Origin of the sequence: Christensenella hongkongensis (assembly GCF_000981035.1) — a bacterium.
GTDB classification, from domain to species: Bacteria; Bacillota; Clostridia; order Christensenellales; family Christensenellaceae; genus Christensenella; species Christensenella hongkongensis.
Genome location: NZ_LAYJ01000078.1, coordinates 57672 through 115342, shown reverse-complemented (window position 1 = coordinate 115342; position 57671 = coordinate 57672). Strand labels below are relative to the sequence as shown.

The 57671-nt window shown below is 45.9% G+C and carries 53 protein-coding genes, 3 tRNA genes, 1 pseudogene and 1 riboswitch (2 of these 58 cut by a window edge); of the genes and pseudogenes, 40 read left to right on the top strand and 17 right to left on the bottom strand.

Annotated features, from left to right (window positions below; all coding sequences use genetic code 11):
• The 6 genes in view from purC to purD are tightly spaced (at most 19 nt apart) and all read left to right on the top strand, a layout consistent with a single transcriptional unit that may run on beyond the window.
• Window positions 1-184, top strand: partial view of a phosphoribosylaminoimidazolesuccinocarboxamide synthase gene (purC, locus tag CHK_RS16340; protein ID WP_046443049.1) — the final stretch only. 524 nt of this gene lie to the left of the window's left edge; only the last 184 of its 708 coding nucleotides appear in the window; its start codon lies beyond the left edge, outside the window; its stop codon occupies window positions 182-184.
• 3 nt (window positions 185-187) lie between these two features.
• Window positions 188-1645 carry an amidophosphoribosyltransferase gene (gene purF, locus CHK_RS05625; protein ID WP_046443048.1) on the top strand — a complete coding sequence of 486 codons (1458 nt, stop codon included), beginning with the start codon at window positions 188-190 and terminating at the stop codon, window positions 1643-1645.
• A gap of 13 nt (window positions 1646-1658) precedes the next feature.
• Window positions 1659-2672: a phosphoribosylformylglycinamidine cyclo-ligase gene (gene purM / locus CHK_RS05620; RefSeq protein ID WP_046443047.1), complete on the top strand. Its 1014-nt coding sequence runs from the start codon at window positions 1659-1661 to the stop codon at window positions 2670-2672.
• The gene (gene purN / locus CHK_RS05615) at window positions 2669-3286 is read left to right on the top strand and encodes a phosphoribosylglycinamide formyltransferase (RefSeq protein ID WP_131924859.1); all 618 of its coding nucleotides are present in this window, start codon (window positions 2669-2671) and stop codon (window positions 3284-3286) included. The genes purM and purN overlap by 4 nt, the downstream gene beginning before the upstream one ends.
• A gap of 19 nt (window positions 3287-3305) precedes the next feature.
• A complete protein-coding gene (purH, locus tag CHK_RS05610) occupies window positions 3306-4847 on the top strand; it encodes a bifunctional phosphoribosylaminoimidazolecarboxamide formyltransferase/IMP cyclohydrolase (RefSeq protein ID WP_046443045.1) in 1542 nt (513 codons plus the stop codon).
• A 17-nt stretch (window positions 4848-4864) separates the two neighbouring features.
• Window positions 4865-6121 carry a phosphoribosylamine--glycine ligase gene (purD, locus tag CHK_RS05605; RefSeq protein ID WP_046443044.1) on the top strand — a complete coding sequence of 419 codons (1257 nt, stop codon included), beginning with the start codon at window positions 4865-4867 and terminating at the stop codon, window positions 6119-6121.
• A gap of 65 nt (window positions 6122-6186) precedes the next feature.
• Here the strand turns inward: purD and CHK_RS05600 are convergent, their stop codons facing one another.
• From CHK_RS05600 to CHK_RS05585, 5 genes and pseudogenes are all read right to left on the bottom strand, one after another.
• Window positions 6187-7515: an NAD(P)/FAD-dependent oxidoreductase gene (locus CHK_RS05600; RefSeq protein WP_046443144.1), complete on the bottom strand. Its 1329-nt coding sequence runs from the start codon at window positions 7513-7515 to the stop codon at window positions 6187-6189.
• A 72-nt stretch (window positions 7516-7587) separates the two neighbouring features.
• The gene (locus CHK_RS17160) at window positions 7588-8043 is read right to left on the bottom strand and encodes an ACT domain-containing protein (protein WP_268904065.1); all 456 of its coding nucleotides are present in this window, start codon (window positions 8041-8043) and stop codon (window positions 7588-7590) included.
• A gap of 3 nt (window positions 8044-8046) precedes the next feature.
• Window positions 8047-8802 (bottom strand): annotated as a pseudogene (gene dapB / locus CHK_RS17155) (4-hydroxy-tetrahydrodipicolinate reductase); the annotation flags it as partial.
• A 13-nt stretch (window positions 8803-8815) separates the two neighbouring features.
• Complete coding sequence (dapA, locus tag CHK_RS05590) at window positions 8816-9694, bottom strand: 4-hydroxy-tetrahydrodipicolinate synthase (protein ID WP_046443043.1); 879 nt, start codon at window positions 9692-9694, stop codon at window positions 8816-8818.
• Between the two features lie 57 nt (window positions 9695-9751).
• Window positions 9752-10765 (bottom strand): aspartate-semialdehyde dehydrogenase, encoded by a 1014-nt coding sequence (locus CHK_RS05585; protein WP_046443042.1) that lies wholly within the window; start codon window positions 10763-10765, stop codon window positions 9752-9754.
• 151 nt (window positions 10766-10916) lie between these two features.
• Window positions 10917-11105, bottom strand: a riboswitch (Lysine riboswitch).
• A gap of 124 nt (window positions 11106-11229) precedes the next feature.
• On the opposite strand from CHK_RS05585, the gene CHK_RS05580 reads away from it, so the two are divergent.
• From CHK_RS05580 to CHK_RS05560, 5 genes are read left to right on the top strand one after another with little or no spacing between them, the layout of a single operon-like run.
• Complete coding sequence (locus tag CHK_RS05580) at window positions 11230-12375, top strand: M20 metallopeptidase family protein (protein ID WP_046443041.1); 1146 nt, start codon at window positions 11230-11232, stop codon at window positions 12373-12375.
• Window positions 12368-13120, top strand: coding sequence for a class I SAM-dependent DNA methyltransferase (locus CHK_RS05575; protein ID WP_046443040.1), 753 nt, complete (start codon window positions 12368-12370; stop codon window positions 13118-13120). Before CHK_RS05580 ends, CHK_RS05575 begins: the two co-directional genes overlap by 8 nt.
• A 4-nt stretch (window positions 13121-13124) precedes the next feature.
• Window positions 13125-14006, top strand: a complete 882-nt coding sequence (gene hslO / locus CHK_RS05570) for an Hsp33 family molecular chaperone HslO (protein WP_046443039.1) — start codon at window positions 13125-13127, stop codon at window positions 14004-14006.
• A 2-nt stretch (window positions 14007-14008) separates the two neighbouring features.
• Window positions 14009-15700 (top strand): tetratricopeptide repeat protein, encoded by a 1692-nt coding sequence (locus CHK_RS05565; RefSeq protein WP_046443038.1) that lies wholly within the window; start codon window positions 14009-14011, stop codon window positions 15698-15700.
• Between the two features lie 2 nt (window positions 15701-15702).
• A complete protein-coding gene (locus CHK_RS05560) occupies window positions 15703-16413 on the top strand; it encodes an HD domain-containing protein (RefSeq protein ID WP_046443037.1) in 711 nt (236 codons plus the stop codon).
• 50 nt (window positions 16414-16463) lie between these two features.
• On the opposite strand, the gene CHK_RS05555 is transcribed toward CHK_RS05560, so the two are convergent.
• The gene (locus CHK_RS05555) at window positions 16464-17474 is read right to left on the bottom strand and encodes a LacI family DNA-binding transcriptional regulator (RefSeq protein WP_046443036.1); all 1011 of its coding nucleotides are present in this window, start codon (window positions 17472-17474) and stop codon (window positions 16464-16466) included.
• 317 nt (window positions 17475-17791) lie between these two features.
• On the opposite strand from CHK_RS05555, the gene CHK_RS05550 reads away from it, so the two are divergent.
• From CHK_RS05550 to CHK_RS05490, 13 genes are all read left to right on the top strand, one after another.
• Window positions 17792-18802, top strand: a complete 1011-nt coding sequence (locus CHK_RS05550; protein WP_046443035.1) for a sugar ABC transporter substrate-binding protein — start codon at window positions 17792-17794, stop codon at window positions 18800-18802.
• Window positions 18803-18856: 54 nt separating this feature from the next.
• A complete protein-coding gene (locus CHK_RS05545) occupies window positions 18857-20335 on the top strand; it encodes a sugar ABC transporter ATP-binding protein (RefSeq protein ID WP_046443034.1) in 1479 nt (492 codons plus the stop codon).
• Window positions 20336-20346: 11 nt separating this feature from the next.
• Complete coding sequence (locus tag CHK_RS05540; RefSeq protein WP_046443033.1) at window positions 20347-21333, top strand: ABC transporter permease; 987 nt, start codon at window positions 20347-20349, stop codon at window positions 21331-21333.
• Between the two features lie 3 nt (window positions 21334-21336).
• The gene (locus CHK_RS05535) at window positions 21337-22278 is read left to right on the top strand and encodes an ABC transporter permease (RefSeq protein ID WP_046443032.1); all 942 of its coding nucleotides are present in this window, start codon (window positions 21337-21339) and stop codon (window positions 22276-22278) included.
• Window positions 22279-22308: 30 nt separating this feature from the next.
• Window positions 22309-24117: a hypothetical protein gene (locus CHK_RS05530; RefSeq protein WP_046443031.1), complete on the top strand. Its 1809-nt coding sequence runs from the start codon at window positions 22309-22311 to the stop codon at window positions 24115-24117.
• Window positions 24118-24181: 64 nt separating this feature from the next.
• Window positions 24182-24904 carry a PIG-L deacetylase family protein gene (locus tag CHK_RS05525; protein ID WP_046443030.1) on the top strand — a complete coding sequence of 241 codons (723 nt, stop codon included), beginning with the start codon at window positions 24182-24184 and terminating at the stop codon, window positions 24902-24904.
• Window positions 24901-25740 carry a hypothetical protein gene (locus CHK_RS05520; protein WP_046443029.1) on the top strand — a complete coding sequence of 280 codons (840 nt, stop codon included), beginning with the start codon at window positions 24901-24903 and terminating at the stop codon, window positions 25738-25740. The genes CHK_RS05525 and CHK_RS05520 overlap by 4 nt, the downstream gene beginning before the upstream one ends.
• 1 nt (window position 25741) lies before the next feature.
• Entirely contained in the window at window positions 25742-27040 is a 1299-nt protein-coding gene (locus tag CHK_RS05515) for a hypothetical protein (RefSeq protein ID WP_046443028.1), read from the top strand.
• 291 nt (window positions 27041-27331) lie between these two features.
• A complete protein-coding gene (locus CHK_RS05510) occupies window positions 27332-28447 on the top strand; it encodes a THUMP domain-containing class I SAM-dependent RNA methyltransferase (RefSeq protein WP_046443027.1) in 1116 nt (371 codons plus the stop codon).
• 81 nt (window positions 28448-28528) lie between these two features.
• Window positions 28529-28604, top strand: a tRNA-Thr gene (locus tag CHK_RS05505).
• Window positions 28605-28607: 3 nt separating this feature from the next.
• Window positions 28608-28684, top strand: a tRNA-Pro gene (locus CHK_RS05500).
• Window positions 28685-28877: 193 nt separating this feature from the next.
• Window positions 28878-30692, top strand: coding sequence for a DEAD/DEAH box helicase (locus CHK_RS05495; protein WP_046443026.1), 1815 nt, complete (start codon window positions 28878-28880; stop codon window positions 30690-30692).
• Complete coding sequence (locus CHK_RS05490) at window positions 30685-30906, top strand: hypothetical protein (RefSeq protein WP_046443025.1); 222 nt, start codon at window positions 30685-30687, stop codon at window positions 30904-30906. Before CHK_RS05495 ends, CHK_RS05490 begins: the two co-directional genes overlap by 8 nt.
• Before the next feature lie 99 nt (window positions 30907-31005).
• Here CHK_RS05490 and CHK_RS05485 read toward each other — a convergent pair whose 3' ends face one another.
• Both CHK_RS05485 and CHK_RS05480 read right to left on the bottom strand, forming a co-directional pair.
• Window positions 31006-32223 (bottom strand): tyrosine-type recombinase/integrase, encoded by a 1218-nt coding sequence (locus tag CHK_RS05485; protein WP_235843837.1) that lies wholly within the window; start codon window positions 32221-32223, stop codon window positions 31006-31008.
• Between the two features lie 4 nt (window positions 32224-32227).
• A complete protein-coding gene (locus tag CHK_RS05480; RefSeq protein WP_046443024.1) occupies window positions 32228-33364 on the bottom strand; it encodes a DUF6076 domain-containing protein in 1137 nt (378 codons plus the stop codon).
• A 239-nt stretch (window positions 33365-33603) separates the two neighbouring features.
• On the opposite strand from CHK_RS05480, the gene CHK_RS05475 reads away from it, so the two are divergent.
• From CHK_RS05475 to CHK_RS05465, 3 genes are all read left to right on the top strand, one after another.
• Window positions 33604-33810: a helix-turn-helix domain-containing protein gene (locus CHK_RS05475; RefSeq protein ID WP_046443023.1), complete on the top strand. Its 207-nt coding sequence runs from the start codon at window positions 33604-33606 to the stop codon at window positions 33808-33810.
• A 144-nt stretch (window positions 33811-33954) separates the two neighbouring features.
• Window positions 33955-34287 carry a plasmid mobilization protein gene (locus tag CHK_RS05470; protein ID WP_082103418.1) on the top strand — a complete coding sequence of 111 codons (333 nt, stop codon included), beginning with the start codon at window positions 33955-33957 and terminating at the stop codon, window positions 34285-34287.
• The gene (locus tag CHK_RS05465) at window positions 34275-35129 is read left to right on the top strand and encodes a relaxase/mobilization nuclease domain-containing protein (protein ID WP_052740380.1); all 855 of its coding nucleotides are present in this window, start codon (window positions 34275-34277) and stop codon (window positions 35127-35129) included. Before CHK_RS05470 ends, CHK_RS05465 begins: the two co-directional genes overlap by 13 nt.
• Here CHK_RS05465 and CHK_RS16055 read toward each other — a convergent pair.
• Together CHK_RS16055 and CHK_RS05455 are read right to left on the bottom strand one after the other, a co-directional pair.
• Complete coding sequence (locus CHK_RS16055; RefSeq protein ID WP_046443022.1) at window positions 35016-35786, bottom strand: NYN domain-containing protein; 771 nt, start codon at window positions 35784-35786, stop codon at window positions 35016-35018. The two genes, CHK_RS05465 and CHK_RS16055, sit on opposite strands and share 114 nt — an antisense overlap.
• A 47-nt stretch (window positions 35787-35833) precedes the next feature.
• On the bottom strand, window positions 35834-36175 hold the full coding sequence (locus CHK_RS05455) for a hypothetical protein (RefSeq protein ID WP_046443021.1): 342 nt from the start codon (window positions 36173-36175) through the stop codon (window positions 35834-35836).
• A 409-nt stretch (window positions 36176-36584) separates the two neighbouring features.
• Between CHK_RS05455 and CHK_RS05450 the strand changes: the two genes are divergently transcribed.
• Window positions 36585-37040 (top strand): helix-turn-helix domain-containing protein, encoded by a 456-nt coding sequence (locus tag CHK_RS05450; RefSeq protein ID WP_082103417.1) that lies wholly within the window; start codon window positions 36585-36587, stop codon window positions 37038-37040.
• 459 nt (window positions 37041-37499) lie between these two features.
• On the opposite strand, the gene CHK_RS05445 is transcribed toward CHK_RS05450, so the two are convergent.
• Together CHK_RS05445 and CHK_RS05440 are read right to left on the bottom strand one after the other, a co-directional pair.
• Window positions 37500-39386, bottom strand: a complete 1887-nt coding sequence (locus CHK_RS05445) for a heavy metal translocating P-type ATPase (protein WP_046443019.1) — start codon at window positions 39384-39386, stop codon at window positions 37500-37502.
• A gap of 112 nt (window positions 39387-39498) precedes the next feature.
• The gene (locus tag CHK_RS05440) at window positions 39499-39774 is read right to left on the bottom strand and encodes a metal-sensing transcriptional repressor (protein WP_046443018.1); all 276 of its coding nucleotides are present in this window, start codon (window positions 39772-39774) and stop codon (window positions 39499-39501) included.
• A gap of 226 nt (window positions 39775-40000) precedes the next feature.
• On the opposite strand from CHK_RS05440, the gene CHK_RS05435 reads away from it, so the two are divergent.
• The 9 genes from CHK_RS05435 (at window position 40001) to CHK_RS05395 (ending at window position 50208) form a co-directional block, all read left to right on the top strand.
• The gene (locus tag CHK_RS05435; RefSeq protein WP_046443017.1) at window positions 40001-40528 is read left to right on the top strand and encodes a CarD family transcriptional regulator; all 528 of its coding nucleotides are present in this window, start codon (window positions 40001-40003) and stop codon (window positions 40526-40528) included.
• 283 nt (window positions 40529-40811) lie between these two features.
• Window positions 40812-42224, top strand: a complete 1413-nt coding sequence (locus tag CHK_RS05430; RefSeq protein ID WP_235843855.1) for an MATE family efflux transporter — start codon at window positions 40812-40814, stop codon at window positions 42222-42224.
• A gap of 100 nt (window positions 42225-42324) precedes the next feature.
• Window positions 42325-43194 (top strand): radical SAM protein, encoded by an 870-nt coding sequence (locus CHK_RS05425; RefSeq protein ID WP_046443015.1) that lies wholly within the window; start codon window positions 42325-42327, stop codon window positions 43192-43194.
• A 124-nt stretch (window positions 43195-43318) separates the two neighbouring features.
• A complete protein-coding gene (locus CHK_RS05420; RefSeq protein WP_052740377.1) occupies window positions 43319-44161 on the top strand; it encodes a DUF1002 domain-containing protein in 843 nt (280 codons plus the stop codon).
• Window positions 44162-44351: 190 nt separating this feature from the next.
• The gene (locus CHK_RS05415) at window positions 44352-45242 is read left to right on the top strand and encodes a cation diffusion facilitator family transporter (RefSeq protein WP_046443014.1); all 891 of its coding nucleotides are present in this window, start codon (window positions 44352-44354) and stop codon (window positions 45240-45242) included.
• A 6-nt stretch (window positions 45243-45248) separates the two neighbouring features.
• Window positions 45249-47459, top strand: coding sequence for a heavy metal translocating P-type ATPase (locus CHK_RS05410; RefSeq protein WP_052740376.1), 2211 nt, complete (start codon window positions 45249-45251; stop codon window positions 47457-47459).
• 303 nt (window positions 47460-47762) lie between these two features.
• Window positions 47763-48395 carry a cobalamin B12-binding domain-containing protein gene (locus CHK_RS05405; protein WP_046443013.1) on the top strand — a complete coding sequence of 211 codons (633 nt, stop codon included), beginning with the start codon at window positions 47763-47765 and terminating at the stop codon, window positions 48393-48395.
• Window positions 48396-48474: 79 nt separating this feature from the next.
• Window positions 48475-49845 (top strand): ASKHA domain-containing protein, encoded by a 1371-nt coding sequence (locus CHK_RS05400; RefSeq protein ID WP_052740373.1) that lies wholly within the window; start codon window positions 48475-48477, stop codon window positions 49843-49845.
• Window positions 49846-50208 (top strand): ACT domain-containing protein, encoded by a 363-nt coding sequence (locus CHK_RS05395; protein WP_046443012.1) that lies wholly within the window; start codon window positions 49846-49848, stop codon window positions 50206-50208. It begins immediately after the preceding gene.
• On the opposite strand, the gene CHK_RS05390 is transcribed toward CHK_RS05395, so the two are convergent.
• The 5 genes from CHK_RS05390 to aroF (CHK_RS05370) all read right to left on the bottom strand — a co-directional run bounded on the left by CHK_RS05390 (window position 50196) and on the right by aroF (CHK_RS05370) (window position 54543).
• A complete protein-coding gene (locus CHK_RS05390) occupies window positions 50196-50564 on the bottom strand; it encodes a DUF4180 domain-containing protein (protein ID WP_046443011.1) in 369 nt (122 codons plus the stop codon). The two genes, CHK_RS05395 and CHK_RS05390, sit on opposite strands and share 13 nt — an antisense overlap.
• Before the next feature lie 20 nt (window positions 50565-50584).
• Window positions 50585-51736 carry an aldo/keto reductase gene (locus CHK_RS05385; RefSeq protein ID WP_046443010.1) on the bottom strand — a complete coding sequence of 384 codons (1152 nt, stop codon included), beginning with the start codon at window positions 51734-51736 and terminating at the stop codon, window positions 50585-50587.
• Between the two features lie 82 nt (window positions 51737-51818).
• Window positions 51819-51894, bottom strand: a tRNA-Ala gene (locus tag CHK_RS05380).
• Window positions 51895-52012: 118 nt separating this feature from the next.
• On the bottom strand, window positions 52013-53305 hold the full coding sequence (locus CHK_RS05375; protein ID WP_046443009.1) for a C40 family peptidase: 1293 nt from the start codon (window positions 53303-53305) through the stop codon (window positions 52013-52015).
• 224 nt (window positions 53306-53529) lie between these two features.
• Window positions 53530-54543 carry a 3-deoxy-7-phosphoheptulonate synthase gene (aroF, locus tag CHK_RS05370; protein WP_046443008.1) on the bottom strand — a complete coding sequence of 338 codons (1014 nt, stop codon included), beginning with the start codon at window positions 54541-54543 and terminating at the stop codon, window positions 53530-53532.
• A 555-nt stretch (window positions 54544-55098) separates the two neighbouring features.
• On the opposite strand from aroF (CHK_RS05370), the gene aroF (CHK_RS05365) reads away from it, so the two are divergent.
• The 3 genes in view from aroF (CHK_RS05365) to aroA are tightly spaced (at most 11 nt apart) and all read left to right on the top strand, a layout consistent with a single transcriptional unit that may run on beyond the window.
• Window positions 55099-56103, top strand: a complete 1005-nt coding sequence (aroF, locus tag CHK_RS05365; RefSeq protein ID WP_046443007.1) for a 3-deoxy-7-phosphoheptulonate synthase — start codon at window positions 55099-55101, stop codon at window positions 56101-56103.
• Between the two features lie 11 nt (window positions 56104-56114).
• Window positions 56115-57134 (top strand): 3-dehydroquinate synthase, encoded by a 1020-nt coding sequence (gene aroB, locus CHK_RS05360; RefSeq protein ID WP_052740371.1) that lies wholly within the window; start codon window positions 56115-56117, stop codon window positions 57132-57134.
• Window positions 57131-57671, top strand: the start of a protein-coding gene (aroA, locus tag CHK_RS05355) for a 3-phosphoshikimate 1-carboxyvinyltransferase (RefSeq protein ID WP_046443005.1). It continues 704 nt past the right edge of the window; the window shows 541 of its 1245 coding nt (coding positions 1-541); its start codon is at window positions 57131-57133; its stop codon lies beyond the right edge, outside the window. The genes aroB and aroA overlap by 4 nt, the downstream gene beginning before the upstream one ends.

The window sequence follows — 57671 nt, the reverse complement described above, 5'->3', positions numbered from 1 at the left end:
CTTTAAACTGGAATATGGCCGTTGCAACGGAGATATCATCCTTGCAGATGAAATATCACCGGACACCTGCCGTTTCTGGGATTCCAAGACGGGCGAGAAGCTGGACAAAGACCGTTTCCGTCAGGATCTTGGCAATGTGGAAGACGCTTATCAGGAAATACTCAAAAGGCTCATGGGAGAATAATTTATGCTCTTTGAACCAAACAAGGAGTATGAACGCTGGAAGCCGCAGGACGACGTGATGCCGGAAGAATGCGGCGTATTTGGAATCTTTACGGACGATCGCCGCTACGATCCTGCTGAAGCGACTTACCTGGGGCTTTATGCGCTGCAGCACAGGGGACAGGAAAGCGCTGGGATTGCCGTTTCGGACGGTAAGGGCATCAAGTTTCACAAAGGCATGGGACTCTGCTCCGAGGTATTTAAGGATAACCTCGGCCCACTCCTTGGCGGACATATCGGAATCGGCCATGTACGTTATTCTACTACGGGTGACAGTATGGCCGATAACGCGCAGCCGCTTGTAATGTCTTACCGCGGCGGAAAATTCGCGATGGCGCATAATGGGAACCTGATCAATAACACCGTTCTCCGCGAAAAGCTGGAGGACGAGGGGACGGTTTTCCAGACGACGATTGATACGGAAGTCATGGCGAATCTGATCGCACGCTATTCAAAGCATGGGATGCTAAAAGCAATTTCTGCGATGATGAAGGTTGTGCGCGGTGCGTATGCGCTGGTGATCATGACGCAGGACGAGCTGATTGCGGTGCGGGATCCGCAGGGAATACGCCCGCTTGCGCTTGGAAAGCTTGATAACAGCTATGTCGTTGCTTCCGAGTCGTGCGCGTTTGATGCAATCGATGCGGAGTTTGTACGGGATATCCGTCCGGGCGAAATAATCGTGATCAACAAAAACGGGCTGAAGTCTTATCAGGCGCAGTCCGCTATGGATACGGCGCTTTGCGTGTTTGAATATGTCTATTTCGCGCGGCCTGATTCCGATATCGATGGGATCAGCGTATATCGTTCCAGAGAAAACATGGGGACAAGGCTTGCACAGGCCTTTCCAATCGATGCGGACCTTGTGAGCGATGTGCCGGATTCGGCAACGCCTGCCGCGTCCGGATATGCGGCGGAAAGCGGGATTCCATATGCCAAGGCGCTTGCAAAAAACCGATATGTAGGCAGGACGTTTATCCAGCCGTCACAGGCATTGCGGGAGCGTGGCGTCAAGCTGAAGCTCAATGCGATCAAGAGAAATGTGCACGGTAAAAAGCTGATCCTGATAGACGATTCCATTGTGCGCGGCACAACCAGCCGGAAAATCGTTGAGATGCTGCGCCTTGCGGGAGCGCGGGAGGTGCACATGCTGATCAGCTCGCCGCCGGTCATCTGTCCCTGCTTTTTTGGGATCGATACGCCGTCGCACGACCAGCTGGTCGGCTCAAAAAACTCAGTTGAGGAAATCAGGAAAATTATCGGCGCGGACACGCTGCATTATTTGTCTATCGGGGATTTGCTCAAAACGGTAGAGGGCGCGGGTTGTAACTTCTGTGCAGGCTGCTTTAACGGGCAATATCCGGTGGATATCAGGCGGGCGCTCAAAGAAACCGAAACTATGGACCTTATGACGATTGAATAAAAGGAGATCAGGAATGGCAGTTACTTATAAAGACGCCGGCGTAGATGTAGAGCGCGGCTACGAAGCAGTAAAGCTGATGAAGGAGCACGTAAAAAAGACGTTTGACGGGAATGTGATTACAGACCTTGGAACCTTTGGCGGGATGTACGACATTGGAAACGGTCAGGTGCTTGTTGCCGGAACGGACGGCGTGGGTACAAAGCTCAAGGCGGCCTTTGCGATGAATAAAAACGATACGGTAGGCATCGACGCGGTGGCGATGTGCGTCAACGACGTGGTGTGTCACGGGGCGAAGCCGCTGTTCTTCCTCGATTATATTGCCACAGGCGCTCTTGTGCCGGGCGTTGCGGCAGATATTGTGAAAGGGATTGCGGAAGGCTGTATGCAGTCGGGATGTGCCCTGATTGGAGGCGAGACGGCTGAAATGCCCGGGTTTTATCCGGAAGGGGAGTACGACCTTGCAGGCTTCTGCGTGGGGATCGTCAATAAGAAGGATATTATCAACGGCTCGCAGATCAAGCCGGGCGATAAGGTCATCGGCCTTGGCTCCACTGGAATCCATTCCAATGGTTTTTCCCTTGTGCGCAAGTTGTACCAAATGGACGACACCTTGAATACGACAAGGATTGAGCAGGTTGGGAAAACGCTGGGAGAATTGCTTCTGGAGCCAACCAAAATATACGTAAAATCAATTTTAGACCTGATTGGCAAAGCAGACGTGAAGGGGATCGCCCATATTACGGGCGGCGGTTTTTACGAAAATATCCCTCGTGTCCTTCCTGAAAATGTGAATGCAAAAATCAAGCTTGGCTCATGGGATATGCCGTATGTATTTGAAAAACTGGTGGAAGACGCAAAGCTTTCAGAAAAGGACGCGTACAATACCTTTAACATGGGGATTGGCATGATTGTCGTAGTAAACGCGGAGCAGGAGGAAGCCGCGCTCGAAGCGCTCACCGCTTCCGGTGAACGGGCGTTTTCGATTGGAGAAATCACAGAAGGCAATGGAGGCATAGAGCTATGCTGAAATTTGCCGTTATGGCTTCCGGCGGAGGTACTGATTTCCAGTCATTGATCGACGCGGTCCAAAGCGGGCAGATCAATGCTGAAATTTGCTGCCTTGTGGCGGGGAAGCCTGACATCTATGCCATCGAGCGTGCAAAGACTGCGGGAATTCCGGTGGAGGTCGTACAGAAAAAAAGCTTTGGCACGGTTGAAGCGTTTGACGAGGCGATTCTTGCTGCTCTTAAAGCGCATGCTGCGGATTTTGTGGTTTTGGCAGGGTATCTCAGTATCATTGGGAAGAAAACGATATCTGCGTACCGCAATAAGATCATAAATATCCATCCGTCGCTTATTCCAAGCTTTTGCGGGATGGGGATGTACGGTGGAAAGGTGCATGAAGCAGTCATTGAGTACGGGGCGAAATTCTCCGGGGCGACCGTGCATTTTGTAGACGAAGAAGCAGATACCGGGCCAATCATCATGCAGCAGGTGGTGCCGGTAATGGAGGACGATACGCCGGAAAAGCTGGCGGCGCGCGTGCTGGAAACAGAGCATCGAATTTTACCGGAGGCGGTTGCGCTGATGGCGGATGGAAAGCTTCTGGTAGAGGGCCGGCGCGTAAAGGTTTTAAAATAATTTTTGGGAGGATATAATCATGGCGAAAAGAGCTTTTTTAAGTGTGTTTGACAAAAGCGGAATCGTCGATTTCGCAAAAGGGCTGATCGACTTGGGATTTGAAATACTTTCGACGGGAGGGACGCAGCGCGAGCTGGAAAATGCAGGTCTTGCCGTCACAAACGTATCGGACATCACAGGATTTCCGGAATGCCTTGACGGCAGGGTAAAAACGCTGCATCCGAAAATTCATGCAGGAATCCTTGCAATGCGTGGAAACAAGGAGCATATGAAGCAGCTGGAGGAGCTCGGCGTGGACACGATCGACGTTGTAGCGGTAAACCTGTACCCGTTCAAGCAAACAATTTCAAAACCGGACGTGACGCTTGAAGACGCGATAGAGAATATCGATATCGGCGGACCGACCATGCTGCGTGCAGCTGCGAAAAACTGGCAGGACGTTGCTTCGATTGTAGACAGCGCGGACTATGAAACCGTACTCAATGAGCTGAGGGAAACCGGGGCGGTATCTCGCAAAACCAAATTCCGCCTGTGCGCCAAGGTGTTTGAAACGACAGCTGCATACGATGCGCTCATCAGCCAGTACCTGCGTAACCAGCTTGATACGGAAGAGCTGCCGGAGAAGCTGACGCTGACCTATGAAAAGCAGCAGGATATGCGTTATGGCGAGAACCCGCACCAGAAGGCGGCCTTTTACAGGGAACCGCTCTATGTGCCGGGCAGCCTTGCTAACGCGGAGCAGCTCAATGGAAAGGAATTATCCTTTAACAATATCAACGACACTGCGGGAGCGCTCGACTGCCTTCGCGAGTTTGAAGAGACGACGGTCGTGGGCGTAAAGCATGCCAATCCATGTGGCGTGGGAAGCGCTGAGACGGTCTATGACGCATATTTAAAGGCGTATGAATGCGATCCTGTTTCTATTTTTGGAGGCATCGTAGCCTGCAACCGGGAAATTGATGAAAAGACAGCTGCGCAGATGAGCAAGATATTCCTTGAGATTGTTGTAGCTCCTTCCTATACGAAAGAGGCGCTCGACATTCTATGCCAGAAAAAGAACCTTCGTGTGCTGCGCCTGCCGGACATCGCGGCAAAGCTGCCAAAGGATGGCATCGATACCAAAAAAGTACTCGGAGGCTTGCTGGTGCAGGGGCTTAACGATCAGATGTTTGACGGAGAATTTAAGGTAGTGACCAAGCGCAAACCAACGGACGAGGAAATGGAGAATCTTGAGTTTGCATTCAAGGTTGTAAAATATGTAAAATCCAATGGGATTGCGATTGCAAAGGGAATGGGTACGCTGGGCATTGGCCCGGGACAGACCAACCGTATCTGGGCGGCGGAAATGGCGCTTGAACGGAGCGGCGAGGAAGCAAAGGGGGCCGTTATGGCTTCGGACGCATTCTTCCCATTTGACGATTGCGTGGAAGCTGCTGCAAAGGCGGGTATCACGGCAATCATCCAGCCGGGCGGCTCGATTCGTGATGAAGATTCCATTAAAAAGTGCGACGAAAACGGGATCGCAATGGTATTCACGGGAATCAGGCATTTCAGGCACTAATAGGACGGGAGACGAAGATGAAAAAAATACTTGTGGTTGGCGGAGGGGGGCGCGAACACGCGATCCTTTGGAAACTTTCACAAAGCAAAGAGGATTTAGCGCTGCACTGCGCGCCCGGAAACGGTGGAATTGAGCAGCTTGCGACGTGCGTTCCCATAAAAGCGGACGATGTGGAAGGCATCGTAGCATGGTCGAAGGAAAACGGCATGGATCTTGTATTTGTCGCGCCGGATGATCCGCTTGCGCTCGGCATGGTAGACGCACTGCAAAAGGCTGGAATAAGGGCGTTTGGACCAACAAGGGCCGCGGCGGAGATCGAGTGGTCGAAGTCCTATTCCAAATGGCTTATGAAAAAGTACGGTATTCCGACGGCGGATTTCGAAGTGTTTGACGATGCGGATGCGGCAATCGCTTACCTTGAAAACGCAAAGTACCCAATCGTCGTAAAGGCAGATGGCCTTGCGCTTGGCAAAGGGGTACTGATCTGTGAGGATTTTGCACAGGCAAAGCAGGCGGTACAGGAAATTATGCTGGATCAAAAATTTGGCGCTGCAGGATCGCAGGTGGTGATCGAAGAATTCATGACAGGCCCTGAGGTTTCCGTGCTCGCGTTCTGCGATGGAAAGACAATTTTGCCAATGCTTTCCGCACAGGATCACAAACGCGCGTATGATAACGATGAAGGGCTGAATACCGGCGGTATGGGCACATTCTGTCCTTCGCCCAAGTTCACGCAGCAAATGCAGAAGCAAACGCAGAAGGATATTTTTGAGAAGACAGTAGAGGCGTTAAATGCGGAAGGCAGGGAATTCAAAGGGGTTATTTTCTTTGGGCTTATGCTCACGCCGGAGGGCATCAAGGTGCTGGAATATAACGCGCGCCTTGGCGATCCGGAAACGCAATCCGTATTTTTACTTCTGGAAACAGACCTGCTCGATATCATTGACGCAGTGATCGACGGAACGCTTGATGAAATCGAGCTTGACTGGAAAGATGGCAGCGCGGTCTGCGTTGTGATGGCTTCCGGCGGATATCCGCAGAAATATGAGAGCGGTAAGCTGATTACAGGCCTTGATAAAGTGGATGAAGACGTTGTCGTATTCCATGCGGGAACCAAATCTAGGGATGGCGGTATTTATACCAACGGAGGCAGGGTGCTTGGCGTTACGGCTATGGGAAAAGATATTCCAGCGGCACGCGAAAAAGCATACGATAACGTGAAACGAATCAGGTTTGACGACGCCTTTTACAGAAAAGACATTGGGATCAAATGATTGGGTTATCAATAAATAAAAAGGCATTGCAGCTGCAATGCCTTTTTATATTTCAATCATTCAGGTCAGAACTGTTTCAGGATTTTATCCGCCACGTAAAGGCCGTTGGCCGCAGCCTGGGACAGGGAACGGGTAAAGCCCGCACCATCACCGGTAGCATAGACATTCTTGAAACCGTCGAGCTCAAAATCGTGGGCAAGGGGGCGTGCGGAATAGTATTTGCATTCGATACCATAAAGCAGGGTATCGTAGTTTGCTGTTCCGGGCGCTATTTTATCAAGCGCGTAGAGCGTTTCGATGATGTTGTCAAGCTGCCGCTTGGGCAGGCAAAGGCTCAGGTCTCCGGGCACCGCGTGAAGCGTAGGGCGCGTTGTGGACTGCGACAGACGGTTGGTATCCGTACGCCGTCCCGCCAGAAGGTCTCCAAACCGCTGAACCAGTACGCTGTCGCCGCTGATCAGGTTGGCAAGGCTTGCAACGTGCCGCGCATATTCAATCGGCTCTTTAAAGGGTTCTGTAAAGCGAATCGTGGTAAGCAGTGCAAAGTTGGAGTTATTCGTTTTACGCGATTGATCGCGGTAGGAATGACCGTTTACAGTCAATACGCCGTTTGTGTTTTCCGTAACCACATTGCCGCGCTCATTAAAGCAGAACATACGCGTCGTATCGCCATAGGCTTTGCTGCGGTACCAGATTTTGGGCTCGTAGATGCGCTTGGAAAAGTGCTCCCATACGCTTGAAGGGAGCTCGACGCGCACGCCGATATCCACCTGGTTGTTCGTAAGGCGCACGCCATTTTTTTTGCACCACTGCGTAAAGAACTGGCTGCCTGCACGGCCGACAGCAAAAATAATGTCGGTAGCCTGCAGTTCAAATGTATCCGTTTTGGATTTCGCACAAATGATGTGGGAAGAAGCGTCAACATCGGCTACATCCGTGTCGGTGAAGATATCGCATTTTTTTGCGATGTGCTCAATCATCCGGCGCATTGTATCGAAATTTTCGTCCGTACCGAGGTGCTTTAATTGCGCCTGCGACATATGCAGGTCGTATTTCAGGCACTCTGCTTTAAGCTCATTATCCGGCTGATACCGCTCGGTGGTTGCGCCAAACGAGACAAGAAGTTTATCAGCCTGCTCAATATAATCAATTACCGTTTCCGGTTCCAGAAAGTCTGTGAGCCAGCCGCCGTATTCCGTAGAAATCACATATTTGCCATCCGAAAAAGCGCCTGCTCCGGCCATGCCCTCCATGATGGCGCACGAATCACATTTTACGCAATGATCCGCTGTTTTTTTGATAATCGGGCATATTCGTTTTGTGATTGAATGGCCTTTTTCCAGAAGAGCCACCTTAAGGGCAGGGTTAGACTCGGTCAGGCGGTAAGCGCTCATGATTCCGCTGATACCGCCGCCGATGATTGCAACATCATAGTTTTTCAATGAATTTACCTCGTTTGATTTGTGTTACAGGCCAAAAGCCTGTGTAACGGCAGTAATTGCCTTCGTCGTGTTTTTGCTGCCGATACAAAATGAAATCCGCGTCTGGGAGTTCGTCATAATATAAGTTTTAATATGATCTGCCGCAAGCGCGGAGAAAAGCCTGGCGACAACGCCAAACTGCCGTTGCATTCCTTCGCCCTCAATGGTGAGCTTTGTAATATCCGTAACACAGTCATACCTGAGACCGTCAAATTCTGACAGAACCGATTTCGCGATCTCGATATCGGAAGAGGAGATAGAGAAAACGATATCGACTTTTCCATCCTGGGGATACGCCTGGCTGATTGTATCGAGGTTAACGCTGTTTTTAGCCAACGCATCAAAAATATCCGCGATATGCTGCGGTTCATGCGGAACACCAATAAGCGTGATGATCGCGTCGTTCTCATCCTCCGCATAAATGCTGCTGACAATTTTCATGCCGGATATAATATCCTGCATGGAATAAAGCCCCGCGGGTTTATCGTGGATAAATTTTGCGGCACGGATTGCGCCCTCTGCAAAAATATGCTTGGACATCGCGCGGTGATGAATCTCGATCACCTCGTCATTTCCCAAAAACAATACGTCGTGGTCGCCGACCACCGTCCCGCCGCGAACGGCATGGATTCCAATTTCTTTGACGTCGCGTTTTGCGCGCACATCGGGCGTCCGTCCATATACGTACTGTTTACCGCCGGAAAAAGCTTCGTTGATTTTGTCTGCAATCGCAAGGGCGGTACCGCTGGGAGCATCCACCTTTTGATTATGGTGTTTCTCAACAATCTCAATATCAAATTTGTCGCCAAGGAATTCAGACGCCTTTTTACTAAGCTCCATTTGCAGGTTTACGCCAAGGGACATATTCGCGGAAAAGAAAATAGGAATATGCGCGGAGGCATTCGCTATCATTGTTTTATCCTGATCCGAATATCCGGTCGTGGCAAGCACGGCTGGAATATTTTTTTTGCTGGAAAAAGCAAGGATATCGGGGAGGGCTTCCGGACGGGAAAAATCGATGACCACATCCACAGATTCGATCACCCGGGAAAAAGTCTCGTAAACGGGAAAGGGATTTTGCCGTGCATCCGGCATTTTATCGATTCCCGCCACAACTACCATATTTTCATCCTCAGCAATGCACCCGGAAAGGATCTGGCCCATTTTTCCGTTGATGCCGCTGATCAATACTTTTATCATTTCTTTGCCTTTCTCAGTCAATCAGTCCAAAGCTGCGCATTTGCCTGATCAGGTTATCGTGATGCGCCTCGCTCATTTCCGTAAGCGGCAGACGCAAAGGCCCCATGGCAAAACCCATAGCGCGCAGCGCCGCCTTGATCGGGATTGGGTTTACTTCGCAGAACAGTGCGCTTACCAGAGGGTTTATTTCAAGCTGCATATCGCGCGCGGCTCCAACGTCGCCCTTCAGGTAATTCATAACCATATTGTGCGTATACTTGGGCATAATGTTTGCCAAAACAGAAATCACACCGTCGCCGCCAAGCGAAAGCAGGGGAACGATCTGGTCGTCGTTTCCGCTGTATAGCGCGGCCTTTCCACGCGTCAGGCGGGCCGTTTCCACAAGCTGCGAGAGATTTCCGCTCGCTTCTTTGATGCCGGCAATTTTGTCGTGGCAGCATAACTCTTCGTATACCGCAGGACAAATGTTCACACCGGTTCTGCCCGGGATGTTATAAAGTATTACGGGAAGCTGCGTTGCATCTGCAAGCGCATTGAAGTGAGCTATGAGCCCTGTATCCGTGCACTTGTTATAATAAGGCGTTACGCCAAGAATAGCGTCTGCTCCAAGGCCTTCCACAACCTTTGCACATTCCACCACGCTGGCGGTGTTGTTTCCACCAACTCCTGCAATGACAGGAATACGCCCATCCGCCTGCTTCACTACAAATTCAATCACAGAGTGCTGCTCGGGAAGCGACATGGTAGACGGCTCGCCGGTGGTGCCGCACACAATCAGCGCGTCCGTATCATTTGAAATCTGGAATTCGACCAGCTTTTCAAGCGTATCGAATGCGATTCCATCTTCAGTAAAGGGCGTTACGAGTGCTACGCCGGAACCTCTAAAAATCATAGTTTTTCTCCTATCAAATCAGTGTTGCGATGGGGCAGGCCGTGCGGCAAGCGCGGTTTATTGTTCCTGCATCTCCATCCATTTCTGTGCAATCTGGACTGCGTTTGTTGCAGCGCCTTTCCTGATGTTGTCCGCAACAACCCACAGGTTCACCCCGGAATCAACCGAACGGTCGCGCCTGATCCTGCCAACATAGACCTCATCCTTACCGGCAATTTCGGTTGCCATTGGATATACGCCCTTTCCTTCGCCGGTTTTCACCTCGTCCATTACGATAAGGCCGGGGAAATCGGCAAGCGTCTTTTTCAGATCGTCGAGGTCAAAGTCCTTTTCGAACTCGACATTGATCGATTCGCTGTGGCCGTGAAAAACAGGTACGCGCACAGTGGTTGCGGTGATACGCATATTGTCGTTATGAAGGATTTTGCGCGTCTCATTGACCATTTTCAGCTCTTCCTTCGTATAGCCGTCCTCATCAAATACGTCAATTTGCGGCAGGCAGTTGCCAAAGATCGGGTAAGGAAACTTTTTGGGCGCGTCGCCGTTTATACCGTTTTCAAGATCGCTGTAACCGCCCATACCTGCGCCGGAAACAGCCTGGTAGGTGGAGTACACCACACGCTTGATCTTATATTTGTCGTCGAGCGGCTTCAAAGCTACCATAGCCTGGATCGTGGAGCAGTTGGGGTTTGCGATGATACCGTTATTCCATGCGATATCCTCAGGATTCACCTCGGGAACCACGAGCGGAACGGCCTGCTTCATACGCCATGCGCTGGAGTTGTCGATCACAAGAGCACCTGCCTTTACCGCGCACGGTGCAAATTTTTCGCTTGTGCCGCCGCCTGCGGAGAAGAGGGCAATATCGATATCCTTGCCGTCAAAGCAGGTTTCCGTAAGCTCCTCAATCGTATATTCTTTTCCCATAAAATCTACTTTTTTTCCCGCGCTTCTTGCACTTGCGAACAAATAGTAGTTTTCCACGGGAAGCTTGCGTTCCTCGAGGACCTGAAGGAATTTTCTGCCTACCATTCCGGTAGCGCCTACAACGGCAACATTATATTTTCTCATTATATTCTCCTGTTCTTGCCGTATGATGCCCATACGGTACTTAAAATATTTAAAACGGAAAACCGTTTTTTATCCATAGCTGAGGAAATAGGGGGCTATGTGCAAAAAAGAACGGCACACGCGCGCCGTTCTTTAAATCTTCTCAGATGAAAGTCGCAGCAGCGCAACACCGCCAAATGACGGTGACAGTGATACGGCTATTGACCGTACCCCCAGAAGCTCATGCCCGGCGTGCACAAAATTCTTCGGCGTTAAGCCCTTTCCCGCAGCATACAACCGTCTCGCCGAAAGACTTTATCATGCCGCGATACTCATACTGTAACGCTCCTCTGTCTGTTCTTAAGTCATTATACCGCAAAGCAGAAGCCATGTAAATAGTTTTCCATGTGAAATACTTGCGAAACAACAGTAAAAACGGTATATTGATACTAGATTAAAAAAGTGGAAAAGGAAGTACCGCAGGAATGAAGGTAAGGGAGTCTTTAAGGCAATATCTTGGCGAGATTACGGAAATACGCAGGGAACTGCACAGGGTGCCTGAGTATTCGTTTGAGGAATATAAAACATCGGAATACCTGATGAACTATTTAAAACGCCTTCGGCCCGATCAGTTGGAGGTCGTTGCGAAAACGGGAATCAAAGCAGTTTTCCTTGCAAAACATCCGGCAAAGACGGTTGCGATCCGTGCGGATATCGACGCTCTGCCCGTGCCGGAATATAACGATGTTTCTTACCGTTCGCAGTGTGAAAACATGATGCACGCGTGCGGACATGACGGACATATGGCGATTGCGCTTATCTGTGCAAAAATTATCAGTGGCGCCAGCGACAGGCTCAAATATAACTATGTGTTCCTGTTCCAGCCTGCGGAGGAAACGACGGGAGGGGCGCAGCCTATGGTTGAGGAGGGCGCGCTTAAAAACCCGGATGTGGATGAAATTTATGGCATTCATTTGTGGCCGTATTTGCCGGCAGGGGTAGCCGGATGCAAGGCAGGACCGATTATGGCGCGCATGTGCGATCTTAATATTAATATCAAAGGGCGTGGCAGCCACGGGGCAAAGCCGCATAACGGCAGGGACGCGCTTATTGCGGCGGCACAGCTTGTAATGGGCATCCAGACGATCATTTCAAGGAACGTAGATCCCTACAAAACGGGCGTAATCACGATTGGAAGGATCGAAGGCGGGCAGACAAGGAATGTGATCTGCGAAGACGTAAGGCTGGAGGGAACGATTCGGACATTTGAGCCGGAGGTTACGCAAACCATTCAGCGCCGACTTACCGAGATGCTCGAAGGCCTTGACATGATGTATCAGGTGAAGAGCGAATATATAGAGTCAATGACTTATCCCGCCGTGGTAAATGACGCAGCGTTATATGACAGGACAAAAGCAAAATTTGACGAAGCGGAATTTGTGGTGGTGGAGCCTGTGATGCTGTCTGAGGATTTTTCTAATTTCCAGCGGCAAATCCCCGGACTTTATACCTTTATGGGGATTGCGGAAGCAGACGATGCGGAACCGCTGCATTCAAGCAGGTTCAACTTTAACGAACAAGTATTGTTAAATGGTGTAGAATATTTTTTGAGGGTAACTGATTTTGAGTGAGCAATACAGCGCTCTTGCAGGGATTTATGACGCGTTGATGTATGATGTTTCCTACGCCGGATGGGCGGAATATCTTATGAGTATCTTAAACGCCCGCGGAATAAGGGAAGGTGCGAACCTGCTGGAGTACGCATGCGGGACAGGAAATATAACGCTGCCGCTTGCGGAAAACGGATTTCGTATGACAGCAGTGGATATTGCGGAGGATATGCTTTTTATCGCACAGGAAAAGACGCGCAAAAAGGCGTTGAAGGTAAGCTATGCGTGCGCTGATATGCGTGGGTTCCTGCTAAACAAGAAGGCGGACGCCGTGGTGTGTGCGTGCGACGGAGTAAACTACCTGCTTGAAGAGGATGATATGCGTGACTTTTTTAAAGGCGTATATGGAAATTTGAAGAATGGCGGTGCGTTTTTGTTTGATATCAGCTCCGCCTATAAAATAAAAGAGGTTCTGGGGAACGAGTTCTATTACGATGACGGCGACGAACAGACCTATTTCTGGCAGAACAGCTATGACGAAGGGAAAAAAACAGTAACCATGGAGCTTACCATGTTTCTGCGCCAGGGCGAGGTTTATAAACGTTATGATGAGATGCACAAACAACGTGCCTGGGAACAGGATGAATTGGAAGAGCTGCTTTACGAAGCGGGCTTTTCACAAATCAATCAATATGGTTTTATGACATGCGATATTCCCCATAGGCAGGAAGAGAGAATACAGTTTGTAGCAGGAAAGGTACAATGAAAAGATGAGCGATGTTTTAGTAAAAGCAATGTTAAATAAAGAAATATCTGTCTGTGCGTGCGATGTCAGCCGTATGGTAGAAGAGGCGCGGAAGATACATAATACGATGCCTGCGGCAACGATTGCCCTTGGGCGCACGCTTGCGGCGGCGACGATGATGGCGTCTATGCTTAAAAACAGGAATGACAGGCTCACGCTGATGATCAATGGCGGAGGCCCTGCAGGCACGATTATGGCGGTGGGTAACGCAAGGTTGCACATGAAGGGCTATGTTGCAAATCCGGCGGTTAACATCGCTGCGAATGAAAAAGGCGCGATCGACGTTGCGGGAGCGGTTGGAAAAGACGGATTCGTAACTGTGGTGGAAGATTTAGGGCTCAAAGAACCGTACATAGGGAAGACGCCCGTGATTTCAGGAGAGATCGGCGAAGATATCGCAAATTATTTTCTGGTGTCAGAACAACAGCCCTCTATCGTATATGTCAATACATGGCTCGAAACAGATATGAGTATCGTAAATGCAGGCGGAATCATCATCCGCCCAATGCCGGGGTGCAGTGAGGAATCGCTTGCAGCAGTGGAGAAACGTACGGGAGAAATCGCAAATTTTGCAATCTATATGTTCTCAAAAGGCCTTGACGGCGCTTTGGAACAGGTGTTTGAAGGAATGGAGCTGCAAATGCTCGAGCACGAGCAACCGCTTTGGAAGTGCGATTGCTCCAAAGACAGGCTGGAAGAGGTTGTGCTCTCTTTAGGGAAAAAGGAAATTGAAGATATGATCAAAGAGGACGCCGGGGCTGAAATCGTATGCAGGTTCTGCAATAAAAAATATGATTTTTCTTCGGATGACCTTGGCAGGCTTCTCGAGCACGCAACAAAGGAATAGGAATGAAGAACGAAAACGTAAAAATTGTAAGTTTTGAACGGCCTGCCGAGTTTTATTACCAGTCAGGCCTCAAAATGATGGAAAACATGAATTATCTGGGAGCGTTATCTATGATGCGTAAAGCGGTGGATAAGGACGACCGGAATACGGAATACAGGATGAAGCTCGCTGAAATATTAACAGAGCTGTCGAAATACGAAGAATCAAACAGTGTCCTGTTTGAATTATTGATGCGGAAAAAAGAGGGACGCAGCGACTGTTATTTTGGAATGGGCTGTAATTTTCTTGGATTAAACGACCTTGAAAAGGCTCAGGAGAGCTTTGAAAAATATCTTGCGCTTGATCCGGAGGGCGAATTCCAGGAGGAAGTCGAAGAATTCCTGATGCTTTTTGCTGATTTTGAAGAAGAAGAGGAATACCCAATCGGCGACGCGGCAGAGCAGCTGCAGCAGCAGCTCGCGCAGGAAGGGAAGAGCTACCTTGATAATTGTGAGTACCAGAAAGCCGCGGAGGTACTTGAAAAGGTGGAAACGGATAATCCTGACCTGCTTTTTGCAAAAAACAACCTGGCCCTATCATATTATTGCCTGAAAAAGTTTGATGAAGCAGTGGAAATTACACGGCAGGTTTTGGAGATCGAACCAAATAATGTGCACGCGAACTGTAATATGGCAATGTTTTTGCACGAAAAAAACGAACAGGGAACGCGTGGCTTTGTGGATCAGGCCGTCAAGCAGAATAACGGAAGCTATGACGATCTTTATAAGATTGCGATCACATATTGCGAGATCAAAGAGCACGAAGAGGCAATGAGATATTTGACCAATATCCTTGCTACTTCGCCATATGATGATAAGGTTCTGTTTTGTGCCGCAATGGCAAGCTACAATCTGGGACGGTACCCGGAAGCGGTCAAGTATCTTTCCGATATTGTAAAACTCGATCCCTATGACAGTGTGGCTGCCTATTATATCGGATATATCAAGGCCGTAATGGAAGGGAAAAAGGAATTTGAAGAGCTTGGATATGTGTTCCAAGTCCCGCCTGCGGAGGCAAAGGAGCGTATTCAGTATCTTAATAACAGTATGAAGCTTCCGGAGCAGGAATTCAACGGGCTGTGGCAAACTGATAAAAAACTCAATGATATCCTTTTATGGGGATTGGAATATGGGGACGATTTTATCAAGCGCGCGGTCGTTAAAATTATCGGCAGCTTTGAAGACGAAAAAACGGAAAAGATTTTCAGGAGATACATCCTGCGCAGGAACCAGCCGGACGACATCAAAAATGAGATTTTTGTGTTGCTGAAAAGAATGCGCGCGCAGGAACCCTACGTTGCATACTTTAACGGGAACATTGTAGAGGTGAAAGTTGGTATCCTTGATGGCGTGGAAGGCAGCGAAACGGAAAAATTTGACCAGCTTTTTGACTTGATCGTGACAGTGGTCAGCCAGGAATTTTCCGAGCAACTTGCAGGCAAGGCGGTAACGCTGCTGCAAGAGTTTGCAGAAAAAGGCGAGGCTGGCAAATTTTTGCAGGAGATCAGGGAATTTGCCGCTGCGATTGCTTTCACAGCGCTTTACCTGAACGAAACGCCCAGGGAACCGAAAAAAATAGCGGCGTTGTTTGATGCGGATGTAAACAGGCTTTCCGTTATGGTGATGGAGATCATGAACGTGGTTGGAGGGGAATAGGAATGGGAAAAATAACAGTAGAAGAGATCATCAATAATCCCAGGATACGTATTATGGTAGAACAGGCGAATAATTGCCTTGAAACCCTTGGATATACAGATCATGGCCCGCGCCACGTGGGGTATGTGAGCAGGATTGCCGGAGAAATACTGGAAAAGCTTGGATTTCCACAGGAACGGATAGACCTTGCGAGGATTGCCGGATGGACGCATGACGTTGGAAATATGATCAACAGGAAAATGCACTCGCTCACGGGAGCGTCTATCCTGTTCGACGAGCTTCAGCGCGTGGGGATGGAGCTGGAGGACGTGTGCGATATCTGTTCGGCTGTAGGCGCACATGATGAAGAGACAGGCACGCCTGTCAGCGATATTTCTGCAGCGCTTATTATTGCAGATAAGGTTGACGCCTATAAAAAGAGGGTAAAGCGCAGGGATCTTGACGATATCCACGACAGGGTGAACCTTTCGATTTATGAGACGGATGTGCGTGTTTCCCAGTCAAAGAATCAAATTACCTTTGAACTTAAAATGAAGGACTACGCAACGCCAATGGAGTTTTTGCAGATTTACCTCGGACGGATGAAGATGTGTGAAAAGAGCGCGGCATTTTTGAAATGCACGTTCAAGCTTGTGATCAACGGGCTCGTGATGAATAAAATAAGCGGCGGTGTCGAGACTCAAATCAACCAGTTGCCGGATCATGAATCATAATTTCAAGATATGTGCTATAACACGTTTTTGGGGTACAATACATCCTGCTTTTATTTTCGTGGGGAAGAAACGCTCTCGCGAATAATCACGTCGTAAGAATCTAATTGTATGCTTTCGCAAGGAGTACCGCTGATCAGCTTTTGAATCAGTTCAAAGCCGCAGCGGCCGATTTCTTCGCGGTCGATTTTTACAGTCGTAAGCGAAGGAATCATGTATTGTGAAACGGCAATGTCGTCAATCCCGATGACGGAAATGTCATCAGGTACTCTGATCCCGATGGAGTGCAGGTAGCGGATCGCGAGTATGCCATAATAATCGGTAGCACAAAAGATCGCCGTTGGTTTATTGCTCCCCTGAAGTGCTTTATCAATACAAAGGTGCAGGCTTTTCTTATCCGTCACCTCAAGCTGTATGCGGTTTGTACTGAGGGCAATATCGTTTTCGGAAGTTGCTTTCTGGAATCCGCTGAATGTGAGCAGATTAAAATCATAAAGGCTTTTATTGTTGTTTCCAATGTAAGCAATATCGCGGTGCCCCAAATTGATCAAATGACACGCAGCCTTATAGGCTGCGGTCTTATAATCGACTCTCACTGCATAGTTGGTGTCGTTGATTCTGCTGCTGTCCAAAATAACAAAAGGGATATGCAGATTTTTCAATTCATTTAAAACATCGATTTCCAGATCGCCATACACAATGATACCATCGACAAGGCCGGAATGAAGAATATCGGAAAAAGCAATATTATTGTCCGTACGGTAAACGGACGTCATAATCAAGTTGTATGGTAGCTCCCTGCAGGAAGCTACCATACTCGAATTTAACTCGGTGTAAAAAAGTTGATCCAAATCATGCAAATCACTGCGAAAAAGCAATGCGATGTTTAAGCTCTTTTTTGCAGCCTTCACATTTTTATAGCCGATTTTTTCTGCTGTCTCAAGTATAAAATGCCGGGTTTCATTGCTGATGCCTTCTTTTCCGTTAAGTGCAAAAGATACGGCTGTGGGGGATACCCCTGCTGCGATTGCAATGTCTTTTGTTGTTACCTTTTTACGATTCATATGGCGTACCCCTCGACCTCGTTGTCGGCAAACTAATTTAGTGTCTATATATTTAGTATAATACTGCTGAATACTGCGAAAGTCAAGAGCGAGCTTGATTATATCCAGAAAAAATTAGAAAAAATTAGTTTTAAAAAACCTATTGACTATATGAAAAAATGGATTTATACTGAGTTTAATTCAGGAAATAACTAAAAATTACTAACATTTTATTAAAATCAGAAACGTTTCTCAAATATAAACTAAATAATAAATTCGACTTAATTTTGGGCAGGCGATATCGCCCGATAAAAATAAACAATATACAGGAGGAAAAAATGAAAAAGTCATTAATGGTAGTTGTTTGTGTTGTTATGGCCTTCGTGCTCCTTGCCGGATGTGCGGCACCCGCCGCGACGCAGCAGACGGGTACGGACGAGGGGACGGCGTCCGATGCGGTGGCAGAAGAATCCACATCGGCTCAAAGCGTTTCCGGAGGGGGCAAGAGGATTGCAAACATTGTCGCAGAGTACAATGAATGGAATCAATTAAAAATGGATGAAATGAAAAAATTAGCGGATGAATACGGATGGACCATTGAAACCTTTGACGCGGCGCAGGATGTGAATCAGCAAATCAATATGGTAAATTCAGCAGTTGCCCAAGGCTTTGATTTTATTACGATCCAGCCAGTTGATAACGCAGCGCTGAACCCGTCTCTTGAAAAAGCGGCGGACGCGGGCGTGATCGTTGTCAACGCATATGGCCAGGGAGAAGAGGACCCGCTCAAAGACAAAATATACCAGGTTAATTTCGCACAAAAAGAAGTGGGGATGCTGGAAGCGGAAACCTACATCGAGATGGAAGGCGAGGAAGGTAAAGTCGCTTTGATTGGCGGTCTGACAGGTGCGGATAATGCACGCCTGCGGTCCGAAGGAATGAGGGAAGTCTTAGAAAAATATCCGGGAATCGAAATCGTACAGGAAGTTTTTTGCGATTGGGATCGTCAGAAAGCGATGGCCGCAGCAGAAGATATCATCACATCGAATCCTGATTTGAAAGCATTTCTGGTTCAGGACGACAGTATGTCTTGGGGCGTTGCCGAGGCGATTGAGGCCGCCGGCAAGCAGGATCAGATCAAGATTGCTTCGCAGGGTTTCTATGAAAGCAGCATTCCTGCGATCAAAGAAGGCAAGTTCCTTTTCACAATTTCTTATCCGCCGGCTTTCTTTGCGCAGGGAGATATGAAAGTATTTAAGGAAATTGCAGACGGAAAAGAACCGGACAGGATCAACACTGTGAATTTTGAACTCGTTACAAAAGAGAATGTGGATACTGCGCCATTTTAAAGCAGGTTACTGGCAGGGCCGGGAAACCGGTCCTGCCCAAAATGGAGGAATGCTATGGAAAGTGCTTTTTTTGAAATAAAAAACATAAGTAAGTCGTTCCCGGGAGTCAAAGCCCTGGACCAGGTGTCGATGAAAGTATCAAAGGGCGAAGTGCGGGCACTTCTGGGTGAAAATGGAGCTGGCAAGTCCACGTTGATGAAGATTTTGAATGGAAATTACAAAATGGATTCAGGTGAGATTTTGATCGACGGCAGGCAGGTTGAGATCACCAGTCCCGTAGTAGCGGCTGAAATGGGTATCAGCATTATCTTTCAGGAGCTGAATCTGGTTGACGGATTGTCCATCGCTGAAAATATTTTCGCTGGCCGGCTAAGTGAAAAGGGAAAATTGGTCAACTGGAAACAAATTTATGCAAGGGCAAAGGAGTTATTGGAGCGGATTGGTTTCGATGCAGACCCGAGAACGGAAGTTGGCACGCTCAGTATTGCGGGAAAACAAATGGTGGAGATCGCAAAGGCACTAAGCTATAATGCACGGCTGATCCTGATGGACGAGCCTTCCGCAACGTTGACGCAGAGCGAACTGAAAAAGCTATTCGAAATCATTCGTGATTTAAAGAAGAAGGATGTTGCGGTCATCTACATTTCTCACCGTTTGGAAGAAGTGTTTGAAATTTGTGATTCTTCAAGCATTATGCGTGACGGGCAAATGATTGCCACACGGCCTATTGACGAATTAAGCCAGGATAAAATTGTAGAAATGATGGTTGGACGGCAGGTAGATCAAACATTTCCCAAAAGAACGCATCAAATCGGAGAGGAAATTCTGCGTGTGGAAAACCTGCAGCAAAAAGGTTGCAATACAAAAGTGAGTTTCGTTTTACACAAAGGGGAGGTACTCGGAATTGCAGGCCTTGTGGGCTCGGGGAGGACTGAAACTATGCGTGCTCTGTTTGGCGTAGATTATATATCCGGTGGAGATATTTATGTCGATGGAAAAAAGGTGCGCATCAACAATCCGCGTGACGCAAAAAAGGAAGGGCTTGCTTTCATTACGGAAGACCGTAAGGTAGAGGGGTTGACGCTCGATTACAGTGTGCTGCGTAATATCGAAATGGCGAATCTGGATGTATGCGAAAAGGGCGGATTCCTGAACAGGAAATTAGAAAATAAATTGGCTGATAAGTATATCAGGTTAGTCAATATCAAAACGCCTTCGCGAAATCAAAAGGTATTGTATTTGTCCGGAGGAAATCAACAAAAGGTGGTTGTTGCAAAATGGATGAATGCGGATTCAGATATTATCATCATGGATGAGCCTACGCGTGGTATTGATGTAGGAGCAAAGCTGGAAATATATGAGATTATTAACCAAATGGCAAGGCAAGGAAAAGCAATTATTATCATTTCATCGGAATTGCCGGAGGTGCTTGGAATGAGCGACCGTGTATTGGTCATGAAAAATAATGAGATTGTAGCGGAATTGAATGGAAACGCCATAAGTGCAGTAGACGTCATGCAATACGCGCTTTAAGGAGAAGGGGTATGAAAGGATTTACAAGAGCAATCGAGGAAAGGGATTTATCGAGACCTTATGGTGTTCTGAATTGGATGAAAGATAATACCAGCCTGATTATATTACTCGCGCTGGTTATAGCAGGGGCGGTCATGACGCAAGATTTTTTCACTTGGGATAATATTACCAATTTATTCAATCGTATCTCGGTAAATGGCATTATGGCAATAGGTTTTACTCTGACGTTTTTGGTTGGCGGATTCGACTTGTCAATCGGATCGACTCTTTCGCTGGCAGGAGTACTGTGTGTGGGGATCGAAGCAAGCAGTGGTTCCACTGTGGTTGGGATGATCACCGCGCTTGCTGCTGGTGCCGGAATGGGCCTGCTCAACGGTATACTGATGAAGATAACGCGCGGGGAATCCGGTGAAGCGTTCCTAATTACCTTAGGGACGTCATTGGTTGGCACGAGCTTGGCGTTGACCTATTGCAACGGATATGATTTGTACGGATCAGGCGCACCATGGTATAAGGCTTTAGGGCAGGGAAGCGTTGGCGGATTTCCGGTTGCGGCACTTTTGTGGATTGGTATCATGATTATCGTACAAATCGCTATCAAGAAAACAAAATTTGGAAGAAATTTACTTTACAGTGGTGCAAACAAACATTCGGCCTTTCTTGCTGGCGTAGATGTAAATAAAATGAAGATTATTGCGTTTACACTCGCAGGAATGCTTGCGGCGGTGGCGGCGATCGTAATGACTGCACGTACGACGGCAGCTTCACCACGCTCGGGAACAGGAGCTGATTTTGATGCTGCGATTGCAACATTGATTGGCGGAAATTCACTGATTGACGGCAAAGGCGGTATGACACAGGTATTTATCGGAGTATTGATTTATGGATTGATTACCAACATACTTAATCTTCTTGGTGTCGAATCTGTTGTGCAATATATCGTTAAAGGTCTGGTGCTTCTGCTTGCAATCTGCTTGGACAAGCTAAAAAGGAGGTAGCATATGGAAACGGCTAAAACATTAATAAGTAAAAACAGGATACCGATTATAGCGGTCGGAGTATTTATCGCGATGAGCCTGATAAGCCCATACTTCTTTACTCCTGCGAATATATTTGGGCTGTTTGATTCCATGGCAGCCTACGGGATTGCGGCGATTGGCCTGACGTTCGTAATGCTGTGTGGGCAACTGGATATTTCGATGGGTTCTGTCATGGCTCTGACAGCCTGCGTATTCATGATGTTGCTTCCGGTATATGGTTTCGCGGTGTCAGCAATTATTGCTTTGATTTTGGGATGTGCCTGCGGTGCAGTAACAGGATTCTTTGTTTCGTTTTTTCGCCTGCAGCCGTTCATCGTATCGATGACGATGCAGCTTGTATATAAAGGTATTGCATTGACTATTACCGATTCAGCACCTGTTTCGGTGAATGACACTACACTCATGGCAATCAGCAAAGTGGAATTTTTCAGCATCCCGGTCGTCTTTTTCTTTTTTGTAGCGATCGCGGTAGCCGCCCAGTTTGTACTGGTGAAAACCCGTTATGGAAGAAATCTTTACATTATCGGCGGAAACATCAGCGCGGCGGACAACATGGGGCTCAATGTAAGAACACACTTATGGAGCGTATATGTCATACAGGGAGTTTGTGCAGCCGTGGGAGGACTTGTAATGATGACGCGTACCTTCAGTGCTTCAGGAAACCTGGCATTGGATGCACCGCTCTCTATTATCCCTATGGTGATCGTCGGGGGAACGGCATTTTCAGGCGGGAGAGGGGGCGCGTTGCGTACCTTATGCGGTGTTATACTCATGAGTACGATCTTTAATGCCATGACTATGTTCAGCCTGTATGCAAATATCCAACAGCTGATCAAAGGGGTGATACTGATATTGATTATAGTAAGCGATAAATATATGGAGAACCGAAACAGTAAAGTCTAAAAATCGGCACAGCCGAACAAGGAGGATATTATGCCAGTTTATGAATCAACAAAAAATGCAGAAAACAAGATTGTGATCAGCGAACAAGCAAAGAAATCAGTAATATTTGGTTGGGAGAAATCCATTGCCAAGCTAGCTGCCGAATGCTCGGATCAGCCGGATACTGTGATAGCAATCGACGGATGGTACGGAATCAATTATGAGAAAATCGCACAGGCGCTGAAAACGGCGCTTCCATCAAAGCGGGTAAAGATTCTGCCGGTACAGTCCGTTTTTAAAAGCAGGGAAGATATTATTGCGTATAACGCACCCTATGTGACGGAAGATCCTGGATTTGGGAAGGTCAATAAAACGGGTGTGATCGAGGATATTTTCGATGTAGAAAAGGTGAACGAACTCAAAGAAAAGCTGCATGCCCCTGGCATCAAAATCGTGTATGGAGTTGGTGCAGCTTCCCGGCTATGGGAAAACCAGATTGATCTGATTTGTTACGTCGACAACACACACCAAAAGGTGCAATGGGATATGTGGATGGGAAAACTGTGCACATTTGGAACTGTTGAACCAACTGGCGATTATAATTGGAAGGAATACAATTATTCTGATTTTTATATGTTGGACCGCCAGAAAAAATATGTGTTTTCTCATATGGACTATTATGTGGAAAATTACAATGAAGACGAATTAGTGCTTATACCAAAAGAGGCATATGATGAAATGATCAGGACAACAGTTCGGTACCCAATACATGAGGTGAAGATTTTTTCACCGGGACCGTGGGGCGCATACCGCTTTTTGGACCTTGATTACGAGGTGGAAGGACTGGAAAATAACGCCTGGAATAAAATTGCGGGCCCGGAGTTGAGGATATTGATCGACTTTGGCGGCGAACGGAGCATTTCAATGCCGGTACTCAACCTGATGAGCCAGGGAGAAAAGCTGGTTGGAGAATATATTGACAAACGGTACCCGGGCTTATTTCCCCTTGATATTTGGCTGGATGATGGATATCACCCGACGCCACAGCCTGCAGAACGCATCAGTATGCCGCTACATATCCATCCGAGCAGCAAGTATGTTGAAGAACACTTTGACGAACCGCTGGGAAGGTATGAAACCTATTATATCGCGGAAGCTTACGAGGGCGCGAATACATGGATGGGATTTGACGATGAGGCAGATATTGAGGCATGGGAAAGGAAATGCAAGGAATCTGACAATATCGAAGTGATTGAGGATTGGAAAGAATTCATCTCAAACTGGCAAAGTCGTGAAGGAGATTTATATCTGATTCCACCGGGAACGATGCACGGACATGGTGGAAATCAAATGGTACTTGAAATGGATACGAATCCCAGTATTAATGGCACGGAGTATTCCTTCTTTGAATACGACTTTGCGCGCAATTCATGGGATGACGACAAAAAGGAGATGACAGGGAATCCCCTGAAAATGCACCTGGATCATGCTGTGAATATGGAGAAAAACCGGCGGGAATCATGGGTAAAAGATCATTTGCTTGCCCGTCCGTCGGTTATAGAGTGGACGAAAGATTATTATATTGACAGATATTCCACAATTCCGTCTATGCCTTACCATGTGGAAAGGATACATCTTTGGACCAAAGGTGAATATTCCACGCAAGGTAAATTTATGCATATGTTTACTTTGACCGTGGGAGAGAAGGTCAGGGTAGTTTCGAAAGAGGATAAAGGTTTGTCTGCGGAGTGTGACCGTTTTCAAACGCTCGTTATTCCTGCTGCTTTTGGGGATTATGAAATAATCAACGAAGAGGGGGGACGTGTGACAGCAGTCATTCAAAGGTGGAAAATTGGCTGAATGAGGTTTGGGCATATGGGGGCGTCTGATACCGCCCCCTGCAAGAAGTAACAGGAGGAAAGAAATGAATATATTGGCGATCGGCGCGCATCCCGACGATATTGAAAGCTATGCGGCGGGAACGCTGGCAAAATATAGCAGAGCAGGACATAAGGTATTCATGGCCACGGCTACCAATGGGAACGTCGGTTCCGCAACGCTTTCTATGGAAGAAATAGCAAAAATCAGAAAACAGGAAGCTTCAAATTCAGCGGCACATATTGGCGCGGAATATATTTGTCTCGATTACGATGATGAAATGTTTTTTGAGGACAGGTCGGCACGTCTTGCATTTATCAATTTAGTAAGGCGCTGTAAAGCAGACGTGATATTAACACATAATCCGGTAGATTACAATCCGGACCACGAGCTCACCAGTAAAATAATTAATGATATCGCAGTCATGATACCGGTAGGAAAAATTAAGACCGAACATCCGCCCTATGACAGGATTCCAACGATCTTTTACTGGGAGCCGGTCAATGGAATGGGCTTTATACCAACAGAATATGTGGATATCACAGAAGTTATGGATGTCAAAATGGCAATGTGCTATGAGCACAAGAGCCAGCATCAGTGGATGAAGGATAATTATACGGAAGCGTTGGGAAAAGAGGATGTGGATTTTTTTGAGAACTTTGTGATTAGCTCACGCTACCGTGGAATCCAGTGCGGTGTAAAATATGCCGAAGGATTCGTGGCAGCAAATGATGCGTTCCGCGTAAGAGCTGAGCGGTTGTTACCATGATTCGTGCCAAAAAAGCCCCGTATAAGCATTTTGGAGAGTGCCTGTTCGTTACGAACAGCAAGGTTGAAATCATTGCGGCCTGCGGGTTTGGAATACGAATTTTATCATACGCACTTTGTGACGGGGGTAATGTGTTTTTTGAGCAACCGGAAGACATGGCAGAGCTGACAACGGAAACCGGATGGAGAATCTATGGGGGACACCGTTTATGGATCAGTCCGGAAAGTGAACGAGATTATTATCCGGATAATCAGCCGGTTAAGATTGAGGTTGCAGAAAACGAGGTTGATATAAGCCAGAGGACGGACCCGTGGCTGGGGATAAAAAAAGAAATATCCTTACGCTTTTCTGATGATGCGGAGGTAGAGGTAACACACAAAATTACAAATGATTCACGGCAGACGCAGGAACTATCCCTTTGGGCGATCAGCTGTATGGCGGCAGGCGGAACCGAAAAAATTCGATTGCCGCAGGGCCCTGTGCCGTGGGGGCCAAGGCTGGGCATCACGGCATGGGACTATACAAATTTAGGAGACACACGCGTAACGTATCACAATGACTGTATAGAACTGCGGCAATGTAAGGGGAAGAGAAAATATAAAATCGGTTTATCCGATTCTGGGGCACGATATGAGTACAGGAACCGGGGAATTGTTTTTGCAAAGACTGCGGCCCGGATACCCGGGAAACAATATCCTGACGGGGGAATGTGTTACGAAACGTTCATATGTGACCATATGCTTGAAATGGAAACATTATCGCCGGTATACCGTTTAGCCGGAGGCAAAACGGCAACGCATTGCGAAAAATGGAACATCTGGAAGGAAGAGGAATAATATGGAAGTTAAGATAGCGGCAATAGGCTTGGCTCATCCGTTTGAAGTAGGCTTTGAACACGCCGGGGAATGGCTTGAACAAACAGCGGAAGCAATCGAAAAGACGGGAGTCCGGTGCATCAGGACGGGAATTGTTTTGAGCGACTATGAAACAGTGATGTGTGCGGAAAAGCAGCTTAATCTGCTGGATTTCGATGTGGTTTTGGTTTGTGTTGCGACATGGAGCGAGGACCATCATTTGCTGGATTTGCTTGTGTTCCGTGATCTGCCGATGATCATCCGCGCACTGCCTCATTGTGAAACAGGATCATTATGCTGTGCACATCAGATTGGCGCGGTTTTTACGGAAATCGGAAAGCGGTACGAATTTGTTTATGGGGCGGCGGAATGCAGAGAATCCGCACAGAAGGTAAAACAGATTGCGACGGCCTATGCGCTTGCAAACAAAATGGGCAGGATGAAGACGGGAGCTATTGGCGGCCGAGTGAAAGGAATGACGGAAATTGCCTATGACGAATTTGCAATCAAACAAAAATTAGGAGCACGAGTCATTAACATCGACGAACAGGAGATGACCGACGCAGTATGTGAGGCAGATGATTCTGCCGCGCGAGAGGTCGTCGGGATGCTGCAAAAGCGGGGATATCAGTTGAGTTCAACGGAACAGGATTTGGTAGAATCGGCAAAGTATTATCTAGGGCTCAGGGAACTCGTGGATAAGTATGACCTTAATTGTATGGCGGTAAAGTGCTATACAAAATATATGGGAAAAGTCTGCCTGGGATATTCCTTATTGGCTGAGGAAGGCGTAATGTGTGCTTGTGAGGGAGATGTGACCAATTCGCTTGCTATGCAAATGTTGTATGAATTGAGTGGCAGGCCGGTGAATAATACAGATCTTCTTTCACTTGATGAGCGTGATAATACGATACTTTATTCCCATTGTGGATCTTCCGGTTTTTCGATTGCGGACGGAGAAATAAACATTGCGCCCGTGCGTTTGGCAAAAAGAGGTTGCTGTTGTCTGTTTACCGCACTCCCGGGAGAAGTTACTCTGCTTAATTTTGTCGGGCATGGCGATAAATTCCGGATTTCTACGATTGGGGGGGAGGCAGTGCGCTGCGGAATGGAATTCCCGGGCAATCCTGTCAAAGTTCGGCATAGAACGCCGATTACACAAATCAACCAAAAAATAATGAATCATGGGATTGGGCATCACTGGATGGTGGGTTATGGTGATTACAAGCCGGTCATTCAAAAATTTTGCGAGATCAAAGAAGTACGGTATATCGATCTGTGATTCAATAAGAAAATTATAGGAAAAACCGAAGCAGTCTGAAATTAATGATCTACGATCCGTAATGGCGGGAATTCCGTATGCTGAGAAGATTATCTGCTTGAAAGATGAGAGGGTTTTGCCGCCTTTATGCAATGAATTATGAAAGAGATGTTTCAAAAGCAGTTGATATCCCAAAATGAGAGGAAAATATTTTGCTCTGAAAAATAGCTGGTTCGATTCTTTGTACGCCAATCTGTAAATACCGAGTAATGTATGTTATACTGAACTGAAACCATAAGGGGGAAATTCGTATTGAATTACAGGTGTTACGCATCATGTGCGTTTGGAATAGAAGGAATCCTCGCGAACGAACTGAAGGACATGGGCTTTGAAAACGTTATGGCGCAGGATGCACGCGTTTACTTTGATGCAGATGAGACGGGCGTGGCAAAAGCCAATATTTTTCTGCGCACGGCAGACCGGGTATATATTGTGCTCAAAGAATTTAAGGCAGTGACCTTTGACGAGCTTTTTGAGGGCGTTGCGGCGATTCCGTTTGGGGATATTATGCCGTCGGACGCCCGCTTTCCCGTTGATGGAAATGCTGTAAAATCAGCACTGGGAAGCGTTTCAGACGTACAGGCAATTACAAAGAAGGCTGTAGTTCGCGCGATGCAGCGGGTGTATTCGCAGGAACGATTTGAAGAAAATGGCAGTATGTTCAATATTTATGTGAATATTTTTAAGGATATTGCCACCATTGCGCTTAATACGAGCGGTGCGGGCCTTAACAGGCGGGGCTACCGCCTGAAAAACGCACAAGCTCCACTCAAGGAAACGCTTGCGGCAGCGCTCATCATGATATCGCGGTGGCGTACGAGGGAGTTTTATGATCCGCTTTGCGGCAGCGGAACAATCGCGATTGAAGCTGCAATGATGGCAAGCAATATGGCTCCCGGCATTAAAAGGCGTTTTGACGCGCAGGGCTATGACAATAACTTCCGCAAAGTGTTCTCTGAAATGAAGGAATACGCAAAAACGCTCATCAGAGAGCCGGAAATGCAGATTTATGCAAGCGACATTAACCGTAAGACGCTTGATCTTGCTAGGGAGCACGCGCATAATATGGATCTCGCGCATTATATCCGTTTTGCACAGAAGGACGTGCGGAATTTTTCACAGCCTGAACGTCCTGCGTCTGTCATAACCAATCCTCCGTATGCAATCCGCATGGGGGAAGAAAAGGAAGTAGCGGACCTATACCACGAAATGGGAAAAGCATTTTTACCCTTAAATGATACGCTCGTATTCGTGATCACGGCAGACGATCGTTTTGAAGCAAAATATGGGGCAAAAGCAGATAAGCGCCGCAAACTGTACAATGGCAGTATTAAGTGCACTTATTACCAGTATTTCAGGAAAAAGTAATTTATTGTCTTCAATTTAAAAAAAGTGGTTGATTTTTACAGGAAATCTGATAAAATATTATAAGTCAGCATGATTTGAGATGCCAATGTGGCTCAGTTGGTAGAGCAGCGCATTCGTAATGCGCAGGTCAGCGGTTCGAGTCCGCTCATTGGCTCCAAATCGGGGTGTAGCGCAGCTTGGTAGCGCGCTTCGTTCGGGACGAAGAGGTCGCAGGTTCAAATCCTGTCACCCCGACCAAAGAAAAAACCTGATAACCATGCGGCTTATCAGGTTTTTTCTTTGCCCATTTTTTATCGTTTACCCTTTAATTTACCCTTTACAGAATTTATGTAGTTTTGCATCATGATTTATTCAATACATTGCATTGGTAGGAAAATCAGGCTATAATTAAATAAATAAAATATTTTCAATAAATAATAAAGGGGACAATATGAACGAGTGTGTTTTTAGTCTGCAAATACCAAATATTAATCATGCTTTTTTAAGAGTACCTCAGTATGAGGCATACGATAGCGTCAAAGAGTATTATACAGATAATAGTAATCGTGAAAATCGCGAAGTTGGGATTGTTTTACCTGTTGGTTGCGGAAAATCGGGATTAATCACACTTTTACCTTTTGCAATAAAATCACGAAGGACCTTGGTGGTTGCTCCAAATGTAAAGATAGCAGATCAATTATTTAGTGATTTTGATATGTCAAATCCTCAGATGTTCTACTTAAAGTGTTCTATTTTGGATAGTGATCCTTTTCCTGAAGCTGTTGAAATCAGAGGAACAACTGTAAATAGAGATGACTTGAATAATGCAGACGTTGTGATAACAAATATTCAGCAACTACAGGGTGATAATAATCGTTGGCTATCATCATTGGAAGCGGATTTTTTTGATCTGATCATTTTTGATGAGGCACATCACAATGTTGCTTCGAGTTGGGAAAATTTGCGAGAGAAATTTACTGATGCAAAAATTGTAAATCTTAGTGCCACACCAATGCGGGCAGATGGGCAAAGAATGTCAGGGGAAATACTCTATACTTATCCTGTCTGTGATGCAATAAAAAAAGGATATGTAAAAAAATTAAAAGCTATCGTTTTGAATCCAGCTACTCTAAAGTATGTCCGAGAAGAAGATGGTCAAGAAATAGAAGTTGCACTCGAAGAGGTTCGTCGTCTTGGTGAAGAGGATGCAGATTTTCGTAAAAGCATCGTAACTTCTAAGGAAACACTTGATACAATTGTAGACGCTTCTATTCGAGAACTGTATAAAATTCGTAATGCTACAAATAGTAGTAAGCATAAAATTATTGCATCGGCATTAAATTATAAGCATTGTATTCAAATTAAAAATGCGTATGTAGCTCGCGGATTAAAAGCTGATTATATTCATTCAAGAGAAGATAGTGCGTCAAATGATCGTGTGATGGAGAAACTTAATAATAACGAATTAGATGTGATAGTACAAGTTCGAAAGTTAGGTGAAGGCTTCGATCATCCATATTTGAGCGTTGCTGCTGTTTTCAGTATTTTTAAAAACCTATCTCCGTTTGTTCAATTTGTTGGGAGAATTATGCGTGTTATTGAACAAAATAATCCTAAAAGCGTTCAAAATCAAGGAACAGTTGTATTCCATGCAGGTGCAAACATTGCGCAACGCTGGGAAGATTTTCAAGAATTTAGTCAAGCGGATCAGGAGTTTTTTGAGGAGTTATTGCCTCTTGAAGAATTAGATTTTGCCGATGCTAATGAAATATCAATTGTACCAGAAGAAGGTTACAATCCTCGTTCCCCCAATCAAGTAAAAATATTAGGTCAAAACAATATTACTGTCGAAGAAATTCCTTTGCTTGAAGATGAGGAAGTGAGAAAAGCATTTGAGTTATTACTGGATAAAAATTTCTATCCAGATATCTATAAGACCGCTTTCGAACAACACAAACCTATACGAGTTTCTAAAGTTCGACAACGTCAATCAGATCGAAAAAAACTTGATGAATTAGTCAAGAATGCAACAGGTGCTATATTAAAATCAGAAGGAGTAAATCCTCAAGGCAAAAAATTAGATATACAACATTTGGGAAAGACCAATTTTATTGTAATCAAGTCAGCTTTTGATAAAAAAATTGCCGATTTGACTGGTACTGATATAGGCTCAAGAAGTGAAATGAATCAGGAACAAATTGACTGTGCAATAGATAGCTTAGATAGGTTAACTAAGGAGATACGTGAGGAGTATTTTCATGGCTAAGATAAAATCATTCTTAAAGAGTATTTCGGTTGATATATGTGCTCGTAAACATTCTTGCCAACATAATCCAAAACATACTATCTATAAAGATGATAAACGATTGAAGCTTAAAGATGGTAGAACACAAGAATACTTTTGTATTGAATGTGCAGTGAACAGCATTGATAAAGATATAGAAAAACTTAAAGCGATAAAAAAAGAATTACTTAAATGATTTTTTTGTTATATTGATTTTTTATGAGCGCACCATAAACGAAAAAACAATGTAAAGAAAGTGGGCAATTCCTTGCCGCCCACTTTTTTTACATTGTTTTCATGGTTTGCGTTCCAATTTACCCTTTACAGAATTTATGTAGTTTTGCATCCTCTGCGAACTGTCCTTTTTCATTGTTTCCGTAACATGTCCGTAGGTGTCAAGCGTAAATGCCGCCGCATGGTGCCCGAGGTTTTCCTGTATTGTCTTAATATCGTCACCAGCTTCTATGGATGCCACAGCATATGTATGACGCAGATCGTGGAACCTAGTATCAGGCTTTCCAATCTTTGTCATAATACGCTTGAAATTCTTGTATACCGTCTGATGAAGCAAATGCCCACCCAACTCATTGGTAAACACAAGCTGCTCATTTTGCCACGGTTCCCATGCCGTACCTGCTTTAAGTTTCCATTTCTTTTGGTCTATATCCTGCTTACGCAAAATTTTCATTACTTCAGGTGCAGGGGATAACGTTCTTGATTTGTTGTTTTTAAGCGAACCGAAGGCATAATCTTTTTTACCAAGCCGTTGCAACTGCCTATAAACATAAATCGTTCCCTTTTTGAAATCGATGCAATCCCACGTTAGCCCCAGAATTTCTGATTGTCGTAAGCCTGTGAAAACGCCAACTGTGAACACTCGTTCAAACCGATTGCCCTCAATCGCGTTCAGAAATTCCGCTATCCCCATATCGTCAAGTGGTTGTATCTCTGCTTTAGTGATACGCGGGAGCTTACAGGCGTTGGCGGCGTTATACTTGATATATCCGATCTCTACAGCCTGTTCTAACGCCCTGTGAAGGATTCCGTGTACGTTCTTGACCGTCTTAGGGGATAACCCCTTCTTGTCCTTTGTGCCGTGATGCAGCTTGTTATAAAAGGACTGTATTATGTGCGCGTTCAAAGCCTGTAACTTGACCGCTCCGAGCGCTGTTGAAATATGATTGTCAATCTGCGCCTTATATTCCGTTCTCGTACGCGGTTTTAGCTGTCCCGTGTATTCCTTATACCAGATATCAAGCCATTGCTTTACGGTCATTTTAGACGGCTCAATATACATGCCGTCATCAATAGCAGTTGTGGCCTGTTGTAACTTTTTCCGCACTTCTTTCTGCGTTTTGGCATAGACAGACTTCTGAATCTGTTTACCAGTGCCAGGATCGCGTCCTACGGTGTAGCGGCCTTCCCATATACCGTCTGCGCGCTTGCGCATCGTACCGCCACCTTGCGCGCTCCTTTTTGTCCTGCGGTTTTCCGTATTATCTTTCATTACCATACAATCACTCCCCATATTTGAGCCAGTCGAGGAATGCTTCTGCCTGCATCCCGCCACTTTCTACATCTTTTCTTAGCTTCTTCGCTTCCTCTTTCCACCGTTCAAAATCAGCTTCGGAAAGAGCGCCTTTCTTCATTTTCGCAAAATTGTTTTTGTAAGCTTGCCTATACGCTTTTTTCTCCGGCGATCTGTCCAGATTCTGCGTGTACTGCGCCATTGCCCCTATTTGCCGGCAGGTATTACCTTGCGCGTCTATGGTGCGTTCACAGTAAACCGTTCGGCCTTGTGCCACAAAATAACGTCCACAATGCTTACATTTCCGAATGACAACTTTCTGCTCGATCATATCCTTAATGTATGCTACTATGACGCTTTGCAGGGTATCGTCTGCACGGATATAAAATTCCAGACGGCGCATATCTTCCTCAAGCGCGATCATTAGCTTTTGGCTGATTTCCGCATCGTGCAGGAAAGAATAATCCGAGGGAGCCATAAGGTCAAAGGGTACTTTTACAGAAATCCCGCCGTTATTATCAGCCGCTTCAACTTTGCTTTTCGGGGCATGAAATGACTCATTGACATGTTCGTCATGTGCGCCCAACAAATGATAGATCATATCCATGCGTATATCAGCCGTCGCTTTCTGCCCATATATCTTATCCGCAAACACATTCGCATTCAGCAAGGTTTTTACTTGTTCAATATAGGTTGAAATGACATGGGCGTTTAAAAATATGTCTTTGAAGCCCTCTAAGACGGATTGCTTGTTCCATTCCTTCTGCCGGAGCAAGGCATCTACCACCCGCAAACTCTTTTCACGGTATACACTGAACAGATCGGGAAGTACGGTGAGCAACGGCTTTGTAGTCTTTGCCAATGCTTTTAGTTCGTCTTTTACGGCTTCCGCTTCCTGAATGTTCATGCTTGTAAGCAGAGCGGCAGCGGGGAGCGAAATACGCTCAAAAACCTGCGCATCTGTTTCCGCAAGGTCAAGTAACATAGTACCGTATGTGAAATTTTGGAGGATATCGTTTTGCGTTTCCCGATATTCCGGATTTGCGTCCTCAACATAACGGCAGATTCGCTTTTCTGTAAACTGTTCATAGTCCAATGTAAACAACATTTCGGTTAAAATCTGCATTGTAGAACCTCCAGACAATTTAATAATACAATTATAAATTGTCCGGCCATATATGTCAATATATAAAAGATAAAAAAAGACAATATATTTATGGATATATATTGACATATTGTATTTGCTTGTAGTATGATAAAATGCAAGACAATATTTATATTTAATAAATATTGTTTGGTGGAAGGAGGTGGAATATCCACGGTTTACGCACTATCGCACATTGAAAACAGAATAAGGAGGAACGCATGAAGCAGACGCAAACATCATACGAGGAACTACCCGTAACATTGACTGCCGATATGGTGGCGCAGGCGTTAGGCATTTCCAGAACGGGAGCATATGAACTGATGCACTCGTACGGTTTCCCAACCCTGCACATCGGAAAGCGGCTGATCGTAGGAAAGGAGCAGTTTATAAAGTGGATCGACGCAAACAGCGGCAAGGCCGGATAAGCGCCCACTTCCCCGAACGATACAGCAGACAGGAATACCGCCTTGTGGCGGTATTCCTGCTSCGTATCGTACAGAGGAAGGCAAGCTCCCCAAGTGGCACGCCACTTGGACGCTTGCAAAGGGGGGAACCCCCTTTGAACCCCCATGAGCGAAACCAAAGGAAGGTGGAACATGGCAAACCGCAGCAGGAAACATTGCGTCAGTATCAGGGTATCGGACAGGGAGCTTGCGGCAATCAGGGCGAAAGTCAAGAGGTCGGGCTTATCGCTTCGGGAATACGCTCTGCGCTCATTGCTCGGAAAAGAAATCCATGTAAAGGAAGGTGGGCTTGAAGTAGTGAAGGAATTGAAAGCGATTGGGAACAACGTCAATCAGATCGCCTATCATGTGAACGCCGGATTGATAACGGACTGTTCGCCGGAGCTGTCGCAGATGTATTCTGCGCTGAAGGAGTTGATGTGTGAATGGCAATCATAAAAGCAGTCAATTCAAAGGCCAGTATCGCCAAAGCGATCAACTACATCATGAAGCATGAAAAAACTGAGCGGCGTCTGGTCGGTGGGTACAACTGTAATCCTGCAACAGCGATTGACGATATGAAAGCGACAAAACGGGCGTGGCGTAAAACGGGGGGCAGGCAGTATAAGCATTTTATACAGAGCTTTCCAAAGGAGGAAAATATAACGGTAGAAGAAGCGAATCAAATTGCCTACGAGCTTATCACCCGCAGCCCCATGTTTCGCGGTTATGAAGTATGCTTTGCCACCCACAAGGACAAAGACCATATCCATACGCATTGGATCGTCAATTCCGTCAGCTTTGAGCATGGATATAAATTCCGCTATTCCAAAGCAAAATTGCAGGAATTAAAGGATTTGTCCGACAGGATTGTACAGGAACACGGGAAATCCATCTGCCAAAAGAATAGCGAAATCACGACGTTTGATATGGGGATGTATAAGGCGATTGAAAAGGCGGTGCAAGGCACTTACCAAAGTTGGGTATTTGATACGATGAAAGCAATCGTTCAGGCAAAATCTACAGCTTTAAGCCGACAGGTGTTTATTCAAAATATGAAGGAACAGGGCTTTGAAGTGCAGTGGACAGACCGCCGGAAATATATTGTTTTTATCGACAAGGACGGGCATAAGATACGTGACCGCCGCTTGTCCAGAATATTCAAGATTGATATAAGTAAGGAGGGGTTAGAGCATGGCGAATTTGAAAGAAGCGTTGGAGAAGCAAAAAGAAAACGAGAGTCTGAAAGTAAATATCACGAATCCGGAAGGGTTACTGGATACGCGAATCAATTCAGATAAGGCGATTTCAATATGTTCTTCGGGCAAGTTATTCCTCGACGCGACAATACGGACTGTATTCTTGAAGGTTGTACTTATATCTTTTTCGGGATGCTTCGCAATATAATCAAAATGAGAGATAATTAGCTTATAATATCTTTTTTTCTCAAGAGGTATTGTAGGCATTTCAATAAATTCGCTTGCAACCGCCTTTAGCTGCTTACTAAAGGATAATTTTACACCAAATACCAAAACGTTCTTTTTACACTTATATCGCAAAAATTTGACGGCAGATTGAAAATGAGCATCTCCAGTGAAAATGATAAAGTTATCAGGCGATTCAGCCCCTAATGCCGCTTGATAAATGTAATCAAGAATAATAAAGTCAGTAATGTCTTTTTTTACTATATAGCCTGTATTTTGAGTTTCGATGATATGATTCGTGATTTCCCTGATACGCGGAACTTCACTACGCAATTTAGTATTTGTGAAATCGGCAAAGAAATAGACCGTCAAATCGTTGTATTGTGCCGATATATCTTCCTGCCATTGTTGAAGATCGGGCTTAATACCATACAGTTTTTCGTATGAATAAAACCAGTATTCGTAATCCACAAAGGCAACCGCAGCGTTCGCGGTATCAATTTTTTTATGCTTAAATGATTTAAATAAGGTCATTTGAAAATGCTCCTTCACCACTCAACACAATTATTAAATACGGGACATCACAGAAATACAAAATCCGTGCTGAAACCAAGTATAGCTGCTAATGTAATCATGTCAGCCGTAGCTTGATCGGGCTGTTGGTTTTCAATAATGATTAAATTGTCGCAGTTATCCAAAAGCTGTGACGAACAGATAAACAAAAGATCGCTATAAGATTCCTGCGCACAAAAATAATATTTACATTCGAGTTGCGCCAAATATGATTTGCGTTTTTCGCATTCCTCCGCGCTTTGATGCTCAAGCCATGTGTAATATGGCAAAAGGACGTTAACAGAAAGATCGGGATAATCTTTTTTAAGACCGATAGCGATTTCCATGAACAGTAAATCCGCATCACTCATAAAGCAGACAGTATATTCAAATTGCCTATTTGCCAGTCGTTCAAGTAATTTACTTTTTATCGCTAAAGTTGCTCGACTTATTTCAGAATGGGGTATTTTGCAGTTTCCCCAGATACCGCAGTTCGTTTTTTCTATCATAAGTTTTCGACTTTCTTTATTTGATGTCGGCGCGCTCAAGAGAATACAATTTGAGCAATAGCGATTACTTCACAACATCAGTGTCTTACCGAAAATAAGAATATAATGCTCCTGCATAATATGAGGCTCGCAGTCATATTCTCTCGCGCGCCAACAAGATTAAAATCTTCGTCAATACTTCTTTTTGAAGCATTTTTAACCCACGAAACAGTTTTTTTTATGTAGACTATAGATATAAATTCAAATCTATAAAACCATTATAACACAATTTATGGTGAATATAACAAATATTTCGATTAGTAGACTGTGTATTTTGGCCGCCGTAAGAATTTATACTTTAAATATGGATGGTAATAATGAATTAAAGCATTTCGTAGCTAACAGAGTACGGGAATTGCTTAAAGCAAATAATATCAAAAATCAGACAGCATTAAGTCAATTATTAGGCTTTGGAGCAAATTTCATCAGTAATTTGGTGAATGAAAGATCATTGCCAACTATTGATAAGATAGATGCGTTATGTAGGCATTTTAACATTACGCTTTCTGATTTCTTTAAGGACGATTTCAGCAGTAATAAATCTGCCGAAATGTTGTTGAATTTGTTGATTCAAAAATATCGACCTGAAGACATAACAATGATTTTTGATGTGTTAAATACTGTTGATAAAAGCATTATCCGTAATCTGCTTACAAGTTATTCTGATTATCACAACAAGAAGGGCTAAAAAGCCTTTTTAAATCGGATTTTTCGATAACATTTACCACCCTTTAATTTACCCTTTACAGATTGTCAGCAGGAAAATAAGACGATATAGGATAAAATCAAGAATGGCTTAACTACGCGGATTTTGGACAAAATGGTATTGTATGAAACGGGCTGAAATGGGCGCGGACAAATTCAAATCCTGTCACCCCGACCAAAAAAGACGGCATATTTACATATGCCGTCTTTTTTATTTCTTTCGATATATCGATTGCAGTTCAGCGCAAATACTCCTGCAGACAGATTTCTGTCCAAATCAATAAAAAATACAGCGGCGGAGCCATATCCTTTCTTTATGCTATCATAACCCACCTGCCGGGAAGAACTATGGTTGTCTCATGATGCCCGTGGGGCATCGTGGTAGGTGTCATCAAGTTCATCCAGAACGCGCCGGGTTAATTCATAGAAACGAAGACAAACCTTAGAATGTTTTTTTCCTCCATTTCAACAAAAATGCTGAATTTATAATGACAATTACAGAGCCGGCATTATGCACCAATGCGCCTACCACTGGATTGAGAATGCCTATTACAGCCAGAATAGTTGCAATAAAATTTAGTATCATTGAGAAAGAAAGATTACATTTTATTGTTGTCATCATCCGCTTGGAAAGTGCCAGGAGGTGGGGAAGTTCCTTTACTTCGTCGTCCACCAGGGCAATATCCGCGGCATCAACCGCAATGTCGCTTCCTATTCCGCCCATCGCAATACCCACGTTCGCTTTTTTCAGGGCGGGAGCGTCGTTGATTCCGTCGCCGACCATACAAACAGGCTGGCCTTCATTCTGATAATGGTCGATCCACTTTAATTTGTCTTTGGGAAGGCAGTTTGCATGAACGTCGCTTATGTGGAGTTGGCTGGCGATTGCATTGGCAGCATTTTTATGATCGCCAGTCAAAAGAACCGGATCTATTCCCAGCATCTTGATTTTGTCAATCATTTCCGCGCTTTCAGAACGTATCGTATCCGATAATACGATATAGCCCGCAAGTTTTTTATTGATGGCGATGTAGATGATCGTGCACCCGTTGTTAAGGTAACACTCTGTCTCATCGAGAATTGAATCAAAAATCGTGATGTCGTTTTCTGCAAGCATCTGATTATTCCCGGCAAGTATTTCTTTTCCTTCGACTCTGGCCCAAACGCCGCGGCCGGGAGCCATTTGGAACTGTTCGGCGTTTGGAAGGCTGGCGTTTGTTTTTTGCTGGTAGGAATGCGTGATCGCTTTTCCCAGAGGATGCTCGGAAAATTGTTCTGCCCCTGCAGTCAGGGAATAAAGCGAGTCTTCAGGATACCCGGATAGAATACTTCTGATTTCGGTCACCTCAAGTTTTCCATAGGTCAATGTCCCGGTCTTGTCAAACGCAATTTTTGATACTGTGGACAGGCGCTCCAGCGCGTCGCCCTCGCGTACAAGAAAACCATGTTTGGTTGAATTGCCGATTGCCGCCATAATTGCGGTTGGTGTAGCCAATACCAGGGCACAAGGGCAGAAAACAACCAGAATCGTGACTGCACGGATTATTTCACCTGAAATGATCCAGGTCAATGCCGCCGCCGATAAGGCGATTATGACGATCCAGGTGGCCCATCTGTCTGCAATGCCAACGATTTTTGCTTTGCCCGCATCCGCAGACTGTACCAGGCGGATCATTCTTTGAATAGAGCTGTCCTCGCCAACTTTGGTGGCCTTCATATCAAAGGAACCAAACTGGTTCACGGTTCCACTGGAAACCATATCTCCTGCTGCCTTATCCACAGGAAGGGATTCGCCTGTCATAACGGCCTGGTTTATTGAGGTCTGCCCGGAGAGGATGACGCCGTCAACAGGGATGCTTTCGCCGGGAAGTACACGAAGAATATCATTTACCTTCACCATTTCAGCTGGAATTATTTTTTCCTTGTCTCCTTCTATGATTCTGGCAGTCTGCGGGGTGAGGTGGACAAGCTTTTCGATTCCAGCCCTTGCTTTTGCAACTGTGAGATCCTCGAGCAAAGCGCCTAACTGCATAATAAAAGCAACTTCTCCGGCAGCAAAAGATTCGCCTATGCAGATCGAGGCAATCAGGGCCAGGGAGACAAGCACATCGGCCTTAATATCAAATGAAGTAATCAGACCGATTACCGCCTCTAAAATGATAGGAACGCCACATAACACGATTGCTATCCATGCTGCATTGAACGGCAGGGGAATCAGGTCAAAGATACTGATTAAAAGTGCAATACCAGAGATAACGAGAAATATAATTTTCTTTTTTGTTCCGCCCAGTTCAAGAAACTGCTCTAACCTTGCTGCAAATTTTTTCATTGTCGCCTCCTTATAATACCTATAGGGGTATATGTAATTATATACCTATGGGGGTATTGGTTGTCAAGGGGCGTATAAAAAAACAGCCTTTCGGCTGCTTTCAAAAAATAGGTTATGTCATATTAGCAAAGCGTTCGACGGCTTTTGTAAAGCTTTCGATGGTCTTATCCGCATCGCCATGCTCGATGCCGTCGCGAACGCAGTGGTTGATGTGTCCTTCAAGCACTACCTGACCGACCTTGTGAAGAGCGGATTTTGCGGCGTTGATTTGGGCGAGGACGTCCTCGCAGGGAATGTCTTCATCTACCATTCTGTCTATCGCCTGCACCTGTCCAATAATTTTTTTCAATCTGCGGTGTAAATTTTCCGCATCCATACACTGTTTCATTTAGAAACCTCCATATACCATAAGGGGTATCTGTAATTGTAATGATCTTATCAGGATCTGTCAATATATGGAATAAAAATTCGGTATCAGATAAGCCTGCCGGAATATTTTTTTAATCTTACATTTTAAAATTTTAATATGTTACAATAAGAATAAAGGAATATAAGGCAAAATGTGAATGTAGCGCGGCTGGAATGCCGTAGCAGTATGATGCGGGAGGCTTAATATGTATCAGGTTGGCGATTATGTGATTTATGGAAAAAGCGGCGTTTGCATGGTAAAGGATGTCGGCAGGCCGGATTTTCTTGGAGAAGGTGATTCGCGCCAATATTATATTTTGGAGCCTGTTTTTGCGGTCGGGACTATTTATACGCCTGTGGATACGCAGGTTTTTATGAGATCAGTCATTACGCGCGAAGAGGCGCTGCGATTGATCAGGCAGATTCCGTTCCTTGAGGAAGCGCTGGACGCAGAAGCAGAGATGGATAGCAAAGCGCTTCCGGATTACTATAAGTCGCTGCTGAAAACCCATGAATGCGAAGACCTGATTCGCCTGATTCAGATGGTGTATTCAAAACGCGAACGGGCGGCGCTCAGTAACAAAAAGATAGGGGAAACAGATCGGAATATGATGCGCGAGGCAGAGGACGTTTTGCATGGAGAACTTGCAATAGCGCTTGGCATTCAAAAGGAAGACGTGCCTGAATTCATCAGCAATGAAATCAGGAAAAACAGTTCTGCCGGGCAGGCATGAACGGCGGATGGAGGTTAGACCGGCCTGAGTGCATAAAAGGCGGGATTTGTGCTTTACAGGGCAGAAACGGAAAAATTGATCGCAAAAAAATTCTTACATAGAAAGAATTTTTCAGCTATACTGATAAGGAAAGAAAAAGACCGGTCGAAATTTCAATGATCAACTGACTGGTCTGGCGTAAATCTAATATAGATGTAAGTCCAGCTATATAGCGTGTAGTCTATCGGCGGCCTGGCCGCTTGGGGATTATACGCTATTTATTTTGATCTGAAAGGGGAAAATGATGGAAACAGAAAAGAATACAAACGCTTATCTTGCAACAAGGCCGATTGGAAGGCTGCTGCTTAAATTCTCTGTACCATGCGTGCTTTCAATGCTCGTAAGCGCTTTGTATAACATTGTGGATCAAATTTTTATTGGGCAAAGCATTGGATACCTGGGAAATGCGGCAACGAACGTGGTATATCCGTTTACGGTGGTAGCGCTCGCGCTTGCATTGCTCATTGGGGACGGGACTGCGGCTTTGTATAGCCTGTCTATGGGAAAAGGGGATAAGCAAACGGCAAACAGGTGTGTCGGAAATGGGATCATAGTCATTTCTGTGATTGGAATTGTTCTTATGGTTGTTGGGATACTATTCATTGATCCTGTATTGAAGCTATTCGGTGTAACGCAGGCAAGCTACGATTATGCCTGGGATTATATGAGCATTATATTAATCGGGATTCCGTTTTACATCTTTTCGTCAGGAATGAACGCCGCCATCCGGGCAGACGGTTCGCCTGGTTATTCAATGATTGCGGTTGTAATAGGCGCAGTTATTAACCTTGTTTTGGATCCGATTGCGATTTTTGTTCTGGGTTGGGGCGTAAAAGGAGCCGCGATTGCTACGGTAATCGGTCAGGTCGTATCCTGTATCGTGACCGTCTTGTATTTTCGAAAACCCAAAGTACTGCGCCTCCATAAAGACAGCTTCAGGGTAAAACCTGAGCTTACCAAAAAAATATGCCAGCTTGGAGTTTCAAGCTTTATCACGCAGCTCGCGATTGTGATCATTATCAGCGTCGCAAATAATATGATCGGAATTTATGGCCCGCAATCAAAATATGGGGCGGATATTCCTCTTTCTGTAGTTGGGATTGTAATGAAAGTATTTGGAATAGTGATCGCGTTTTCAGTGGGTATTGCAGTTGGGGGGCAGCCCATAATCGGATACAATTACGGCGCAAAAAATTTCAAACGGGTATTTTCAACCTATCGGCTGGTGATTATCGCCAATATTGTCGTTGGAGTGGTTTCAATGCTGCTATTTGAACTTTGCCCGCAGGCCATTATTCGACTGTTTGGGAACGAGAGCGACCTTTACAATGAATTTGCGGATCTGTGTTTTCGCATTTTCCTGGGAGGAATCCTGTTTTGCTGCATTCAGAAGGCCAGCAGCATTTTTCTGCAGTCGATTGGAAAGCCTGCGAAGGCAACAATCCTTTCACTTTCACGGGATGTTGTTTTTTTCGTACCGGGGATTTTAATTTTGAGCAGCCTATTCGGAATTACAGGAATGCTTTGGGCTGCGCCTCTGGCAGATATGCTTTCCTTTATCCTGACAATCATTTTGGTCGCCCATGAGTATAAATCAACAGGTGGAAAAAAGAAAGTCGGGGAATTTGAAGAGTCGGCTTGCTACGAGCAAACATAAATGTAATCGCGCCGGTCGGCTATGCTGCCCGTAATGACAGACACATAAAAATATCGTATAATAGGTATCAAACAGCAAAGGAAACCAGGGGAGGATAGCAATGCAGTATGAAGGCGATATCTACAGGCCACCAAGCGAGGCGCACAGCCTTATTGTCCAGGCTACAGTAGGTTGTTCACATAACAAATGTACATTTTGCAGTATGTATAAAGCGAAACAGTTTCGCATCAGGAAAACCCAGGAGATTCTTGATGATCTGGGAGAGATGGCCGCAGCATACCCTTCTGTAAAACGAATTTTTCTTGCGGATGGGGATGCGCTGATCATAAAGACAGAGGAACTGAAAAAGATATTGACGTATATCCGCTCAAACTTTAAAATGTGCGAGCGCGTTGCGATTTATGGTTCGCCGCGCAGTATTTTATTGAAATCTGCAAAGGAGCTAAAGGAGCTTCACGGGCTTGGCCTTGGAATCGTTTATCTTGGGCTGGAATCAGGCAGCGATAAAATCCTGAAAAAGATCAATAAGGGAGAGACCGCAGATGAAATTATACGTGCGGGACTGCGTGTGAAGGAAGCGGGGATTCCGCTTTCCGTGACGGCGATCAGCGGGATTGGAGGAAAAACATTGTGGCGCGAGCATGCTGTTGCAACAGGAAAAGCATTCAGCGCAATGAAACCGGACTATATCGGTCTTCTTACATTGATGATGGAGGAAGGTACGCCGCTTTGGAAGGAGTATCAGGAAGGAAACTTTACGCTGCCCGGACCGGAGGAGGTTGCGATCGAGACGCTCGTGATGCTGGAAAATATGGACAGCGACGGAAGCGTATTCAGGAGCAATCACGCTTCTAATTACATTTCGCTGCGCGGAACGCTCAATGCAGACAGGGAAGAAATGATACAAAAGCTGAAAGCAGCATTGGAAGGAAATGTTGCTTATAAGAAGGAATACCTGCGCGCGCTGTGATTTTGAGGCTCAATCGTATTTCTTAATAAACTATTAACAATACCGCAAAGCCTGTGTATTCGTTTGAATTTTAAAAAAGCCCATGCTATAATCAGGTATACTAACTGATAGGAAGGTATTTATCATGTTTAAAAAAATAACCTTAGTTGTTTTGACATTGGTAATGGTTCTTGCATTTGTGGTTTCACCTGCAATGGCGGCTTCACAAGAGGCGCGCGTGGTGATCGGGGCAGATAACAACGACGAACAGATCGGCGCTGTGTACGGCTTCTTTGGCATCAACCGGGGAGACGTAACAGAGATGCAGGTGACCAACCAGGAAGAACGGAAATATCTCGAAGGTCTTGTACCGGATGAAAAAATAGGCAATGTGGCGCTTTCCTGCGTCTATATTGAGCCCAATGACGGCGGTGGTCTTGATCTTGAGATCAACAATATCAACTGGGTAACGGAAAAGATGTATAAGTCGGCGCTTGCCACGGCAGGTATTACGGACGCAAAGGTGAAGATTGCGGCCTATAAACCGGTCTCCGGTACAGGCGCGCTTGCGGGTATCTATAAAGCATATGAGGATATGACCGGAACGACGCTCAGCGAGGCTGCAAAAGATACGGCTGTGGAAGAGCTGATTGTAACGGGCGAACTTCAGGACGCCCTTGGCGATGTGTCATCTGACATTATCAACGACCTGAAAGGCAAGCTTGCGGAAACCAAAAATATGAGCGACGATGAGATTATCCAGCTCATTAAGGATACCGCCGCGAAATATGAAGTCACATTAACCGACGACCAGATACAGCAGATTTTGCAGTTGGTTAAGAAATTCAACGAACTGAACCTTGATCCGGATACGTTCCTGAACCTGTTCCAGGCAAAACAGGGTGTAGAGGGCTTTTTTACCAGCGTTGGAGATTTCTTTAAAAGCATAGGAGATTTCTTTGTAAACCTGTTCGGCGGCAACAATTAAGGAAAAATAAGCAAAAGGCTGTTTCCACGGAAACAGCCTTTTTTGTTTTTCGATATTGCGTTTAAATGCAATGGATAAACGTAAATATACCAATGCAAAAGCGGCGATGTTCCTGTATAATAGAACAAAACGGCATATAGTTGTTATGGACTTTCCACAACGTTTATATTAAATAAGGGGTATTACGGAATTGGAAGATCGGTTTTCATCTGGAAAAAAGGTTGCGCTCCTTGGAATTGGAGTCAATATTATATTATTGCTGATCAAGCTTTGGGCAGGCTACGTTTCGTCCAGTCAGGCAATGATAGCCGATGGTTTCAACAGCATGGGAGACGTATTCGCGTCTACCGTTACGCTGTTTGGAAGTCTTTATGCTGCGAAGCCAAAGGATGCGGATCATGCGTGGGGGCACGGAAAGGCAGAATATATCGCCTCGCTTATCATTGGTTTTTCGATGGTCGTTATGGCTGTTTATACGGCGTCCGGCTCAGTAGAATCGCTTGCAAAAAACGAAATTCTGGACTTTTCATGGTGGCTTGTCGGAGTCGCTGTTGTAACTATTTTTGCAAAAGCCTGCCTGTACGCTTATTGTATCAGAAAGAGCAGGCAATATAACAGTATCCTGATCAAAGCAAATGCACAGGATCACAGGAACGACGTATTTGTCACGTCCGGAACGCTTGCGGCGATCTTTTTGAGCGTGATTGGCTGGCATTTTATGGATGGTGTGATCGGCATCGCTATTTCTGCATGGATCGTATACAGTGGGATCAGTATCGTTATGGATTCGGCGCGCGTACTGATGGACCAAACCGCGGGCAGCGCGACGATTGAAGAATATAAAAAAGAAATTATGGGGATCGGCGGAATTGCCCATGTGGACAGCGTAAATACAAAACCGGTAGGAGCAAAATCAATCCTGATTGTTAAGGTCTCTGTTGACCGGGATATGACTGTGATCAAAAGCCATGAAATCGCAAAAAAGATCGAGCTGGAACTGCTCAGATTCCATACGGATGTCGACGATGTAATTGTACACATCAATCCGGATTTGCCGCATGAAGCGGAAAGAAAGGCGTAGAGTAATATGCAAAAGGAAATTTTGTTAAACATCAAGGGGATGAACTGCGCTGCGTGCTCCGCATCCGTGGAGGGCGCGCTTTCAAAGGTTGACGGCGTGGTCTATGCCGGTGTAAATCTGGCGGCGAACAGCGCCGTTGTTGTTGCGGAAGATAAAGTATCAGAGCAAACGCTGGTTGAAGCAGTCGAAAAAATAGGGTTTGGCGCGACCATTGCAAAAGACGGCCAAATGATCACGCAGGATGAACACCGGTTCAAAAAATGGGAGCTTCTTCTTGCCCTGATATGCGGCGTTATTGTAATGTATATTGGCATGGGAGCGCATTGGAACTGGCCTCTGCCCGCGTTTGTCTCACCGGATACAAATCCGCTTAACTATGCTCTGATCCAGCTGATTATTACCATTCCGGTAATCTATGCGGGCAGAAGCTTTTTTACGAATGGAATGAAAGCGCTTTTAAAAAAGCATCCGACCATGGATACTCTTGTAATGCTTGGAACGGGCAGTGCGCTTATTTACAGCATTGTGATGACCTGCTTTATCCCCACGGATATGCACGCGGTTCACAGCCTGTATTTTGAAAGCGCTGCGGTGGTGGTTGCGCTTGTGCTTTTGGGAAAATACCTTGAGGAAAACAGTAAAAACAGAGCCAAGAGCGCAATTTCCAGCCTGGCAAGCCTGGTGCCCCAGGATGCGGTTGTACTGCGTGGGGGCAAGGAAGAAAGAATCAAGGCGGCCGATGTTAAGGAAGGCGATATTGTTCTTACAGGAGCAGGGCAAAGGATTCCTGTGGATGGAATTGTGGAAAGCGGGCAGGCCAGCGTAGACGAATCAACGTTGACAGGCGAGAGCCTTCCGGTTTTTAAGGAAACTGGAATAAAGGTCTCCGGTGGAACACTTGTCACGGACGGCGTATTGCATATCAGAGCAACGGGAGTTGGAAAAAATACAGCGATATCGCAAGTGGTTAAACTTGTCGTACAGGCACAGCAAAAGAAGGCGAAAATTTCTCGGCTTGCGGATAAGATATCGGCCGTGTTTGTTCCCACAGTTACGCTGATTGCGGTGATTGCCGCAGTGATATGGGCAATCGTTGGCAAGGATGCAAATTTTGTCGTTAACATTTTCGTATCGGTATTGGTAGTAGCGTGTCCGTGCGCGCTTGGTCTTGCAACGCCGATTGCAGTTATGGTTGGAACGGGGCGCGGCGCGCAGCTTGGAATTTTATACCGTGGCGGCGATGTTGTAGAAACGGCAGGCAGGGTAACTACTGTACTGTTTGATAAGACTGGAACGATCACAAAGGGAAAGCTGCACGTGCTGAGCGTTGTGGCGGAGCAGGAGGAGACAGAAGACGAGGTGACGGAGCTTGCCGCGATTGCCGAATACGGGGCAACGCATCCTATCGGAAAGGCAATTCTCGATTATGCCAAATATATGGATATTGAACCCAGACGGCCAGATTCCGTGAAAAATGTTGCGGGCAGGGGCGTAATTGCTTCTACGCGCAAAGGCGAAATTACAATAGGTACCAAAGAGTTTATGGAGCTTGAAGGAATCGCGACGGAGGAAAGCCGTACGCCCGGTACGACGCGTGTCTATGTCGCGTTCAACAAGGTTTTGAGGGGAGTTATTGCGCTTGCTGACGAAATCAAAAAAGATGCGGAGCAAACAGTCAGGACATTAAAAGAAGCGGGGATCAACTCTGTGATGATCACAGGAGATAATGAGGAGGCTGCAAAGCTGATAGCACAGCAGGCCGGTATTGAGCGCTTTATTGCTGGAGTAATGCCTGAGGGCAAAGCGAACGAGGTGTTGAACTTTAAGAAAAACGGGGCTACGGTTGCATTTGTCGGAGACGGAATCAACGATGCGCCGGCGCTTGCGACTGCGGATGTCGGCATTTCCGTATTCGGCGGTACGGATGTTGCTGCGGATTCATCTGGAATCATCCTGATGCGTGACGACACTCAGAGCATCGCGCAGAGTATCCTGCTCTCAAAAAGGATCATGCGCACCATCAAGCAAAATCTGTTTTGGGCGTTTATTTACAACGTGATTGGCATACCGATTGCGGCAGGGGTTTGGTACGCTTTTGGGGGCCCGACGCTGACTCCGATGTTCGCAGGACTGGCAATGGCTTTTTCATCCGTTTGCGTCGTCCTGAATTCACTGCGGCTTTCAGGATATCGCGCGAAAAAAAAATCCACCTATTAAGGTGGATTTTTTCGGAAGTATCATATATGTTCAACGCCGTAACCGGCGGTTTATACAAAAGGCCCGGGGGCCTTTTTGAGAAAGAAGATTTATGAAAAGTTGTGGTACTCTTGTTTGCTTGATACCATCATATAACAGAAATATGAAATGCGTATGAATGAATTATGAATAGTTCATGAATATGGGTTTTGTAAATAGAAATTCAAAAAAAGAGAAAATAATATAATGAATTATATGCAAATATAAAGTAAACTATATATATGTAAAATTACATATCATTTATATCTTGGGGAGGATTTAAAAATGAGCGTTTATGAAGAACTGAGCACCCTGGTACAGCAGGGACGTGCGAACAATGTAAAGGACATCATTGCCGCGGAGCTCGAAAAAGGAACCAATCCAAAGGATTTACTGCAAGACGGCCTTTTGGTTGGAATGTCCATCATTGGCGAAAAATTTAAAAACAATCAGGTATACGTGCCGGAGGTTTTAATTGCGGCGCGCGCAATGCAGGCCGGAATTGACGGACTGGCAAGCGCGCTTGCTTCTGAAAACATGGAGTCAAAGGGCAAGGTAGTCCTTGGTACGGTAAAAGGAGACCTGCACGACATCGGCAAAAACCTTGTCAGGATTATGCTTGAGAGCAAAGGCCTCGAGGTGATCGATCTTGGCGTGGATGTTTCCGCAGAGAAGTTTGTGCAGACGGCAATCGATGAAAACGCGCAGGTAATTGCTTGTTCGGCACTTTTGACGACCACAATGGCTGTCATGAAGGAAGTAGTCGACGAGGTGAATGCAAAAGGTCTTAAGGGCAAAGTAAAGGTTATGGTGGGCGGAGCTCCCGTAACGGAAGATTTCAAAAACAAGATTGGCGCAGATTATTACACTGCCGATGCTTCCAGCGCAAGCGACGTTGCATTGCAGATTTGCCAGTAAAGTAATAAAATAGAAAAGGCTGTCGCTTCCGGCAGTCTTTTTTGTTAGAATAAGAAGAGAATATTTCAGGAGAATAATTATGTCAAGTGAAAAGGTTTGCAGGGGCGAATGCCTGTTTGGAAAATGCCCGCACGAGCACTGCATCAAATTTTCGCAGCAAAATGTTGAGGCATCTGATCTGCGGGCGGAAATGAACATACTGACGCGCGGTGTAATGCCCGGACTAAAACCCGGGAAAAGCGGTTTTGGAGTTGCTGTGGATATTGGCACCACAACGGTAGTTGTGTACCTGTACGACCCTGCGTCTGCAAAATGCCTGAATATAAAAAGCAGGATCAACGCACAGGCTTCGCTGGGCGTTGATGTGATCTCGCGTATCCAGTTTTGCAGGGATCAGCCCGATGGGCTTAAAAAAATGAATACAGCCATCGTAAAAGAACTCAATGAGCTTGTTACGGACGCGCTGAAAGAAGCAGGTCTTGCGCCGGCAGAAGTTGGGGAATGTGTCATTACCGGAAATACGACGATGCTTCACCTGCTTGCGAATCTCTCGCCGGTATCGATGGGCGTGCTTCCGTTTAAGCCGCTTTCTACATTTGGCAAGGTAATGCCCGGAAAAACGCTGGGACTTGTTTTGGAAGAGGCTGAATGCTATTTAACGCCGTGTATGTCCGCTTTTGTAGGCGGAGATATTACGTCTGCACTTCTTGCAACGGGATTTGCGCAGAGCGGCGAGATATGCCTGCTGATGGATATCGGTACCAACGGGGAAGTGGCGATTGGAAACAGGGATTTTATCCTGAGCACCTCTACTGCAGCTGGGCCGGCATTTGAAGGTGCGCATATCAGCTGCGGTATGGCGGGCGTAAAGGGAGCGATTAATGCCGTGTCGGCCCTGCAGGGAAAACTCAGTATGAGCATAATCGGCGGGGGGAAGCCTTTGGGACTATGCGGCTCAGGGTTGCTTGATGCGGTCGCGCTTATGAGAAGAGCAGGAGTGATCGATGAAACGGGAAGGATCGCGGATGAAACAGGCAGCCGGTTTGTCGAGGAGCGGGACGGTGAATTTGTGATCACCATAACGGATGATATTTTTATCAGCCAAAAGGATATCCGCGAACTGCAAACAGCGAAGGCGGCAATCGCCGCAGGTGTGCTTTCTCTTGTCAGGGAAGCTGATATGGAGATTTCAAATATTTCGCGCGTATATCTTGCAGGCGGCTTTGGAAACTACATGGATCAGCAAAGCGCACAGGAGATCGGGCTTCTTTCCAGTGAGTTCAAAGAGATTATCACAGTTGGAAACGCTGCGGGCGCAGGCGCGATTATGGCGTTATTCGATGCTAAATGCAGGAAAGAGATGGAGCAGTTGCGTGCGGTTGGAAAACATGTAGAGCTGGGGAGTAATCCATACTTTATGGAAAAGTATGTAGATTGTATGTATTTTTAAATGAAAATAAAAGTAATTGATGGCGTTTATGCCGTCTGTAAACTTAAAAAGGTACCGGAATCGGTGGGGGAAGGGTTTTATTCGCTGACCATTACGGATGCAGAGATATCGTTGGTGTGTGCTGAATACGCTGTCCCGCAAGGAGCGTTGGAGCTTGAAACTGGCTTTTCGATGCTTCGGATCGAGGGGCAGTTGGATTTTTCACTGATTGGTATTCTGGCTGATATCAGCGGCGTTCTGGCACAACAAAAAATCAGTATTTTCTGTATTTCTACATACAATACTGATTATGTGTTGGTGCGTAGGGCACAACTCGAAAAAGCAATCATAGCTTTACAAGAAAGCGGTTATCAGTTCGCCTGAAACCACAGGAGAGCAGATTCTTCGTCAGGCAGGAATGAAACCTGCCTGCCTTTGTTGCTTTCATAGATAAAATCAGCGAGACTTTTGCTGTGGTATCCGGAAAAGTCCCCAATGATTGCGACTCTGAACTGATAGTTGACAAATTTTTGCAGTATCTCGCCGGCAAGACCGGTTTTCAATGAAAAGAATGCTTCAGTAAATATCTTTTTAGGCAAGATCAGCTTGCTGCAGCCAGTTTCATATTGGACGGTCATAATCAGGTCGAGCGCGGATTGCGCATTCACAATCTGCGGGCCGTCTTCAGAAATACGAATGACTTCCTGTCCGTCGGCTGTTGTTAATTTTTGTGTATCCATACGATTTCCTTTGTAAATTGTTATTTACCGAACAACTCGTTTGCCCTGGCCATATTCTCAATGATTGGGACAGAGAAGGGGCAACGGCTTTCACAGCTGCCGCAGGCAATACAGTCAGAACCATGGGAGGAAAGCGAATCATAGTGCTGGCGAATGCTTGGCGGTATATTCTGTGTATCCAGCAGCGCGATATCGAGGTATTTGTTTACGGACGCAATCTCAATTTCAGAAGGACAGGGAAGGCAGTGACTACAATAAACACATGCACCGCGCATATTGTTCTTGTAATGACTGATGATTGGCGTATAATCTTTTTCTTCTTCCGTAAGCTCAAGGTAGTGTAAAGCATCTGCGACCTGCCCGGGCGACTGACAGCCTACAAGCGCACTGACAACCGCAGGACGCGTTAAAGCATAATGAAGGCACTGGCCAACCGTCATAGGCTTTTCAAAAGGCGTGTGCTCTGCCGAAAGCAGTTTGCCTGCGCCAAGGGACTTCATAACTGTGATACTTACATCGTTTTGCTCGCAAAGCCGGTACAGCGACGCACGTGTCGGATCGATTCCGGTGTAAACCTGCGATGCAAAGGAATCACCATCCAGCGCGTCAAGCACGTTGCTGGTCGCAGGCGCCATATCAAATGCTGCGTTAATACTGAACATCAACAGGTCGACTACGCCCATTTTGATCAGTTCGCTTGCCGTCACCGGGTTATGGGAGCTTGCGCCAATCGCGCGGATTACGCCTTTTTGTTTTAAATCCTGAGCATACTCCAGGATACCGTTTGAAACAACCCGTTCAAGGTCATTTTTACTATCGATAAAGAAGAGCATTCCAAAATCGATATAATCGGTATCAAGATAGCGCAACAGGTCTTCAAAATACTTTTTGCACGTGGGAAGATCACGGCTGATATCATATTGCTCCCTCAGGTCAACAGAGCCGATATGGCCCTGCAAAAGAACTTTGTCGCGCCGTCCCTTCAACGCTTTACCAATGTTGCGGCGAACCTCTTCACCGGGCATAAACACATCCATAATATTAATACCATGGTCGATTGCGGCGTGAATTGTGCTCTGGACAACAGGGAAGGGCTTGCCATCCAGATGCTCTGCTCCAAGGCCAATAATACTGGCAGACATTCCTGTTTTTCCGATAGGCCGATAAATCATGATTTTCACCTCATTCTTTTCACATATTCGTTTGGCTATAAAAAAACACTGCATTTTCAGCCCTGAAAATGCAGTCCTTTTGTGGTGGAGATAAGGGGATTCGAACCCCTGACCTTCGCATTGCGAACGCGACGCTCTACCAACTGAGCCATATCCCCGCAACAGATGTCGTTTGTTCCGTGCGATATATATTCTATCAAAGTTATAAATAAAATACAAGATAAATATGAAAAAAACCGCTGTGTTTTATACAGCGGTTTTTGAAAGATACTGGATTTAGAAAACGCGCTTTGCTCCAAGGAAGTTTCTCGCGTAATAACCGGATGACATACTGCTTGTACCCACGCCGTTTGTTGAAGGAGCACAGTGGAGCATACTGCCGCCGCCAAGGTAAATCCCGATGTGGCTGACAGAAGAACTGGTGTCTGATTTAAAGTAAACCAGATCGCCCGGCTGCAGGGAATTAACGTCCTTGATTGTTTCCCAACTGGAAACTTTGGAATAACCGGCAGAGCTCAAACGACTCGTCGCAACGCCCGTATTTTTGAGGCAGTAATATACAAACCCGGAACAGTCATATGAGTTTGGTCCGCTGGAACCGTAGGAATAAGGTTTCCCAAGCTGTGTGTTGCCAACTTCAATCATCCTGTCAACATTGGAATTTCCGGATGAAGAACTACTCGACGAAGAAGAGGAACTGCTGCTGGAGCTGCTGTCGCCCGATGAAGGGGAGGAACCTTTTTTCGCGTCGTCGGAATAGAGCACGCCACGCGTGTTTTTGCCAACAACGCCATCTACGGAAAGCCCGTTGGCATCCTGGAAACTTTTTACAGCGCTTGCAGTAATGCTTCCAAAATAACCGGTAGAGGTCGTATCAAAATATCCAAGCTGATTCAAACGGTCCTGCATTGCTTTGATGTCGTCTCCGCTGTCGCCGGGGTACATCGTATAGTACTTTGCTTTGTCAGAATTCAAAAGCTGCAGGCTGGCAGCGTCCATAATGCCTGTAACATTCAAATTGTTTGTCCGCTGGAATTTATTAACAGCTTCCGTCGTAACGGGGCCGTAATATCCTGTGATACTGGAATATTCATAATATTCGAGATCCTTCAGGCGCTGCTGCAGGCTGGAAACGCTGTCGCCCTTATCACCAGGATTCAGGGCATCGCCGGAAACAGAGGTTGAAGGCTGAGCCGCGGAATCATCGGCAGGCGCAGAAGCACCGGAAGAGGCAACCTGGCGGCTGCTGTCAATATCAGCATACGAATCGCCAAGTACTGCCTTTCTTGTCATGGGGCCTGCTTTGCCGTCCACAACAAGTCCGCCGTTTTCCGTCTGGAACTGAACCACGGCATTTTGCGTATCCGTCCCAAAATAACCGGTGGGCTTCACTTTCAGGTAGCCGGCGTCATATAATTTCTGCTGCAGGTCTTCCACCCAGCTTTCCTTTTCCTGGTCACGGTCGCCGATCTGCAATACCTCATAACGCGATACCGCTAACGCCGAAAATGGCATGAAGGCCATAATAACCAAACAAACTGTAACACTTGCAACAATCTTCTTAATCATAATTTCTCCAAATCTTTGCAATTTATTCAAGCGTAATAATTGTAACAATTTCTTAACAATTTAACAATTTCTAATTAAACACTTAAACGGTGAAATAACATTAAAAATTGGATTTACGGAGAAAAACCTCGCAAATACTGAAAATTCCTTTCGATTAATAGTGAATCCGAAATAAAACGCTAAAAATCCAGTTATCCAAAAAGGGATAACCGGATTCAATTAACTCAGCTGATTTCTTTTCCTTCCAGCTCAATATATGTTTTCAGCTTTTGCATCACAGAGTCAAAGCCATCAGGCGTCAGCGATTGCTTGCCGTCAGACAGGGCGTGTGAAGGATCGTTATGTACTTCAATCATGAGTCCGTCAGCTCCGGCGGCTACGGCAGCCTTTGCAAGAGGCTCGACCAGCCAGTCAAGGCCTGCTGCATGACTGGGATCGGCAATCACAGGCAGGTGGGTAAGCCGCTTTAAGACAGGGATGGCGCTTACGTCAAATGTATTTCTTGTAAATGTCTCAAAGGTTCGGATTCCGCGTTCGCAAAGTATAATATTCTCATTTCCGCCCGCCATGATATATTCTGCGCTCATCAAAAATTCTTCGATTGTATTGGCAAGGCCGCGTTTTAAAAGGATTGGCTGCTTCAAATGGCCAAGTTCCTTTAAAAGCCTGAAATTCTGCATGTTGCGCGCGCCAACCTGTATGACATCCACATCCTCGAACAGGGGAATATCGGAAATCCCCATAATTTCAGTTACAATCGGAATTCCATATTTCTTTTTACATTCCAGAAGCAGCTCGATCCCGTTTTCTTCAAGTCCCTGAAACGCATAGGGTGATGTGCGGGGTTTAAATGCGCCGCCACGTAAAAAATTTGCGCCGCTTGCAAGGATATCCTTGCTGACTTCAAGGATTTGTTCTTTGCTCTCTACAGAGCAGGGACCTGCCATAACAGCAAAATGACCTCCGCCGATTTTATTTCCACCGACGTTAATAATCGTATCGTCGGTATGGAATTTGCGGTTCGCTTTTTTATATGGTTCGGAAACCCGGCGTACGTCCTCGACAATGTCTCTGGCCTTTAAACTGTCTATGTCTACGACAGAAGTATCGCCCACAAGGCCGATGATCGTCGTGCTTTCACCCTCGCTCAGATGTGTTTTGAAATTTTGCGCCTGCAGGGAACCGATCAGCTCGCTTACTTTTTCTTTTGGGGTATTTTGTTTCACAATAATAATCATAATTTTTTACCTCGCTATACGGTTTTCATTATATAATAAGTAATAAAATAACGCAAAGACAATATTATGAATCAAATCTTACAAACATTTTACGTAAAAAAGAACCGCGGGCGAACCCGCGATTCTTCTCGAAAATTATGGTACTGGAGGAACATTATATTGAAAAAAATCTTTAACTCTGCTTATAGATTAACATAAGAAAATACACTTGTAAAGTCTTTTTTGTAATATTATTGTAATAAAATTATGAAATTTTTTTTAAGAAAAAATTCTTGCTATATTTCCGGGTATCGAATATAATAAACGCAATAGGAGAACTTTGGTTATGACGTATGTATCGACACGATTTTTTAGCACATTCGGCTTTAACGGTTTTTATCGTTGGGGCTTGTTTGCTTGTTGATTTTGTCGAGTGTGCGCGTATAAACTGAGTTTTATTTGTAAAATATGCTGCAAGCACCGACAAGTGCTTGCAGCTTTTTTATTTCACGCAACCAAAACTGCCTGATATGTGCGGTTAATAACTTTTAGAGTTTATAAGAAAGAGGTAAGATTATGATTGTAGTAATGAAAAACCATGCTTCAGAGGATGAGATTGCCCGGGTGACGGATGCTTTGGTAAAAAAGGGAATGCAGGTTCAGAATAATCAGGGCGTTGACTGTACGGTGCTCGGCGTTCTTGGCGATACTTATATGGTGGACAAAGAACAGGTTGGACTGATGAATGGAGTGGATAAGGTGGTTTCCGTGCAGGAGCCGTATAAGAAGGCAAACCGCAAGTTCCATCCGGAGGATAGCGTTGTGGATGTAAAGGGTGTGAAGATCGGCGGGGGCACACTGACGGTTATGGCAGGCCCGTGTTCGGTAGAGTCAGACGGACAGCTGACGGAAATCGCAGGGAAAATCAAAGAATCCGGAGCTCAAATCCTGCGCGGCGGCGCATTCAAGCCCCGCACATCGCCCTACGCATTTCAGGGGCTGGGCGAGGAAGGACTCGATATCCTCGTATCGGTGAAGAGCAAAATGGATATGCCGATCGTAACGGAAATTATGTCTCCGAAGTATGTGGAGTTGTTTTCGGAAAAAGCGGACATCATTCAAATCGGCGCTCGTAATATGCAGAATTTTGATTTGCTTAAGGAAGTCGGACAGACAAAAAAGCCGATTCTTCTAAAACGCGGGCTTTCCAGTACGATTGAAGAACTGCTTATGAGTGCGGAATACATTATGTCCGGTGGAAACGAAAATGTAATTTTGTGCGAGCGCGGAATACGGACCTTTGAAACCTATACGCGCAATACGCTTGACGTGAGCGCGATCCCGGCGATCAAAAAATTGTCGCATCTTCCGGTGGTGGTCGATCCCAGCCATGCCGCGGGGCTTTCGTACATGGTTGAACCGCTTGCGCTTGCGGCAGTGGCGGCGGGRGCGGACGGCGTGATTATCGAGGTGCATAACGATCCCAAGCACGCCCTGTGCGACGGCGCACAGTCTTTAACTCCAACGGAGTTTGATTCGGTAATGCACAAGCTAAGCGCGCTCAAGGGCGTAATGTCCTGATGGAGGATAACATGAAAAAAGTATTTGTCAGCGCACAGAACGGAGCTTATGATATTCTGATCGGAAAAGGCTTGCTATCAGGGGATTGCCTGAAACAATATACGGACTATGCGATTGTAACGGACGATAAGGTATATCCCATATACCATCAGCATTTTCCGGATGCAAAATGGATTGTCCTGCCGGAAGGGGAGACGGCGAAGAGCATGTCGAATCTGGAAATGATTTATGGTAAGCTGATGGAATATGGAATTGACCGCAAGGGCGCGCTGGCGGCACTCGGTGGAGGCGTGGTGGGAGATATTACGGGCTTTGCCGCGGCTACCTTTAAGCGCGGCGTCGCTTTTGTCCAGTTTCCGACAACCCTGCTTGCACAGGTAGACAGTTCCGTAGGAGGCAAGGTAGCTGTAAACCTGCCTGCCGGGAAAAATATGGTGGGCGCTTTCTACCAGCCTGATGTTGTCCTTGCCGATACGGGCACGCTTGAAACGCTTGATCAGCGTCAGTTTGCTGCGGGGATGGCAGAAGTGATCAAATATGCGTATATTTTTGATCATGACCTGCATCAAAGGCTTAAGCGGGGAGATATGCCGATTGAAGAAATCATTGCCCGCTGCTGTGAAATCAAAGCTGATTATGTAGCGCGTGATCCTTATGATACCGGAGCGCGGATGCAGCTTAATTACGGTCATACCATCGGCCACGCGATAGAGACGGTTGCAGGATATGGAACGTTTTTGCATGGTGAAGCTGTCGCAATCGGAATGGAGGTTGCCGCGCAACTTGGGGAAGTACTTGGAATATCGCCGTCAGGATTGGCAGAAGATACGAGGCAGTTGCTGGAACAGTACGGCCTTCCGTTCTGTGTGGACAATAAGCTCCTGATGGAAGCGCTTGGGATTCTGCTGGCCGATAAAAAGGCGGAAGGAAGAAAAATTGCGTTTATATTGATTGACCGCATCGGTCATGCTGTTATAAAATCATTAGAAGTAGAGGTAATACAAAAAAAGATAAAGGAATTGTATTTATGAAAATTATTTCACCATCAGCCATAGACGGCAGCATTCGGATCATACCCTCGAAGAGTATGTCTCACCGGGCGCTGATTTGTGCCGCGCTTGCAAAGGGCACTTCGATTCTGGAAAATATTGCGTTTTCGGAGGATGTTGCAGCAACAGCAAATGCGCTGCGGGATATGGGACTGTGCCGTTATGACTTTGACGATGGAGTATGCACTGTATATGGAGGCCTGCACGAGGAAAGCAAAGAAGTGATCGACTGCGGAGAATCCGGTTCCACGCTCCGATTCCTGATTCCGCTTGCCCTCGATGGAAAAAAAAGGACGTTTATCGGTCAGGGACGTTTGTTTCAGCGGCCAATGGGCGGATATGATAAAATGTTTATCCGCAATCAGGTCAGTATAAAGCTTGCAAAAGATTCCCTCACGTTGCAGGGAGAACTGCAAAGCGGGGAGTACGCTTTGCCGGGGAACATATCTTCCCAATTTATAAGCGGGTTATTATATGCTCTTCCGCTCCTCATGGATGATTCAGGTATTCACCTGACGA

Coding starts and splice junctions, on each gene's coding strand:
- CHK_RS05600 (WP_046443144.1), bottom strand. CDS start 7,515: ATGAGCGCTTACCGCCTGACCGAGTCTAACCCTGCCCTTAAGGTGGCT.
- purF (WP_046443048.1), top strand. CDS start 188: ATGCTCTTTGAACCAAACAAGGAGTATGAACGCTGGAAGCCGCAGGAC.
- CHK_RS05405 (WP_046443013.1), top strand. CDS start 47,763: ATGAGCGTTTATGAAGAACTGAGCACCCTGGTACAGCAGGGACGTGCG.
- CHK_RS05445 (WP_046443019.1), bottom strand. CDS start 39,386: ATGAAAAAATTTGCAGCAAGGTTAGAGCAGTTTCTTGAACTGGGCGGA.
- CHK_RS05495 (WP_046443026.1), top strand. CDS start 28,878: ATGAACGAGTGTGTTTTTAGTCTGCAAATACCAAATATTAATCATGCT.
- CHK_RS05565 (WP_046443038.1), top strand. CDS start 14,009: ATGAAGAACGAAAACGTAAAAATTGTAAGTTTTGAACGGCCTGCCGAG.
- CHK_RS05465 (WP_052740380.1), top strand. CDS start 34,275: ATGGCAATCATAAAAGCAGTCAATTCAAAGGCCAGTATCGCCAAAGCG.
- purH (WP_046443045.1), top strand. CDS start 3,306: ATGGCGAAAAGAGCTTTTTTAAGTGTGTTTGACAAAAGCGGAATCGTC.
- CHK_RS05430 (WP_235843855.1), top strand. CDS start 40,812: ATGGAAACAGAAAAGAATACAAACGCTTATCTTGCAACAAGGCCGATT.
- aroF (WP_046443008.1), bottom strand. CDS start 54,543: ATGATTATTATTGTGAAACAAAATACCCCAAAAGAAAAAGTAAGCGAG.
- CHK_RS05525 (WP_046443030.1), top strand. CDS start 24,182: ATGAATATATTGGCGATCGGCGCGCATCCCGACGATATTGAAAGCTAT.
- CHK_RS05540 (WP_046443033.1), top strand. CDS start 20,347: ATGAAAGGATTTACAAGAGCAATCGAGGAAAGGGATTTATCGAGACCT.
- purM (WP_046443047.1), top strand. CDS start 1,659: ATGGCAGTTACTTATAAAGACGCCGGCGTAGATGTAGAGCGCGGCTAC.
- CHK_RS17160 (WP_268904065.1), bottom strand. CDS start 8,043: ATGAAAATTGTCAGCAGCATTTATGCGGAGGATGAGAACGACGCGATC.
- hslO (WP_046443039.1), top strand. CDS start 13,125: ATGAGCGATGTTTTAGTAAAAGCAATGTTAAATAAAGAAATATCTGTC.
- purD (WP_046443044.1), top strand. CDS start 4,865: ATGAAAAAAATACTTGTGGTTGGCGGAGGGGGGCGCGAACACGCGATC.
- CHK_RS05440 (WP_046443018.1), bottom strand. CDS start 39,774: ATGAAACAGTGTATGGATGCGGAAAATTTACACCGCAGATTGAAAAAA.
- CHK_RS05400 (WP_052740373.1), top strand. CDS start 48,475: ATGTCAAGTGAAAAGGTTTGCAGGGGCGAATGCCTGTTTGGAAAATGC.
- CHK_RS05475 (WP_046443023.1), top strand. CDS start 33,604: ATGAAGCAGACGCAAACATCATACGAGGAACTACCCGTAACATTGACT.
- CHK_RS05545 (WP_046443034.1), top strand. CDS start 18,857: ATGGAAAGTGCTTTTTTTGAAATAAAAAACATAAGTAAGTCGTTCCCG.
- CHK_RS05550 (WP_046443035.1), top strand. CDS start 17,792: ATGAAAAAGTCATTAATGGTAGTTGTTTGTGTTGTTATGGCCTTCGTG.
- CHK_RS05390 (WP_046443011.1), bottom strand. CDS start 50,564: ATGGATACACAAAAATTAACAACAGCCGACGGACAGGAAGTCATTCGT.
- CHK_RS05485 (WP_235843837.1), bottom strand. CDS start 32,223: ATGGTAATGAAAGATAATACGGAAAACCGCAGGACAAAAAGGAGCGCG.
- CHK_RS05470 (WP_082103418.1), top strand. CDS start 33,955: ATGAGCGAAACCAAAGGAAGGTGGAACATGGCAAACCGCAGCAGGAAA.
- CHK_RS05420 (WP_052740377.1), top strand. CDS start 43,319: ATGTTTAAAAAAATAACCTTAGTTGTTTTGACATTGGTAATGGTTCTT.
- CHK_RS05530 (WP_046443031.1), top strand. CDS start 22,309: ATGCCAGTTTATGAATCAACAAAAAATGCAGAAAACAAGATTGTGATC.
- CHK_RS05480 (WP_046443024.1), bottom strand. CDS start 33,364: ATGCAGATTTTAACCGAAATGTTGTTTACATTGGACTATGAACAGTTT.
- CHK_RS05585 (WP_046443042.1), bottom strand. CDS start 10,765: ATGAGAAAATATAATGTTGCCGTTGTAGGCGCTACCGGAATGGTAGGC.
- CHK_RS05385 (WP_046443010.1), bottom strand. CDS start 51,736: ATGATTTATCGGCCTATCGGAAAAACAGGAATGTCTGCCAGTATTATT.
- CHK_RS05560 (WP_046443037.1), top strand. CDS start 15,703: ATGGGAAAAATAACAGTAGAAGAGATCATCAATAATCCCAGGATACGT.
- CHK_RS05410 (WP_052740376.1), top strand. CDS start 45,249: ATGCAAAAGGAAATTTTGTTAAACATCAAGGGGATGAACTGCGCTGCG.
- CHK_RS05450 (WP_082103417.1), top strand. CDS start 36,585: ATGGTGAATATAACAAATATTTCGATTAGTAGACTGTGTATTTTGGCC.
- CHK_RS16055 (WP_046443022.1), bottom strand. CDS start 35,786: ATGACCTTATTTAAATCATTTAAGCATAAAAAAATTGATACCGCGAAC.
- CHK_RS05555 (WP_046443036.1), bottom strand. CDS start 17,474: ATGAATCGTAAAAAGGTAACAACAAAAGACATTGCAATCGCAGCAGGG.
- dapA (WP_046443043.1), bottom strand. CDS start 9,694: ATGATTTTTAGAGGTTCCGGCGTAGCACTCGTAACGCCCTTTACTGAA.
- CHK_RS05580 (WP_046443041.1), top strand. CDS start 11,230: ATGAAGGTAAGGGAGTCTTTAAGGCAATATCTTGGCGAGATTACGGAA.
- CHK_RS05375 (WP_046443009.1), bottom strand. CDS start 53,305: ATGATTAAGAAGATTGTTGCAAGTGTTACAGTTTGTTTGGTTATTATG.
- CHK_RS05425 (WP_046443015.1), top strand. CDS start 42,325: ATGCAGTATGAAGGCGATATCTACAGGCCACCAAGCGAGGCGCACAGC.
- CHK_RS05435 (WP_046443017.1), top strand. CDS start 40,001: ATGTATCAGGTTGGCGATTATGTGATTTATGGAAAAAGCGGCGTTTGC.
- CHK_RS05520 (WP_046443029.1), top strand. CDS start 24,901: ATGATTCGTGCCAAAAAAGCCCCGTATAAGCATTTTGGAGAGTGCCTG.
- aroB (WP_052740371.1), top strand. CDS start 56,115: ATGAAAAAAGTATTTGTCAGCGCACAGAACGGAGCTTATGATATTCTG.
- CHK_RS05535 (WP_046443032.1), top strand. CDS start 21,337: ATGGAAACGGCTAAAACATTAATAAGTAAAAACAGGATACCGATTATA.
- CHK_RS05490 (WP_046443025.1), top strand. CDS start 30,685: ATGGCTAAGATAAAATCATTCTTAAAGAGTATTTCGGTTGATATATGT.
- CHK_RS05515 (WP_046443028.1), top strand. CDS start 25,742: ATGGAAGTTAAGATAGCGGCAATAGGCTTGGCTCATCCGTTTGAAGTA.
- CHK_RS05395 (WP_046443012.1), top strand. CDS start 49,846: ATGAAAATAAAAGTAATTGATGGCGTTTATGCCGTCTGTAAACTTAAA.
- CHK_RS05455 (WP_046443021.1), bottom strand. CDS start 36,175: ATGAGTGATGCGGATTTACTGTTCATGGAAATCGCTATCGGTCTTAAA.